Origin of the sequence: Sphaerisporangium album (assembly GCF_003323745.1) — a bacterium.
GTDB classification, from domain to species: Bacteria; Actinomycetota; Actinomycetes; order Streptosporangiales; family Streptosporangiaceae; genus Sphaerisporangium; species Sphaerisporangium album.
The window spans coordinates 395,119-452,789 of record NZ_QOIL01000003.1; the positions used below are offsets into that span (position 1 = coordinate 395,119).

At 71.8% G+C, this 57,671-nt stretch carries 41 protein-coding genes and 1 pseudogene (2 of these 42 only partly in view); 20 read left to right on the top strand and 22 right to left on the bottom strand.

Annotated features, from left to right (window positions below):
• On the bottom strand, positions 1–1,703 hold the 5' portion of the coding sequence (locus DQ384_RS06985; RefSeq protein ID WP_114027855.1) for a putative bifunctional diguanylate cyclase/phosphodiesterase. 367 nt of this gene lie to the left of the window's left edge; 1,703 of the gene's 2,070 nt are visible here — the first part of the coding sequence; the start codon lies at positions 1,701–1,703; the stop codon falls past the left edge of the window.
• A gap of 166 nt (positions 1,704–1,869) precedes the next feature.
• Positions 1,870–2,454 carry a TetR/AcrR family transcriptional regulator gene (locus DQ384_RS06990; protein WP_114027856.1) on the bottom strand — a complete coding sequence of 195 codons (585 nt, stop codon included), beginning with the start codon at positions 2,452–2,454 and terminating at the stop codon, positions 1,870–1,872.
• A gap of 169 nt (positions 2,455–2,623) precedes the next feature.
• Here DQ384_RS06990 and DQ384_RS06995 point away from each other — a divergent pair, with 169 nt between their 5' ends.
• Positions 2,624–3,577 (top strand): SDR family NAD(P)-dependent oxidoreductase, encoded by a 954-nt coding sequence (locus tag DQ384_RS06995; protein WP_114027857.1) that lies wholly within the window; start codon positions 2,624–2,626, stop codon positions 3,575–3,577.
• A 36-nt stretch (positions 3,578–3,613) separates the two neighbouring features.
• Here the strand turns inward: DQ384_RS06995 and ligA are convergent, their stop codons facing one another.
• The 3 genes from ligA to DQ384_RS07010 form a co-directional block, all read right to left on the bottom strand.
• Positions 3,614–5,947 (bottom strand): NAD-dependent DNA ligase LigA, encoded by a 2,334-nt coding sequence (gene ligA, locus DQ384_RS07000; RefSeq protein WP_114027858.1) that lies wholly within the window; start codon positions 5,945–5,947, stop codon positions 3,614–3,616.
• Positions 5,948–6,190: 243 nt separating this feature from the next.
• A complete protein-coding gene (locus tag DQ384_RS07005; RefSeq protein WP_114027859.1) occupies positions 6,191–6,676 on the bottom strand; it encodes a hypothetical protein in 486 nt (161 codons plus the stop codon).
• 142 nt (positions 6,677–6,818) lie between these two features.
• Positions 6,819–7,823, bottom strand: coding sequence for a methionine synthase (locus DQ384_RS07010; RefSeq protein ID WP_114027860.1), 1,005 nt, complete (start codon positions 7,821–7,823; stop codon positions 6,819–6,821).
• 167 nt (positions 7,824–7,990) lie between these two features.
• Between DQ384_RS07010 and DQ384_RS43580 the strand changes: the two genes are divergently transcribed.
• The 3 genes from DQ384_RS43580 (at position 7,991) to DQ384_RS07020 (ending at position 11,236) form a co-directional block, all read left to right on the top strand.
• Positions 7,991–8,119, top strand: a complete 129-nt coding sequence (locus tag DQ384_RS43580) for a hypothetical protein (protein ID WP_281274015.1) — start codon at positions 7,991–7,993, stop codon at positions 8,117–8,119.
• Positions 8,120–8,372: 253 nt separating this feature from the next.
• Entirely contained in the window at positions 8,373–10,604 is a 2,232-nt protein-coding gene (locus DQ384_RS07015) for a peptidase domain-containing ABC transporter (protein ID WP_245966287.1), read from the top strand.
• Positions 10,601–11,236: an MBL fold metallo-hydrolase gene (locus tag DQ384_RS07020; RefSeq protein ID WP_114027862.1), complete on the top strand. Its 636-nt coding sequence runs from the start codon at positions 10,601–10,603 to the stop codon at positions 11,234–11,236. Before DQ384_RS07015 ends, DQ384_RS07020 begins: the two co-directional genes overlap by 4 nt.
• A 26-nt stretch (positions 11,237–11,262) precedes the next feature.
• Here the strand turns inward: DQ384_RS07020 and mnmA are convergent, their stop codons facing one another.
• Positions 11,263–12,333, bottom strand: a complete 1,071-nt coding sequence (gene mnmA / locus DQ384_RS07025) for a tRNA 2-thiouridine(34) synthase MnmA (protein WP_114027863.1) — start codon at positions 12,331–12,333, stop codon at positions 11,263–11,265.
• A 136-nt stretch (positions 12,334–12,469) separates the two neighbouring features.
• Between mnmA and DQ384_RS07030 the strand changes: the two genes are divergently transcribed.
• Positions 12,470–13,486 (top strand): DUF695 domain-containing protein, encoded by a 1,017-nt coding sequence (locus DQ384_RS07030; protein ID WP_114027864.1) that lies wholly within the window; start codon positions 12,470–12,472, stop codon positions 13,484–13,486.
• 218 nt (positions 13,487–13,704) lie between these two features.
• Here the strand turns inward: DQ384_RS07030 and DQ384_RS07035 are convergent, their stop codons facing one another.
• Positions 13,705–14,649, bottom strand: a complete 945-nt coding sequence (locus tag DQ384_RS07035) for a helix-turn-helix domain-containing protein (RefSeq protein WP_181871071.1) — start codon at positions 14,647–14,649, stop codon at positions 13,705–13,707.
• Positions 14,650–15,374: 725 nt separating this feature from the next.
• Here DQ384_RS07035 and DQ384_RS42695 point away from each other — a divergent pair.
• Entirely contained in the window at positions 15,375–18,476 is a 3,102-nt protein-coding gene (locus tag DQ384_RS42695; RefSeq protein ID WP_114027866.1) for an AfsR/SARP family transcriptional regulator, read from the top strand.
• Positions 18,477–18,513: 37 nt separating this feature from the next.
• Here the strand turns inward: DQ384_RS42695 and DQ384_RS07050 are convergent.
• Positions 18,514–19,515: pseudogene (locus DQ384_RS07050) on the bottom strand (DMT family transporter); the annotation flags it as partial.
• Entirely contained in the window at positions 19,419–21,206 is a 1,788-nt protein-coding gene (locus DQ384_RS07055; RefSeq protein ID WP_181871073.1) for a TauD/TfdA family dioxygenase, read from the bottom strand. The pseudogene DQ384_RS07050 and the gene DQ384_RS07055, both read right to left, overlap by 97 nt.
• Positions 21,207–21,417: 211 nt before the next feature.
• Here DQ384_RS07055 and DQ384_RS07060 point away from each other — a divergent pair, with 211 nt between their 5' ends.
• Positions 21,418–22,197 carry a hypothetical protein gene (locus DQ384_RS07060; protein ID WP_147268678.1) on the top strand — a complete coding sequence of 260 codons (780 nt, stop codon included), beginning with the start codon at positions 21,418–21,420 and terminating at the stop codon, positions 22,195–22,197.
• 21 nt (positions 22,198–22,218) lie between these two features.
• On the opposite strand, the gene DQ384_RS07065 is transcribed toward DQ384_RS07060, so the two are convergent.
• Entirely contained in the window at positions 22,219–23,520 is a 1,302-nt protein-coding gene (locus DQ384_RS07065) for a M20/M25/M40 family metallo-hydrolase (protein ID WP_114027870.1), read from the bottom strand.
• Complete coding sequence (locus DQ384_RS07070; RefSeq protein ID WP_245966288.1) at positions 23,507–24,511, bottom strand: Lrp/AsnC family transcriptional regulator; 1,005 nt, start codon at positions 24,509–24,511, stop codon at positions 23,507–23,509. The genes DQ384_RS07065 and DQ384_RS07070 overlap by 14 nt, the downstream gene beginning before the upstream one ends.
• Before the next feature lie 127 nt (positions 24,512–24,638).
• Between DQ384_RS07070 and DQ384_RS07075 the strand changes: the two genes are divergently transcribed.
• From DQ384_RS07075 to rplK, 10 genes are all read left to right on the top strand, one after another.
• A complete protein-coding gene (locus DQ384_RS07075; protein ID WP_114027872.1) occupies positions 24,639–25,928 on the top strand; it encodes an MFS transporter in 1,290 nt (429 codons plus the stop codon).
• A gap of 96 nt (positions 25,929–26,024) precedes the next feature.
• Positions 26,025–26,849 carry an alanyl-tRNA editing protein gene (locus DQ384_RS07080; protein ID WP_114027873.1) on the top strand — a complete coding sequence of 275 codons (825 nt, stop codon included), beginning with the start codon at positions 26,025–26,027 and terminating at the stop codon, positions 26,847–26,849.
• A gap of 153 nt (positions 26,850–27,002) precedes the next feature.
• The gene (locus tag DQ384_RS07085; RefSeq protein ID WP_114027874.1) at positions 27,003–28,250 is read left to right on the top strand and encodes an ATP-grasp domain-containing protein; all 1,248 of its coding nucleotides are present in this window, start codon (positions 27,003–27,005) and stop codon (positions 28,248–28,250) included.
• Positions 28,247–29,467 carry a lysine N(6)-hydroxylase/L-ornithine N(5)-oxygenase family protein gene (locus tag DQ384_RS07090; RefSeq protein ID WP_114027875.1) on the top strand — a complete coding sequence of 407 codons (1,221 nt, stop codon included), beginning with the start codon at positions 28,247–28,249 and terminating at the stop codon, positions 29,465–29,467. Before DQ384_RS07085 ends, DQ384_RS07090 begins: the two co-directional genes overlap by 4 nt.
• Entirely contained in the window at positions 29,464–29,799 is a 336-nt protein-coding gene (locus DQ384_RS07095) for a cupin domain-containing protein (protein WP_114027876.1), read from the top strand. The genes DQ384_RS07090 and DQ384_RS07095 overlap by 4 nt, the downstream gene beginning before the upstream one ends.
• A complete protein-coding gene (locus DQ384_RS07100; protein ID WP_147268679.1) occupies positions 29,781–30,881 on the top strand; it encodes an NAD(P)/FAD-dependent oxidoreductase in 1,101 nt (366 codons plus the stop codon). The genes DQ384_RS07095 and DQ384_RS07100 overlap by 19 nt, the downstream gene beginning before the upstream one ends.
• The gene (locus DQ384_RS07105) at positions 30,878–32,518 is read left to right on the top strand and encodes a class I tRNA ligase family protein (protein WP_114027878.1); all 1,641 of its coding nucleotides are present in this window, start codon (positions 30,878–30,880) and stop codon (positions 32,516–32,518) included. Before DQ384_RS07100 ends, DQ384_RS07105 begins: the two co-directional genes overlap by 4 nt.
• Positions 32,519–32,567: 49 nt before the next feature.
• A complete protein-coding gene (locus DQ384_RS07110; RefSeq protein ID WP_114027879.1) occupies positions 32,568–33,797 on the top strand; it encodes an ATP-grasp domain-containing protein in 1,230 nt (409 codons plus the stop codon).
• A gap of 1 nt (position 33,798) precedes the next feature.
• Complete coding sequence (locus tag DQ384_RS07115) at positions 33,799–35,055, top strand: MFS transporter (RefSeq protein ID WP_114027880.1); 1,257 nt, start codon at positions 33,799–33,801, stop codon at positions 35,053–35,055.
• Between the two features lie 187 nt (positions 35,056–35,242).
• The gene (rplK, locus tag DQ384_RS07120; RefSeq protein WP_114027881.1) at positions 35,243–35,668 is read left to right on the top strand and encodes a 50S ribosomal protein L11; all 426 of its coding nucleotides are present in this window, start codon (positions 35,243–35,245) and stop codon (positions 35,666–35,668) included.
• Here rplK and DQ384_RS07125 read toward each other — a convergent pair.
• Entirely contained in the window at positions 35,658–40,700 is a 5,043-nt protein-coding gene (locus DQ384_RS07125; protein ID WP_245966307.1) for a fibronectin type III domain-containing protein, read from the bottom strand. The genes rplK and DQ384_RS07125 overlap by 11 nt on opposite strands.
• A gap of 197 nt (positions 40,701–40,897) precedes the next feature.
• On the opposite strand from DQ384_RS07125, the gene DQ384_RS07130 reads away from it, so the two are divergent.
• A complete protein-coding gene (locus DQ384_RS07130) occupies positions 40,898–43,777 on the top strand; it encodes an AfsR/SARP family transcriptional regulator (protein WP_114027883.1) in 2,880 nt (959 codons plus the stop codon).
• Positions 43,778–43,808: 31 nt separating this feature from the next.
• Here DQ384_RS07130 and DQ384_RS07135 read toward each other — a convergent pair whose 3' ends face one another.
• Complete coding sequence (locus tag DQ384_RS07135) at positions 43,809–44,969, bottom strand: cysteine desulfurase family protein (RefSeq protein WP_114027884.1); 1,161 nt, start codon at positions 44,967–44,969, stop codon at positions 43,809–43,811.
• Between the two features lie 59 nt (positions 44,970–45,028).
• On the opposite strand from DQ384_RS07135, the gene DQ384_RS07140 reads away from it, so the two are divergent.
• Both DQ384_RS07140 and DQ384_RS07145 read left to right on the top strand, forming a co-directional pair.
• On the top strand, positions 45,029–45,538 hold the full coding sequence (locus DQ384_RS07140) for a TetR/AcrR family transcriptional regulator (protein WP_114027885.1): 510 nt from the start codon (positions 45,029–45,031) through the stop codon (positions 45,536–45,538).
• A 307-nt stretch (positions 45,539–45,845) separates the two neighbouring features.
• Positions 45,846–47,048, top strand: coding sequence for an MFS transporter (locus tag DQ384_RS07145; RefSeq protein ID WP_114027886.1), 1,203 nt, complete (start codon positions 45,846–45,848; stop codon positions 47,046–47,048).
• A gap of 95 nt (positions 47,049–47,143) precedes the next feature.
• On the opposite strand, the gene DQ384_RS07150 is transcribed toward DQ384_RS07145, so the two are convergent.
• From DQ384_RS07150 to DQ384_RS42700, 9 genes are all read right to left on the bottom strand, one after another.
• Positions 47,144–47,908: an SDR family NAD(P)-dependent oxidoreductase gene (locus DQ384_RS07150; protein ID WP_114027887.1), complete on the bottom strand. Its 765-nt coding sequence runs from the start codon at positions 47,906–47,908 to the stop codon at positions 47,144–47,146.
• Positions 47,909–47,943: 35 nt separating this feature from the next.
• Entirely contained in the window at positions 47,944–49,368 is a 1,425-nt protein-coding gene (locus DQ384_RS07155) for a hypothetical protein (protein ID WP_245966289.1), read from the bottom strand.
• A gap of 264 nt (positions 49,369–49,632) precedes the next feature.
• Positions 49,633–50,505 carry a hypothetical protein gene (locus DQ384_RS07160; protein ID WP_114027888.1) on the bottom strand — a complete coding sequence of 291 codons (873 nt, stop codon included), beginning with the start codon at positions 50,503–50,505 and terminating at the stop codon, positions 49,633–49,635.
• Positions 50,505–51,065: an RNA polymerase sigma factor gene (locus DQ384_RS07165; protein ID WP_114027889.1), complete on the bottom strand. Its 561-nt coding sequence runs from the start codon at positions 51,063–51,065 to the stop codon at positions 50,505–50,507. Before DQ384_RS07165 ends, DQ384_RS07160 begins: the two co-directional genes overlap by 1 nt.
• A gap of 292 nt (positions 51,066–51,357) precedes the next feature.
• Positions 51,358–52,311, bottom strand: a complete 954-nt coding sequence (locus DQ384_RS07170) for an electron transfer flavoprotein subunit alpha/FixB family protein (RefSeq protein WP_114027890.1) — start codon at positions 52,309–52,311, stop codon at positions 51,358–51,360.
• 10 nt (positions 52,312–52,321) lie between these two features.
• On the bottom strand, positions 52,322–53,101 hold the full coding sequence (locus tag DQ384_RS07175; RefSeq protein WP_114027891.1) for an electron transfer flavoprotein subunit beta/FixA family protein: 780 nt from the start codon (positions 53,099–53,101) through the stop codon (positions 52,322–52,324).
• 341 nt (positions 53,102–53,442) lie between these two features.
• Entirely contained in the window at positions 53,443–54,669 is a 1,227-nt protein-coding gene (locus DQ384_RS07180) for a serine/threonine-protein kinase (protein ID WP_114027892.1), read from the bottom strand.
• A 90-nt stretch (positions 54,670–54,759) separates the two neighbouring features.
• The gene (locus DQ384_RS07185) at positions 54,760–56,994 is read right to left on the bottom strand and encodes a serine/threonine-protein kinase (RefSeq protein WP_114027893.1); all 2,235 of its coding nucleotides are present in this window, start codon (positions 56,992–56,994) and stop codon (positions 54,760–54,762) included.
• A gap of 7 nt (positions 56,995–57,001) precedes the next feature.
• Positions 57,002–57,671: the 3' portion of a serine/threonine protein kinase gene (locus DQ384_RS42700; RefSeq protein ID WP_245966290.1), read on the bottom strand. Its footprint extends 2,186 nt past the window's final position; 670 of the gene's 2,856 nt are visible here — the last part of the coding sequence; its start codon lies beyond the right edge, outside the window — the gene reads right to left on this strand; its stop codon occupies positions 57,002–57,004.

The window sequence follows — 57,671 nt, forward strand, 5'->3', positions numbered from 1 at the left end:
CCGAGCTGGACCAGCGCGTGCACCGAGTCGGACGTGTAGGCCTGGTCGGTCATCAGGATGCGCTCGGTGACCTCCAGTTGGATCGCCCTCGGCGGCAGCCCGAGGCGGTGGAGCCCGGCCTCCAGCATGTCCGGCAGCGCCGAGTCGAGCAGGTCGCGGGCCGAGACGTTGATCGAGATCGGCACCTCAAGCCCGGAATGCCACCATTCGGCCGCCTGCTCCAGCGCCGCGTCGATCACGTGCGCGGTGATCTGGTGCATCAGGTAGGACTGCTCGGCCAGCGGGATGAAATCGGCCGGCGAGACCGGGCCGCGCTCCGGGTGCCACCACCGCAGCAGGGCCTCGGCCCCCTCGACCATGCCCGAGGAAAGGTTCAGCTTCGGCTGGTAGTGCAGCCGGAGATCGCTGCCGCCGATGGCCCGGCGCAGGTCGCCGAGGAGGTTCAGCCGCTCGGGCGAGTTGCGGTCCCGCTCGGCCACGTACACCTCGACGCCGGTGCGGCCCTCCTTGGCGAAGTACATCGCGACGTCCGACCGCTGGAGGAGCAGCTCGAAGTCCGGGGCGTGGTCGGGGTACAGCGCGATGCCGACCGACGCGTCCATGTCGAACGTCATCCCTTCCAGCCGCACGGGCTGGGTGAGGGCGGCCCGCAGCCGCGCCGCCACCTCGCGCGCGGCGGCCGCGTCGCGCACCGTCGGCAGGAGCACGGCGAACTCGTCGCCGCCGAGCCGCGCCACCACGTCGCCGGGCCGCACGCTGTGGGTGAGGCGGTGGGCGACGATCTGCAGCAGCCGGTCGCCCACGGGGTGGCCGAGCGTGTCGTTGACCTCCTTGAACCGGTCGAGGTCCAGCAGGAGCAGGCCCACCCGGGCGTCGCCGCGGGACTCCGACAGCGCCTCCTCCGTCCGCAGGATCAGCAGCTTGCGGTTGGGAAGGGACGTCAGGCCGTCGTGCATGGCCTGGTGGTCCCGGCGCACCGACATGGAGGCGGTGAAGTACATGGTGGCAAGCGGGGCGACGAACAGGGGGACCAGCGCGGGCGAGCGGCTCATCACGACCACGACCAGCGGCGCGAGGCCGAGCAGCGCGGCGTAGACGACGCTCTGGTGGCCGATCGTCGTCCGCAGCACGCGCGACAGCGACCGGCGCTCGTGCAGCGCGACGGCCCCGCACACGAGCAGGCCCCGCATGACGAAATAGGCCAGCGCCGCCAGCGCGACGGCCGTCATGTCGGTGCCCTCCGGCACCCAGGGGTAGGCCGGGCGCGGATGGTGCCCGAAAACGCCCAGGACGACCGCGGCGGCCGTCGAGGCCAGCGTGACCTGCGCGACGTTGAACGCCACGCGGTGCCAGGCCCTGCGGTGGGACAGCCCGCTGACGACCAGCGCCAGCCCGTGGATCAGCACGGCCACCGACAGCCCGTAGTAGAGCAGGATCGCGAAGGTGAACAGCGTCGAGGTGGCGGTCCCGCCCACCAGGCGCGAGGTGGAGACCACGATCGGCCGGAGCTCTCCGAGCACGACCAGCACCACCAGCACCCAGAAGAGCGAGGTGCGCCCCAGCCCGGACAGCTCCCCGAGGCCGAGCCGGACTTCGGCGACGACCAGCGCCGCGAATCCGGTGGTCATGGCCCCTGCCAGGTACATCCAGAGCGGGGAGAAGGGCCGCGGTGCGGTGTCGCGCGTGTCGGATGGGTCCGTCATAGGCAAGTAAACCCCCAAGAGGTCACTATGGGAGGGTACGGCCTCTGGGCCACTTCGCGAAACCGCTTGCGCACGTTCCGTCACCAGATATTTCCGCCGCCCCCTTTCCCGCCCTCCAACACCCCCCAAATACGCTCAAACTCCCGGGAGCTCGGGCGGTCTCGGGTCAGTCGCCGTGGGGGGCGTTACGGCGGAGGCCGTCCATCAGGAGGTCCAGCATGCGGTTCGCCTGGTCGCGCCGGGCGGCGTCGCCGGCCGCGAGGCAGACGCCGTTCAGGCTGGCGAGCACGTCCTCGGGCAGGACGTCGGCGCGTACGGTGCCCGCGGCGGCGCCCGCCTCCAGCAGCGCCGTCACCGCGGCGACCAGGCGGACGCGGCTCTCGGAGAACGGGTCGCCGCCGGAGGCGATCACGGCGCGCAGCGCCTCGGCCATGCCCCGCTTGGTGGTCATGTAGTCGAAGAAGTGATCCATCCAGGCGCGCGCGGCCTGGTCGGGGGGCAGGGACTCCAGCAGCCCGGGGACGGCGTCGCTGAGCCGGGCGAGCTCGTTGCGGTACGCCGCCTCGACCAGCGCCTCGCGCGTCGGGAAGTGGCGGTACAGCGTGCCGATGCCGACGCCCGCTTTCTTCGCGATCGCGTCGAGCGTCACGTCCGGCCCGTCCTGCGAGAACGCGCGCACGGCCACCTCCAGGAGCCGGTCGCGGTTGCGCCGGGCGTCGGCGCGCAGGGGTCGGGCGCCGGTGGGCTGCACGGTGTTCCTCCCGGGTCTTGCGTGAGGCAATCGTAGACGCCGGACGGCCGGGCACGGCGACTTGCTAAGCGGAGAACACTCCGATTAGAGTCGAGGCGTAATGGAGGTTCCTCCGTTTACATGGTATCGGGATCTCCTGCACTCATCGAGAGCGAAGACGGGACAGATCATGGCCGCGACCGCACGAATCACCACACCGTTCGACGCCGAGTCCACCGCCGCCGAGGTCGTGGAGGGCATCGACCTCACCGGCCGCCGCGTCATCGTCACCGGCGGCGCGTCCGGCATCGGGGTCGAGACGGCCCGCGCGCTCGCCGGGGCGGGCGCCGAGGTCACCCTGGCCGTACGGGACACCGCCGCCGGCGAGCGCACCGCCGAGGACATCGTCGCGACCACCGGCAACAAGCGGGTGCTCGTCGCGCGCCTCGACCTCGCCGACCAGGCGTCCGTCGCGGCGTTCACGTCCGGATGGGAGGGCCCGCTGCACATCCTCGTCAACAACGCCGGCGTGATGGCCTCGCCCGAGACCCGCACGCCCGAGGGCTGGGAACTGCAGTTCGCCACCAACCACATCGGCCACTTCGCGCTGGCCACCGGCCTGCACCGGGCGCTCGCGGCGGCCGGCGGCGCCCGCGTCGTCTCGGTCAGCTCCAGCGCGCACCTGCGCTCGCCGGTCGTCTTCGAGGACATCCACTTCCGCGAGCGCGCCTACGAGCCGTGGAGCGCGTACGGGCAGTCCAAGACGGCGAACGTCCTGTTCGCGGTCGAGGGCACCAAGCGGTGGGCGGACGACGGCATCACCGTCAACGCGCTGATGCCCGGCGGCATCCGCACCCGCCTGCAGCGTTACGTCTCCGAGGAGGAACTGGAGCGCCTGCGCGCCGCCGTCGCCGCGAGCGGGGAACAGATGTCCTGGAAGACCCCCGAGCAGGGCGCCGCCACGTCCGTGCTGGTGGCGACGTCGCCGCTGCTGGAGGGCATCGGCGGCCGTTACTTCGAGGACTGCACGGAGGCCGAGCTCAGCGAGCCGGGCCTCAGCCGCCACGGCGTCGCGGCGTACGCCCTGGACCCCGAGGCCGCGGCCCGCCTCTGGCAGGTCACGACGGAGACCCTCGCCGCCTGACCGCCACCCGGCCGCCGGGGTTTCTCCGGTGTGACCTCAGGCTGTCGCGGGGGCCTCGGTTCCGGCGGGCCGCTCGTCCCCGGGCCGATCACCGGCGGCCTGCTCGGCGGAACCCTGCTCAGAGCCCTGCTCGGCGGCCTGCTCGGCGGAGCCCTGCTCGGCGCCCGGCTGACCGGAGTCCCCGGCGGCCTCGGGTTCGGGGGCGTTCACCGGGACCACGGCGTCGGGGCCGTGGTCAAGCAGGGTGCGGAAGCCCTGCTCGTCCAGGATCGGGACGTTGAGCTTGAGGGCCTTGTCGTACTTGGAGCCCGCGTTCTCCCCCGCGACCAGGAAGTCGGTCTTCTTGGAGACGGACCCGGTCACCTTGCCGCCCCGGCCCTGGATCGCCTCCCCCGCCTCGTCGCGGGTGAAGCCCTCCAGGGTGCCGGTGACCACGAGGGTCAGGCCCGCCAGGACCTGGGGGCCCATCCCGGTCGGGGGCTCGTCCTCCATGCGGACGCCCGCCGCGCGCCACCGCTCGACGATCTCGCGGTGCCAGTCCTCGGCGTACCACTCGCGGATGGACGCGGCGATCGTCGGGCCGACGCCCTCGACGACGGCCAGTTCCTCCTCCGAGGCGCCGAAGATGCGGTCGAGGGACAGGAACGCGGTGGCCAGCGCCTGCGCCGCGGTGGGGCCGACGTGGCGGATCGACAGCGCGACGAGCACGCGCCACAGCGGCTGCGACTTCTTCTCTTCGAGCTGCGCCATCATGTGCTCGGCGTTCTTGCTGGGCTCGCCGTTCATGTTGGCGAAGAACGAGACGACCTTCGGCTCGCCCGTCTCCGGGTCGGTCTTCGGCAGGCCGGTGTCCGGGTCGCGGACCACGGACCTGATCGGCAGCAACCGCTCGATGGTCAGGTCGAACAGGTCGGCCTCGGTGCGTACGGGGGGCTCCTCCGGCGGCAGCGGGGCCGTCAGCGCGGTCGCGGCGACGTAGCCGAGGCCCTCGATGTCGAAGGCCCCGCGCCCGGCCGCGAAGTAGATGCGCTCGCGCAGCTGCGCGGGGCACGAGCGGGCGTTGGGGCAGCGGATGTCGACGTCCGCCTCCTTCATCCGCCTCAGCTCCGTGCCGCACTCGGGGCACTTCGTGGGCATGACGAACTCGCGCTCGCTCCCGTCGCGCAGCGCGGTCACCGGCCCGACGATCTCGGGGATGACGTCACCCGCCTTGCGCAGCACCACGGTGTCGCCGATCAGGACGCCCTTGCGCGCGACCTCCGAGGCGTTGTGCAGGGTGGCCCGCTCGACCGTGGACCCGGCGACGACGACGGGCTTCATCACGCCGTACGGGGTCACGCGGCCCGTGCGGCCGACGCCGACGTGGATGTCGATCAGCTTGGTGTTGACCTCCTCCGGCGGGTACTTGAAGGCGATGGCCCACCGGGGGGCGCGCGAGGTCGAGCCGAGCTGCCGCTGGAGCTCGATGCGGTCGAGCTTGACGACGACGCCGTCGATCTCGTACTCGGTGTCGTGGCGGTGCTGCCGGTAGTTCTCGACGAACTCGCCGATCTCCGTCAGGCTGCCGACGACCTGGAACAGGTCGCTGACGGGCAGCCCGAACGCGCGCAGCCGCTCGTAGATGCCGGACTGGGTGGCGGGCGGCGGGGTGCCGCCCTCCCAGGGCCCGACCCCGTGGCAGATCATCTTCAGGTCGCGCTGGGCGGTGACGCGCGGGTCCTTCTGGCGAAGCGACCCGGCGGCCGAGTTGCGGGGGTTGGCGAACGGCGGCTTGCCCGCCGCGACGAGCTGCTCGTTCAGCTTCACGAAGCCCTCGACGGTCAGGTAGATCTCGCCGCGCACCTCCAGCACGTCGGGGACGTCGTCGCCCTCCAGCCTGTGGGGGATGTTGGCGATCGTGCGCACGTTGGCGGTGACGTCGTCGCCGACGCGCCCGTCGCCGCGCGTGGCGGCCCTGACCAGCCTGCCCTTCTCGTAGACCAGGGCGATGGCCAGGCCGTCGATCTTCAGCTCGCACAGGTAGGGCGCGGGGTCGCGTTCGAGCAGCCGCTCGGCCCTGGCCTGCCAGGCGGCGAGATCGGCGTCGTTGAACGCGTTGTCGAGGCTTTCCAGCCGTCTGAGGTGCCGGACGGGGGTGAAGTCGGTGGAGATGGGGGCGCCGACCTTCTGCGTCGGCGAGTCGGGCGTCTGGAGGCTGGGGTGCGCCTCCTCCAGCGCGCGCAGCTCCCGCATCCACGTGTCGTACTCCGCGTCGCTCACGGTGGGCGCGTCGAGCACGTAGTACCGCCAGTTGGCCTCCTCGGCCAGCTCGGCCAGCTCGGCGTGGCGCTCCAGTGCGGCCACCGGGACGCCTTCCACCTCGGCAGTCATGCCGTCTCCCCTCGTTCATCGACCCAAGGAGAACGCTACGGGCAGAGGCGCGTGGTCACGCCCCCGCATCGGCGGTCTACCTGGGGAATCGTTACCCCCACCATGCCATTCAGCACCGACATTTCCGCATGAAAGGGACCGGCACGGCAACAGGCGATCCAGGGTTCAGGGGACCCTGGACCGCCTCGACAGCGTCATGGCCGGTAAACCCCGACTAATCGAACATTTACCTATATTTCGGGGTCAGCCGCCCTGGGACCAGACGCCTTCCCACTGCGAGCACTTGCCGGCGATCCTGGTGGAGGTGCCCCGGCAGACCTTGGCCGAAGAGGTCAGCATGTGGCCGGCGTTCACCCGGAACGCGCGCGTCCGCGACTGCGAGCAGTTCTTGAACGTGGCCGTGTGCCACTTGCCCCGGTCCGACAGCCACTTGATCTTCAGCCAGGAGCACGTGCGGGCGCCGCCCGCGTCGTACAGGTCGCCGGTGATCCGCAGCCCCGAGCCGGTCGTCCGGATCTTGCCGCCCGCCCATCCCTTGAAGTCAGTGGACGCGGTCGGGCCCCACGACCAGGTCTCGACGGCCGCCGTCCCGGCCGGGACGGCGGACCCCGAGGACCCTGTGGACCCTGTGGACGCCGTGGACGCGGCCGAGGCGGCGGCAGCGGGCAGGGCGAGCCCGAGGGTGGCGGCGGCGGTGAGCCCGAGCAGTACGCGAAGACCGCTACGCATGACTTCTCTCCCGATGTGGTGCGTCGTCCTACACACCAAGAGATAGCCCCCAGCGCTTGCGACCGACTTTGCACCTACTTGCACGGTTCGGGGCAAGGGGGCCCCGAACCCGCCGAGCGGAGCGACGCCGCAAACGCCGCACCTACTCCTCTCCGGGGTCCTCGCGCAGCACGCGGGCGGCCTCGCGGCACTTGGCGAGCGCGTTCCTCGCGTACGCGGGCGAAGCCCCCGCCAGCCCGCACGACGGCGTGAGCACCACCTGCTCGGCCAGCCGCGACGGCGCGAAGCTCAGCCTGTTCCACAGATCGACGGCGGGCCTGGCGACCACGCCGATGTCGTCAAGCCGGGCGTCCGTGCCCGGGACGACACCGAGGAAGAGCGCGGTCCCCCGCTCGATCGCCTCGCCGATCGCGTCCTCGTCGCGGCGCCGCAACAGGCCCGCGTCCAGCGCGATGCCGCCGACGCCGGCCTCGCGCAGCACGCCGAAGGGCACGCCGGGCGCGCAGCAGTGCACGAGCGTGAACACGCCGGGCGGCTGGACGGCCCGGAGCCGTTCGGCGGAGACCGTGGCCTCGACGGCGGCGAGCCGTCCGAAGCCGGACGCCGTCGGCACGGTGCCCGTGAGCACGCCGGGCAGGCCGGGCTCGTCGAGCTGCACCAGCACCTGGGCGCCGGGCACGCGGGCCCGCACGGCGGCCACGTGGACGGCCAGGCCCTCGGCCAGCGAGTCGGTCAGGTCGCGCACCGCGCCCGGGTCGGCGAGCGTGCGGTCGCCGTAACGCAGCTCGATCGTGCCGGCGAGAGTCCACGGCCCGCACACCTGGATCTTGAGCGGCCCCTCGTACCCCTGAGCGACCTCCTCCAGCGCGTCGAGGTCGCGGGCGAGGTGCTCGCGGGCGCGGCGCACGTCGCGGCCCGGACGGTCGGTGAAGCGCCAGCCGGACGGCTGCACCTCCACCGGCAGCTCCACGAGCAGTGACGCGGTCCTCCCGACCATGTCGGCGCCGACGCCCCTTTCGGGCAGCTCCGGCAGGTACGGCAGAGCGGGCACCTCGCCGAACACCACCCGCAGCGTCTCCATATGGTCGGTGCCGGGGTGGGAGCCCACCCCGGTCGCGCTCGCCGTGCTCCACGGAAACTCGCTCACAGGCCGCAAGCTTAGGGACTTTCCCGGACCCGCCGCGCGCCGGGCGACGCGCGCGGGACAACGGCCCGTGCAGCGTCCTCCAAGCCGATCCCAAGATGGGCCGCCTATTCATGGTGTCGCCGGAAATTTTCGGCACGTACCAATGGCAAGGGAAAGGAGGGGTGATCGTGGACAAGCAGGAGACGACGCCCGGGCAGGTGCTCGGCGACGAGGAACTCGAGGGGCTCAGCGGCGGCCAGGTGGCGGTCCAGGGCGGCCTTTACATCGACCCGCCCGGCATCTGCGTGGGCTTCTGACACAAGGCGCAGGCGTGTCCTTCCGGGCACGAGCCGACCACGTGTCCATTCGGGCACGAGTCAGACGCGTGTCCTCCAGACACGACACGGCCACCGGGTCCTGATGCGGTGGCCGCCGATCCGTTCACGGCGAGATCAAGGGTCCGGGGCGGGCGTCGCCGCCCCGGACCCCCTGCGGCCCGCACGACCCGCCGGAACCCGCACGACTCGGGCCCCGAGCCCACGGCTTCGGCGGCGCGGCGAGAGGAGACACGTGACCCGCCACCTGCCCACCGGCCGCCGGAGGCACCGCCTCCGCGTGGTCCGGCAGAACACGATGACCGACTGCGGGGCCGCCTGCCTGACGATGCTGCTCGGGCACCACGGACTGCGCACGACGCTCCGGGAGGTCTCCGCCCGGCTCGGCGTCTCCCGGGACGGGACGACCGCTCGCGCCCTGGTGACCGCCGCGCGGGGGTACGGCCTGGCGCCGGTCGCCCTCAGGATCACCCCCGACCGCCTGGGCGAGGCCGGGCTGCCCGCCATCGCCCACTGGGAGTCCGGCCATTTCGTGGTCGTCGAGCGGCACGGGCGAGGCGGGGTGGACGTCGTCGACCCGGCGCGCGGCCGTCTCCGGCTGTCGCACGCGGAGTTCGCGGCGGCCTTCACCGGCGTCGCCATCACCGCGGCCCGAGGGCCGGGCTTTCGTCCCGGGCGGATCGTCGTCCCAGTAAGCCCGTGGCGGCGGCGGATGCCGCTGGAGGTGCTGCGCCGCTCGCGCGGGCTGGTCGCGCTGATCGTCCTCGCCTCGCTGCTGCTCCAGGCGGCCGGCCTGGTGCTCCCGCTCGGGTCCGGGCTGATCGTGGACGAGGTGCTGCCGTCCGGCTCGGCGGATCTGCTGCCCCTGGTGGGCGCGGGGATCGCCGTGGCCGTGGGCACGCAGCTCGTGCTCGGCCTCGCGCGCGTGCGCCTGCTGGCGGTGCTCCAGGCGCGGGCCGACCGCGATCTCACCACCGAGACGGTGCGCCACCTGCTCGCGCTGCCGTACCGCTTCTTCGCCCAGCGTGGCACCGGCGACCTGGTGGCGCGCACCGAGGGCGTCACCGCGATCCGGGAGCTGGCGACGGGCCAGGTGCTGCCCGCGCTGCTGGACGGTCCGCTCGCCGTCGTCTACATCAGCCTGGTGATGGCCGGGGACCGGGTGCTGGGCACGTGCCTGCTGGCCGTGGTGGCCGCGCACGCCCTGTTACTGTTCGGCACCCGCCGACGTACGGGCGAGCTGACACAGCGGCGGCTCGCCGCCGAGGCGGAGGCGCAGGGGCGGCTGATCGAGGCGATCCGGGGCATCGAGTCGCTGAAGGCGATGAGCGCCGAGGCACGGGTGGCGGACCGCTGGTCGGCGCTGTTCGCCGTCCAGCTGGACGCGACCGTCCGGGGCACGCGGGCCGTCGGCGGGGTGGTCGCCGTGCAGAACGCGATCCACGTGCTGACGCCCATGGCGCTGCTGTGGGCGGGGGCCTGGCGGGTGCTCGGCCACGGGATGACTCTGGGCACCCTGCTCGCGTTGAACGCCGTCGCGCTGGCCGCTGTGACGCCGCTGAACTCGCTGATGAGCGCCGTGCAACGGATGCAGGTGGCCGGGGCGGCCGTCCGGAGGCTGGCCGACATCCTGGACACCGACCCCGAACCCGGCAGCATCCCCAGCACCGCACCTGGCAGCCCCACGAGCACCGCGGCCCGCGTACGTCCGGCCGGGAGCCGCACGGGCGGGGCCGTCGAGCTGCGCGGGGTGGGCTTCCGGTACGACCCGCGCGGCCCCTGGACCCTGCGCGAGATCTCCTTCGCGGCCGAGCCCGGCCAGAAGATCGCGCTCGTCGGGCGTTCCGGCTCCGGCAAGAGCACGCTGGCGCGCATCCTGCTCGGCCTGTACCCGCCGGTGGAGGGCGAGGTCCGGTACGACGGCGCGCCCGTGCCCGCCGATCGGATGCCCGCGCTGCGCCGCCGGTTCGGCGTCGTCACCCAGGACCCGGCGCTGTTCACCGGCACGATCAGGGAGAACATCGCCCTCGGCGACCCTGCCGCGCCGCTCGCGCGGGTGACGGCCGCCGCCCGGCTGGCCTGCGTCCACGAGGAGATCGCCCGTATGCCGCTCGGCTACTACACACCACTGTCGGAGGGCCACGGCCTGTCCGGAGGCCAGCGCCAGCGGCTCGCCCTGGCCCGCGCCCTGCTGGCCGGGCCGCGCGTGCTCGTCCTGGACGAGGCGACCAGCCACCTGGACACCGCCACCGAGGCCGCGATCGAGGCCCGCCTGTCGGGGCTGCTCCAGACGCGGATCGTCATCGCGCACCGGCTGAGCACGGTCAGGGACGCCGACGTGATCCTCGTCCTGCGCGACGGCCGGATCGCCGAGCGCGGCGACCATGACCGGCTCGTGGCGCTCGGCGGCGAGTACGCGACGCTCGTGGGACGGCAGAATGCCGCGGGGGCCATGATGGGGAGATGAAGCTCACCAAACACGGCCACGCGTGCGTGCGCCTGGAGAAGGACGGCGCCACCCTGGTCATCGACCCGGGCGGCCTCACCGAGGAGTCCGCCCTCGAAGGGGCCGACGCCATCCTCATCACACATGAGCATTTCGACCACCTGGAGGTCAAGCGCCTCGGCGGGCTCGCCTCCGGGGTGCGGATCTGGACCTGCGCGGCGGTCGCGGCCCAGCTGGAGGGCCTGAGCGCGAAGGTCAACATCGTCGGCGAGGGCGACTCCTTCACCGCGGCCGGCTTCGAGGTCGGGGTGGCGGGCCGGGAGCACGCCAAGGTCTGGCCCGAGATGCCGCCGGTGCAGAACATCGGGTTCCTGATCGACGGCGAGGTCTTCCACCCCGGCGACTCGTTCACCGTGCCCGGAGCCCCGGTGGGCACCCTGCTCACCCCGACGGGCGGGCCGTGGATGAAGGCCGCCGAGATGCTCGACTACCTGAAGGCGGTGAACCCCCGGCGGGCCTTCTCGATCCACGACGGCCTCTACAACGACGTGGGTCTCGGGCTGGTGGACGGGCTGCTCGACCTCAGCGCCAAGCAGCAGGGCGGCGACTTCCGCCGCCTCAAGCCCGGTGAGAGCTACGTCATCGAGGGCTGACCGTCCGCCAGGACCTCAGGATGACCTCAGGACGACGCGGTGATGGTGGCGGAGCCGAGGACGACGTCCCCGCTGTAGAGGACGGCCGCCTGGCCCGCCGCCACGCCCGTCGCGGGCGTGTCGAGCGCGATGTGCAGCACGCCGCCGGAGAGCTGGGCGCGGCAGCCGTACACCTCGCCGTGCGCGCGCAACTGCACCTGGCAGGCCAGCGGCTCGTGCGGCTCGGCGACCGGGCCGTTGAAGACCGGACGCTCGGCGACGATCGAGCTCACCGCCAGCGCCTCCCGCGGGCCCACCGTGACCGTGTTGGACACCGGCTCGATGGACAGCACGTACCTCGGACGCCCGTCGGACGTCGGGCGATCGAGGTGCAGGCCCTTGCGCTGGCCGACCGTGTAGCCGTAGGCCCCGGCGTGGGTGCCGAGGACGGCGCCGGACTCGTCGACGATCGGGCCGCGCTCGGCGCCGAGCCGCTCGGCCAGGAAGCCGCGGGTGTCGCCGTCGGCGATGAAGCAGATGTCGTGGCTGTCGGGCTTGTCGGCTACGGCGAGACCGCGGGCGGCGGCCTCCTCGCGGACCTCCGCCTTGGTGGAGCCGCCCAGCGGGAAGATCGCGTGGGAGAGCTGCTCGCGCGTGAGCACGCCGAGGACGTACGACTGGTCCTTGCCCGCGTCGACGCTCCTGCGCAGCACGCCGTCCTCGAGCCGGGCGTGGTGGCCGGTGGCGACCGCGTCGAACCCGAGGGCCAGCGCGCGGTCGAGCACGGCCTCGAACTTGATCTTCTCGTTGCAGCGCAGGCAGGGGTTCGGGGTGCGGCCGGCGGCGTACTCGCTGACGAAGTCCTCGACGACGTCGCGGTGGAAGCGCTCGGCCATGTCCCAGACGTAGAAGGGGATGCCGATCACGTCGGCGGCGCGGCGGGCGTCGCGGGAGTCCTCCAGCGTGCAGCAGCCCCGGGCGCCGGTGCGGTAGGACTGGGGGTTGGACGACAGCGCGAGGTGCACGCCCGTGACGTCATGGCCGGCCTCGGCGATGCGGGCCGCCGCCACCGCGGAGTCGACGCCGCCCGACATGGCGGCAAGCACACGAAGACTCATAACACTCCCGAGACTACCTTCCCGCCGACCCCCCTCGGGTATCCCGGGCGGGTGAGGAGACCACCGCACGCCGCTGGTACCCCGGGCCGGCGGCCGCGTTGGCGTTCGGCGGCGGCACCTGCGAGGATCCAGGGCCATGCGAGAGACGGACGAGCCGCAGGACGCGATCCCCGGCTTCTGGGAATGGTGGGCGCGGGCCCGGCCCGAGGTCGACGCCCGCGCGGAGGCGGGAGACCTCGACGGGGCCGCCGAGGTGGTCGCCGTGGCGGCCGCGGCCGTGCACCCGGAGCTGGTCGTGGAGGTCACGCCGGGCAGGTCGGCGCGCCGGTCCCTGGTGGTGTCCTCCGCGGGCGACCCCGAGCTGCGGCCACTCGCCCACCGCTGGGTCCTGGCCGCGCCGCCCTCCGACGGGACGTGGGAGTTCCACCCGTCCCGGCAGGCCGTCGCGGACCCCGAGAGCCACGTGACCAAGGTGAACGGGCGGGAGTTCGGGCTGGACAAGCTGGTGCTGGGGCTGCGCGTGCCGCAGGGGACCCCGCGCATCGACATCTCGGCCTACCACCCGATCTTTCCCGACCTCGACGACGAGACCCGCACCGACGCCGCCCTCCTCGCCCTGGACCGGCTGATCGGCGAGGACGAGGTCGCCCGCTGGGTCGGCGACATCACCGCCGCGGCCTTCCAGCCCATCGACGCCGTGGCCGCCGTCCACCTGCCCGCCGTCGTCGCCGACCTCGCCTCCGAGTACGCCGGCGAGCAGTGGGTGCTGCTCACGGGAGAGACGGCCGACGGGACGCGCCTGATCGCCGCCGCCCGCCACCCCCTGCGGCCGGTGGACCACCCGCTGTTCGACCTGCGCGTCGGCATCACGCTGCCGTACGCGAACGCGGACGAGGAGGGCCTGCCGACCGGGGGCTCCCCCGAGGCGCTGCGCGCGTTCGAGGAACGTCTGGTCGCGCGGCTGGGCGACTCGGCGGTGCTGGCCGTCCACATGAGCAGCGACGGCGCCCGGGTGCTGCACGTCTACGCCGACCCCGACGGCGACGCGGTCGCCGTGGCCGAAGAACTCACCGCGCAGTGGACCGAGGGCGCGGGCTGGGTCGACGTGGCGAGCGACCCGGGCTGGCTCGTGATCTCCCCGTTCCTGAGCTGACGGCGTCCCCGCCGAGACCGGACCCGCTCAGGACGCGCTCACCGCCGGACCCCTCTGACGGGCTCGGCCTCCATTACGGGCCCGGTTTCCATGACAGGCCCGGACCCACGACACGCCCGGACCCACGACATGCCCGTTTCCTATGACGGCCCCGCTCCTGACCGGGCCCGGCCCACAATGGTCGCCCGCGCCTGAGCCGCCCCGCTCCTGACCAGACCTCAGGTCGAGGGACGGGTGCCCGCGCCGAGGGCCCTGGCGATCCAGCGGTGGACGAGGGTCTGCGGCGGGGGCCAGGGCGTGCCGTTGACGGTCGCCACCAGCTCCCAGTGACGCTCGGCGCGCGGGTCGTGGTCCTCGTACCCACGCACCAGCGCGCGGCGGAACTCGGGACCGTCCTCGGCTCCGTGCACCGGCGCGAGCAGCGCCACCACCCGGTCCAGCACCGGACCGGCCTCGGGGCCGCCCGGCTCCACCCCCGCGTCGATCGCCCGCTGGACCACCTCGGCGACGGCCCGGTTCGCCTCCTCCCAGCCCACTGTGTCGAGCTCCCCCGCCTTCTCGCGCCGGTCCCAGAACTCCTCGCTCTGGCGGCGCAGGGTGGCGCGGTAGTCCTCGTCCGAAAGCAGCTCCACCAGCTCCAGCCAGGCGTCGAACTGCTCGATCGCCGGCTCGGCGGGCAGCTCGGGGACCATGGCGTCCCGCAGGCACTCCAGCCACCGCTCACGGGCCGCGTTGCCGCCGCCGACCTCCTCCACGAACGAGTCCAGCAGTGCCTCGCGCTCGGCCGCGCCGATACGGCCGAGGGTGTTGAGCCTGCGCAGGTCCTCCTCCGAGGGGTCGCCTCGCTCCAGCGTGGCCCGCAGGACCGCCCGGGTGCGTTGCAGGTTCCTGAGCTGCGTCTCCACCGTGCGCAGGTGCAGGTCGAGCACCTGCCGCAGGTCACGGTCGCCGAGCGACCTGATGGTCGCGAGCCCCACGCCGATCTCACGCAACGTGCGGACGAGCTCAAGCCGCGCGACGTCGGCCTCACCGTACAGGCGGTACCCGGCGGCGGTCCGCTCCCGCTCGGGCAGCACGCCCGCGTCGGAGTAGAACCGGATGGTCTTGACCGGCAGCCCGGACAGCCTGGACAGCTCGCCGATCGTGTAGGTGTCACGAGGCATGCCTCGATTATCCCGTCCGGCCTCCAGTAACTGGACACTTCCGCGTCGCCGTCTCGCAGTACCTGGCGGCGGCAGATTCGACAGCGGCCGCAACATACGCACCATCGACGAGCCCGCGCTCAAACAGATAGCCCAGACCACCGGCGGCTCCTACCACCGCGCCGAGAACGCCGGCCGGCTCCAAAACGCCCTCAACGCCCTCCCTGGCAGCTTCACGGTCATCCACCGCCGGGTCGACACGGCCTCCGCCTTCGCCGCCGCCGGCGCCCTCCTCATCGTCACGGCCCTGTCCCTCTCCCTCTGGTGGAACCGCCCCCGCCCCCCCGGCCCGCTGGCCGGTCTTCGAAGAAACCGGCCGCCGGCTCTATTAACGCTGTCACTCCTTTCGTTTGTGACCCGGCAAATGAGTCAAGTCGCCGGCCCAGCCGCCGGCTGTCCTGCGGCAGGCGGTAGTCACACGCTCGGGCGGGCGAGACACGTGCGTTAAACGTGTCCGTAATGAGCCATCTGGCGTTCGGTCCTGATGAATGCCGTTTCGGGCTCTCGGTTAATGGGGTTTATGGCGTTCGCTAAATGAGCGCTGGATATCGCTCTGTTTCTGTAAGCAGGTGCCCGCACGCGCCAGGTCGGATTGATAGATTGGTTCTGTGTGATCGCGTTTGTCCATGCTCACCCTTGTTTATTGTCAATGGTGATGAGATCGCTCGTTCGCGGGGGAGGTACCGTTGCAGTTCAAGGTGCTCGGACCGGTCGAAGCCGGCGACGGTACGCGCTCGGTCCCGGTCGGCGGGTGGAAGCAGAGGACGTTGCTGGGGGCACTCCTCGCCAAGCCGAACACCGCCGTGTCCACCGAAAAGCTGATCGACGAACTCTGGGCGGACGCCGAACCGCCGATCTCGGCCGCGGACAACCTGCGTCTCTACATCTACCGGATCCGCCGCGCGCTCAGAGACCCGCAGCGCATCCTTTCCCAGCCACTCGGTTACTACCTGCTCGTCAAGAACGGTGAGCTGGACGCGGAGCGATTCGAGAAGCTCGTCCTCGAAGGGCGCCGCGCGCTCGACGCGGGCAACGTCACGCGCGCGGCGGAGGTCCTGCGGCACGCGCTGGACCTGTGGCGGGGACCGGCGTTCGCCGGGACGAGCGGCGCGGCCATCGTCGGGGCCGAGTCCGCGCGGCTGGACGAGCTGCGCCACGTGGCGCTGGAGATGCGCATCGAGGCTGATCTGCGGATCAACCGCCACGCCGACCTGATCCCCGAGCTGACCCAGCTCACGACGGAGTTCCCGTTGCGCGAGCGCTTCCGGCTCCAGCTCATGCACGCCCTGTACCGCGCCGGCCGCCAGGCCGAGGCTCTGCGCGTCTACCAGGACACACGGCGGATGATGGTGACCCAGCTCGGTCTCGAACCCGGGCCGGAACTGCGCGCGCTGGAGAAGGCGATCCTGGATTCCGACGACGGGCCGGGCGAGGTCATGCGCGGCGACCCGGTCGTCCTCCAGAGGACGCCGGACGGGCGCGCCGAGCAGGACGAGCAGCCCTCCAGCCCCTGCCTGCTGCCGAGGGACACCCCCGATCTGACGGGCCGCGAAGAGCACGTCGACCACCTTTGCGACACGATCTTGTCCGATGACGGGGGAAAGGGCGCCATCTTCACGATCGAGGGACGGGGAGGGGTCGGGAAGACCACGCTCGCCATCCACGTGGCGCATCGCCTGCAGAAGGTCTTCACCGGCGGCCAGCTCTACGTCGACCTCCACGGCGCGGAGCAGCGGCCGACCGAACCCGAGGAGGTCCTGGCACGGTTTCTGCGCGCCTTCGACGTGCCAGGAGACCTCATCCCGGAAGGGCTGGACGAGCGCGCCGAGATGTACCGCGCGCAGCTCGCCGGCCGCCGCGCGATCATCGTCATGGACGACGCGGCGGACGAGGCGCAGGTACAGCCGCTGCTGCCCGGCGCGTCGAGCTGCGTGGTGCTGGTGACCAGTCGTACCAGGCTGGCCGGGCTCGGCGGCGCGTCCCTGATCGAGCTGGACACGCTGACCGACGCCCAGGCGGTCCACCTGATGGAGCGCCTGTGCGGCGGCGAGCGGGTGAACGCCGAGCCACAGGCCGCCGCCGAGCTGGTGCGGCTGTGCGGCGGGCTCCCGCTCGCTCTGCGCATCATCGGCGCCCGCCTGAAAGCCCGTCCCCACTGGTCGCTCGCCAGGATGGTCCAGAAACTGGCCGGCGAGCAGGGCCGGCTTGACGAACTCGCTCACGGCCAGCTCGACATCCGCGCCAGCCTCGCGCTGTCGTACAACGGTCTGGACGGCCGGGCCCGTTACCTGTTCCGTCTGCTCGGGCTGCTCGACGCGCCTGATTTCACCGACTGGGTGACCGCGTCCCTGCTCGACATGGACGTCACCCTCGCCAGCGACGTACTCGAGGCACTGATAGACGCGCGCCTCGTGGACGTGACCGGCCGCGACGAGACCGGAAACCTGCGCTACCGGTTCCACGACCTCGTGCGGCTGTACGCCCGGGAGCGCGTCATGGCCGAGATCCCCGAGGCGGAGCGGACGGCCGCGACAGAGCGGATGCTGGGCGGCCTGCTGTCTTTGTGCGAGCACGCCCACACCAACCTGACCGGGGGAGAGCACCTGATCATCCACAGCGACGCGGCCCGGTGGCATCTCGACCGGTCGCTGATCGACCAGCTCGTGGCCGACCCTCTGGCCTGGTGCGAGAGTGAGCGGCAGAGCATCGTGGCGGGCGTCCGGCAGGCGGCGGAAGCGGGGGCCCACGAGTTCTCCTGGGACCTCGCCGTCACGGCGGCGCCGCTGTTCGAGGTGCGCAGGCACTACGACGAATGGCAGCTCACGCACGAGTACGCGCTCAGCGCCACCCGTAAGGCCGGGAACGTACGCGGCGAGGCCGCGGTGCTCACCGAGCTGGGGGAACTGCGCCTGGAGCAGAACCATTACGCCGACGCCACGACGCTGCTGAAGGCCGCGATGCAGGGGCACCTGCGGGCCGGGGACCGGCACGGGTACGCGCTGGCCGTGCAGAAGATGGGGGTCGTCCAGCGGCTGGAGGGCGACTACGACGCGGCCCTCCGCAGTGCCCATGAGGCCCTCGGAATCCTGGACGAGGTCCACGACTGGACGAACAAGGCACTCACCCTGCGCCACGCCGGCCAGGTGGCGATGGAGCTCGGCCGCCTGGAGGAGGCCGCGGAGTACATGGACCAGGCCCTGTCCGCCGCCAAGGAGGCCGGCACCCGCCGGCTGTACGCACAGGTGTTGTACCGCATAGGCGAGCTGTGCCTGAGCCGGGGAGAGACCGGCCGCGCCGACCGGGAGTTCAACCGGGTCCTCGCCATCGTCACCGAGCTGGGCGATGTTCTCGGCACCGCTCACGTGCTGCACGGTCTCGGACGGGTGCGGCGCCTGCAGGGCCGCCGCGACGAGGCGGAAGAGATGCTCTCCAGGGCGGTCTCCCTGGCCAGGGAGACCAACGACCGCCTGCTCCTGGCGCAGGTGCTCATCAGCCGGGGCGAACTGGAAAGTCAGTGCGGCCGCCTGGACACCGCGGCGCTGGTGCTGGCCGAGGCGGCCATGATCTGCGTCGACATCAACGTGCCCGCGTGGCGGGCCAGGGCGCTCCACGCGCTGGGGGACGTGTTCTGGGCCCAGGACAACGGTGAGGAGGCTAGGAACGCCTGGTCTGAGGCGTCGGCTCTGGAGGCCGCCGCCGCGACGCGGCGAACCGCCCCGTACGGAGCGCGCGGGGAAGGAGGCCCGCCGTGCTCCCGGCTTCGGCCAGGAGCACTGCCAGCAGCATGATCCCGGCGCCGGCCCACCCTAGGGCGGTCAGGCGGTCGTCGGCGAGCCAGAAGCCGAACAGTCCCGCGAAGGCGGGTTCGGTGGCGAGGAGCAGGGACGCGCGCACCGGCGAGGTGCGCTGTTGCGCGTAGGACTGGACGAAGTAGGCGACGGCGCTGGCCACCACCGCGGTGAAGGCGATGGCCCACCAGGTGCCGGTGTCCGCGGGCACCACCAGGTCGCCGGTCGCCACGGCGACGGCGAGCGCGGCGGTTCCGCAGACGCCGAGCTGCACGGCGACCAGGGGACCCACCGGAAAACGGCGGATCGCCCGGTCGGTGACGATGATGTGCGCGGCGAAGGCCAGGCTGCACCCCAGCGTGAGCGCGTCACCGAACGGACGCCACGCGCCGCCGAACCCTGACAAGAGCAGGAGCCCGAACGCGGCCAGGACGATGCAGCCCCACACCCGGCCGCTGATGGCCTGACGCAGCAGAAGCCAGGCCAGGATCGGGGTGAAGACCACGTACAGCCCGGTGATGAACCCGGAGTTCGACGCGGTCGTGTGCGCGAGCCCGATCGTCTGGAAGGCGTACCCGCCGATCAGCAGGATGCCCAGCACCAGGCCGGCCCGCCAGCCCGCCGCGGGAAGCCGCCGCACGGCCCGGCCGTAGGGCACCAGCAGTACGGCCGCCGCCAGCAGGAACCGGAACGCGATGAACGACCACGGGGGGATGTCGCGGATCGCGCCTTGGATCATGGTGAAGGTCAGGCCGAAACAGGCGGCCACACCGACGAGCCCGAGCTCGGCGGCACGTCTGTTCCACGCCTCGGTCTGATGGCCGGCGACGGTGCTCACGCGGTTGGATCCCTTCGTCTTCCGGCTCCGCGTAGCGGCGTACGGGGCCGGGGTCGTCACTCGGGCGGTGGGTCGCATCGCGCGCCGCGGGCATCGCGGTGGGCTCAGACGGCGAACCGTGTCTCGACGACCCGACCCCCGAGGCGCCGGTCCGCGGCCGAGCCGATCGGGCTGCGGAGCACGCACATTCGCTGGAGCCATCGGTCGCGGCCGTCGTAGCGGGCCGTGAACTCCGACCGCGCGTGCACGGCCTTGCGGTTGTCCACGATGAGCAGGTCCCCCGCGTCCAGCCGGACCCAGCGCTGGACCTTCCTCGTGGCGGCGGCCAGATTGCGCAGCGCCTCCTCGGCCTCCGGCGTGAGGCCGGTCATCAGGTCGAGGTCGAATGTCAGGTACGGGTCGTAGGGGTCTCCGGACAGGACGGGCAGCAGCGGGCCGTTGCCCTTGAGCCCATTGGCGCTACCGAACGAGTAGTCGATGCCGGTGCGGTAGAGGGGCTCGAACAGGAGCCCGCGGTCGCGCAGCGACAGCTCGCGAAGGATCATGCGCACGCCGGCGCCGCTCGTCCTGGCGACCCGCTCGTGGTCCGGCCGGACGCAATAGAGGAGCACGTAGTCGGGCATGTGGGGGTGGAACGCGGTCTCGGTGTGGAAGTCGAGCATGGACGACGAGCTCTCCGAGGACAGCTTCGTGGCGTTGTGGGGGGTGGGCGCGACGTTCTGGAAGATCTGCCCGTGCTTCTCCTGCCGGTAGGCGAAGGGGAAGCCGAGGGCGGCGCCGAAGGCGGCCAGCCACAGCTCGCTGAGCCAGGTCTCCTTCTCGACCCTCGTGCTCGGATTCGCCGGCGTCGCCGGCAGGAACGGGTCGGTGGGCATCCCCTTGACCAGCAGCACCCCGAAGTCGTTGGAGCGCAGGCGAAACCGCGTCACGGCCTGCCGGATCGGCCTTGGGATCTCGTGGTAGGCGAGCTCCGCCTCGGTGAGGAAGGTCGGTTCGTCCTCATACGGGTGGGGGAGCCGGCGGAAGGCGAGCTGCGAGAGCAGCCGGGCGAAGGGACGCGTGTCGATGCGGTGCGGGCCCGGCAGGTTCTCCAGATCCTCCTCGCGCCCTGAGCCGCAGGCCGCGTACCGGCGGTTGACGACGATGTCCCGGGCGGCCGAACGGACGGAGAGGGACGCGTCGGCCTTCACCAGCCACGCGACGAGACCGAGAAGAAGCTCGGCGTTCGACTCGCGGCCGAGGAACGGCAGGCACACCATCTCCCCGTTACCGATCACCGCCAGACGGCCCTCGCCGACCGTCGCGGTCCCCGCGACCGTCACCCCGCCGAGCCGGAGGAGGGGGGTGAGCGCGCCGCCGTCGTCGGCGATCCCACGGGGGCGGTGCAGGAAGGCCCGCATGGACGGCCGCGCGACGGGGTGGCCCGGCTCGACGTCGAGCACGTGGTCCTGGGCGAGGATGTGGGACTCCGCCCGAGGCCGGGGGACGCCCAGCGGCGCCGGCTCCAGGCGCAGATGCGGGAAGGGCAGCGGGGACCCGTCCGCATCGTTCACGGGCGCGCCGGCCTCGCCGTCCCCGAAGAGGAGGACGGCGCCGCCGCCCTCCAGGAACCGCAGGACCGCGGCGGACTCGTCCCGCGTCCACCGGCTCGTCGAGTCGTGGGGCAGGACGAGCAGGTCCAGTTCGGCCAGGGACTCCTCTCCCCACCCCTCCTCCAGGTCGGCCACCTCCGCGTCGAAGGTACCGCCGACGACGTCGGTCAGATGGCCCAGATAGCCGAATTCCGCGCATTCCTCGGGACGGTCGGCCAGATTCTTATCTCGCGCTGCGGTGACCCACCGTGTCGAATGCTTCAGATCGATGCCGACGCGCATGCTCCAGACACCTTTCATGAGATGACGTTGGATTACCTTCCGCGAAGCGACTCGGTCGGCAGGCCGCTTTGCGAGGCTGCCAGACAGTAACATCGAGCGCAGTATGGCTTGGTATACGAGCCGTATACCAAGATATGCGCCCGAAGCCCTGTCAACTTTCCGGATCGCTGACACGGTGAGACCGGGGCCGATCACGAGACGGTTCCGCGGCGACGGCGAGGCGGTGGTGATGGTCATTGAAGACGCTTACGTCATGGAGTCGCTGAGCGAGAACGGCTTGTTACCGGATGGCTGTGAATCGGTGTTCCTGAGCGGAACACTGATACGCGGCTGGGGCAACCCGAACAGCGATCTCAATATAACGATCATTACGCGAGAGCCCTGGACGTCCCCCGGCGCGGAATGCTCCTTCGTCGCGCTCGACCCGCCCACCGTCATAGGGGAGAAGCTGCATGTGGAGGGCAGGCGCTGGGACATCGAGTACTGGCAGGACTCGCAGGTGGAGCAGGCGATGGCGAAGCTCTCCCATGAGGCCTTCATGGGCGACCAGGCGGTCTGGAAGCTGCTCACCGAAGAAGAGTTCGCCTTCCTGGAGGGAATTCCGTACGCCGTCGCGGTCAGCGGCCCCGAATGGCTCGACAATCGCCGCCGGCAACAGCGGGAATCCGCCTACACGGCGATTCTCGTCTCGCGGTCACTCGACCACGCCGACGGATTCGCCGAGGAGGCGGACGGCGCCTGTGAGGCCGGCGACCTCGACAGTGCGGTGCTCGCCGCGCGTTCGGCGTTCGGTCACGCGGTCGACGCGCTGCTCGCGGCGCACGGCGAGTTCGGGCATTCCCCGAAATGCCGAGCCCGGCGTTTCAGAGAGGCCCGCCCCTCCCTCCTCGCGTTCGACCGGTACTGGGAGGTCGAGACCATGCGCACTTTCGACCCCGCCAGGCCGGCCGGCTGGGTCCGTGAGGTGATCTCGCTTTGCCGGCGGATCTCCATGGAGGTGGAGGTTTAGTCGTTCCGGCCTCGGCGGCCTTCAATAGGTCGACAGCAGATGGCGCAGGACTCGCACGCCGAAGCGCAGCGCGGACTCGGGCACGCGTTCGTCGACCCCGTGGAACATGGCCGCGAAATCGACCTCCGGCGGGAGCCGCAGGGGGACGAATCCATATCCGTGGATGCCCAGCCGGTGAAAGGTGCGGTTGTCTGTTCCGGCGGACAGGCAGTAGGGGACGACGCGTCCCCGCGGGTCCTCGACCTGAAGGGACGCCAACATGGCCTCGACCAGCGGCGTGTCGAACGGGACCTCGACGGCGTCCTCGTCGTCGATGTGGCGGCTGGACACCCGAGGCCCCGCCAGCCGGTCCACCGTTTCGAGGAAGTCGTCCTTCAGCCCCGGGAGGAAACGCCCGTCGATCTCGGCCACGGCGATCTCCGGCACGACGTTCGTGGCGTACCCGGCGTGGAACCGCGTCGGGTTGGCCACGTGACGCAGTGAGGCGCCGATGAAGCGGGCGATCGGGCCGAGCTTGCCCAGCACGCCGTCGATGTCGTCCTCGTCGAACGGCACCTCGCAGGCCAGGCAGATCTCTCGTAACATGCGGCGGGTCGTCGGGGTCAGCCGCTGTGGCCAGGTGTGGGCGCCTATCCGGCTCACGGCCGCCGCCAGCTCGGTCACCGCGTTGCCGGGGTGCGGCAGTGAGCCGTGGCCCGCCTGGCCCTCGACGGACATGCGGATCCAGGCCAGCCCCTTCTGCGCGGTCTCCACCAGGTAAAGCCGCAGGTCCGAGCCTATCGTCAGGGAGTAGCCGCCGACCTCGCCGATGGCCTCCGCGCATCCCTCGAACAGGCCGGGGTGTTCGCGCACGAGAAACCGCGCGCCGTGGTCTCCGCCGGTCTCCTCGTCGGCCAGCCAGGCGAAGACCAGATCGCGCCTCGGCCGGAGCCCGGTGCGCGCCATGTCACGCACGAGGGCGACCATCATCGCGTCCATGTGCTTCATGTCGACGGCGCCGCGACCCCACACCCAGCCGTTGGCCACCTCTCCGGCGAACGGCGGCATCGTCCAGTCGCGGGGATCGGCGGGGACGACGTCCAGGTGCCCGTGCACGAGCAGCGCGGGAAGCCCGGGCGTCGTCCCGCTCACCCGCAGGATCACGTTCCCCCTGCGCGGCGAGCACTCCAGGTAGGTGGGGCTGAGCCCGGCCTCGCCCAGCCACTCCATGATCCGCTCGGCCGCCGCGCGCTCGCCGGGTCCGTCGCCGTCGCCGAGGTTGCTGGTGTCGATGCGGATGAGCTCGGCGCACATGCGGACGGTCTCGTCCTCAAGGAGCGTCATGCGGGCTCCTGGTGAGACGGCCGTCCTTCAGCAGGTGTCCGCGTTTGTAGGCGCGGGTGATGAACGCCATGTCCACGTCGACCACGTCAGGCAGCCCTCCGATGACCTGGGTGACGAATCTGTACAACCCCATCTCGTGGGCCAGGCAGACCTCGACCAGGAGGTCACGGCTGCCGGCGATGGCGGCGCAGTAGCGGACGCCCGGGTGGCGGGCGAGCGCCGTCCCCACCGCGTCCAGACCGGCGGGACGCACCTCCAGGCCGAGCTGGGCCTCCACGCGCAGGCCGAGCAGCGCGGGTTCGACCTCGACACGCGGGCGCACCACCCGCCGCTCCAGCGACCATGTCACCTTGCGGCGCGCGGTCGGCACCGAGATGCCGAGCTCGTCGGCGATCTGGGTGTAGCTCGCGCGGCCGTCGCGGACGAGGATCTCGGCCACATCCCGGTCGACGCCCCCGAAATCGACCCGGTCCGGCAGCTCGGCGAGCGGTGGGACGACCAGGGCCCTGAGCCCGGCGACCTCCTCCTCGCCGAGCAGGGGCGCGTGCCAGTCGGCGACCGTGGTGAACGTCCTGAGCACCACCTGGGCTTCGGTGGCCCGCACCCCCGGGGTGGCCGGTATCTCGTCGGCGAGGATGCCGTGCAGATGCCGCAGGTGGTCGCTCCCGGAGGCGATGAGCTCGATCCACAGGTCGGCGGTCCCGGTGATCGCGAAGACCCCGCGCACGTCCGGCCGGGCGGCCAGGATGCCGGCCGTCGCGTCCACGGAGCCCGGCTCGGTGCTGACGCGAATGTGCACCGGGTTCCCGACGCCGCTGCGCAGATCGTCGTAGGCGGCGGTGATCCGGATGGCGTCGATGGCGAGCATGCGCTGCACGCGCCGCGCCACCGTGCGCTCGTGCTCCCCGAGCACCCGCGCCAGGTCTCCCCACGCGGCCCGGGGCGCGACCTGGAGCGCCGCGACCAGGCGACGGTCCATTTCGTCGAGCATGTCCAAATCTAACATTCACTGACCCATTGAGACGGTTACGTGAATCTCACTATAGCTTGTTGCCTCGATATGTCATCAGGCGCACACTTCTCAGCATGCGGTCAGACCCCAGACGAAGGAGGTAGCCATGACGGTCGGCTCCGCGGTCATCCCCGTCCCCCGTAAGCGCACGCGCCAGCTACTGTCCACCTCGGCCGGAAACCTGGTGGAGTGGTACGACTGGCTCGCGTACGCGTTCCTCACCACCTATTTCGCGGACCAGGTGTTCCCCAGCGCCGGGAACCGCCTCGTCCCCCTGCTCAGCGCCTTCGCCGTCTTCGCGGTCGGCTTCGTCATGCGCCCGATCGGCGGGCTCGTCATCGGGGCCATCGCCGACCGCGCCGGCCGGCGCCCGGCCATGACGCTCACCATCGCCCTCATGGGCGTGGGCCAGCTCATGATGGCCGCCCTCCCCACGTACGCCCAGGCCGGCCTGCTGTCGCCCCTGCTGCTGATCCTCATCCGCCTGATCCAGGGGTTCTCCGTCGGCGGCGAGTTCGCCGTGTCGTCGGTGTTCCTGGTGGAGTCGGCCACGCCCGGCCGCCGCGGCCTGTTCTCCAGCTTCAGCTACTTCAGCTCCAACCTCGGCCAGCTCCTGGCGGCCGGCGTGGCGAGCCTGCTCGGCAACGCGCTGTCCCAGGGCGACATGACCTCCTGGGGATGGCGGCTCCCGTTCGTCCTGGGCGCGGCGCTGTCCCTGCTCGGCCTGTGGGTCCGGTACGGGACGGAAGAGACCTACGTCCACGCCGAGGCGATAAGGAAGGGCCGGGTCGAAAGGCCGGGACTCTTCGATTTCCTGCGCCGGCATCCCAAGGAGTCGATGCTCGTCGTCGGCATGACCCTCGGCGCCACCGTGAGCTTCTACACCTGGTCCATCTACCTGCCGACGTACGCGGAGATCACCGTGGGGGCGGACCCGGCGCGGACGCTCACGGTCGGCACGATCGCGCTGGCGTTCTTCACCGTGATCCAGCCCCTCGGCGGGCTGCTGGCGGACCGCGTGGGCAGGAAGCCGCTGCTCGTCGCCTTCGGTGTGGGGATGACCGTGCTCACGGTCCCGATGCTGGGCATGCTGCGGGATTCCTTCTGGAACCTGCTGCTCATCTCATGCGTCGCCATGGTGCTGCTCACCGGCTACACCGCGGTGTGCTCGGCGGTCATGGTCGAGCTGTTCCCCGCCAAGGTCCGGACCACGGGCATCGGGTTGCCCTACGCGGTGACCGTGGCCCTGTTCGGCGGCACGGCGCCGTACATCGCCACGGCGCTCGCCGACGCCGGGCAGCGGCAGGCGTTCGGATGGTACGCCACCGCGCTAACGTTGATCTCCACGGTCGTCTACATCCGCATGCGGGAGACCAAGAACGCGGTGCTCGACTGAGACGACCGCGTCAGCGAGCGTCCTGCCGACGAGGCATGCGAGGCCCTATCGTATCCGGCGCGATCCCCGCGCGAAGATTGGAGTCGAGGACCGGTCATGGACACACAGGTCACCTATCCACGCGGCGACGTCCACGGGAAGTCCCGCGTGGTCACGTCCACCCCTCTGGAGAACGGGCACGGCGTGGTCACCGAGGAGACGCCGTTTCACCCACTGGATCACACCTGGCCCGACCAGCCCGCGGACCGGGGCACCGTGAACGGGCTGCCCGTCCTCGACTGCGTGACCGGCGCCTCCGATGGCACGCGGCTCTACCTCGGCACCGACATCCCGGCTCGGCGCGGCGCCGAGGGCTGGGACTGGCTCGTGGTCCATGTGCTGGAGGAGCCGGTCGACGGAGAAGCCGAGCTGATCGTCGACGCGGCGTACCGCAGGGCACTGTCGGCCGGCCACACCGCATGCCACCTCACCGCCCTGGCGCTCAACGAGGCACTGGCCGGCCGGTGGCGCAAGGAGACCGTGCCCGACTCGCTCGGCCATCCCGACTTCGACCAGGCGGCGATCTTCTCCTCCCGCGTCTCGGAGTACGGCAGCACCGACGTCTACCGCCTCGGCAAGTCGCTGCGCAGGAAGGGCTTCGACGCCGAGGGACTCGACCTCACCGAGCTCACGCGCCGGATCGAAGACCGGCTCGCGGAGTGGATCGCCGCTGACGCGCCGGTCATGGTCGAGGACCCGTCCGGGGCCCTGTCCGGCCGGCGGACGTGGCGCTGCTCGCTCCCGGAGGGACAGGCCCACATCCCGTGCGGCGGCACCCACGTCACCCGGACCTCCGAGCTGGGCGCGGTGGGCGTCTCGCTGTCCTTCGACGGCGCGGAGCTGACGATGCGCAGCCTCGTGAGCACGCCGCCCCTCCGGTAGCCCCCGCCTTCGCCGGGGGCGGCACCTGGTCGAGGCCGCGAACGGCCGACCGTATACCGGGAATATACATACGCCCGGGCTCCTCGTCCTAACCTCTCCAGGTGGTCCACACCACGGTCAAGCGGCCGTGAATCTGGAAGTGGAGGTCAGCCCGTGCTCGATCCGGCCGGCTCGTCCGTCCTCATCGTCGAACCGGTCTCCGGCGGCGCCGACGTCGCCAGGCTGGCGCACCGCCTCGGCATGACGATCGTGATCGCCTCGCGGGACACCGGCGACTGTGAGATCCCGGCGGACCTGAGAAAGATCACCTCTGTCGTGCTCACCGTCGACACCAACGACGAGCGGGCGTTGTTCGATGCGGTCACCGCCCACCACGAACGCGACCCGCTCGCCGCGGTGCTCCCCGGATGTGACTTCTACGTGGCCACGACGGCCAGGCTCGCAGCGCGTCTCGGACTGCCCGGCCTGCCGGTGGAGACGGTGGACGCCGTCCGCAACAAGGCGCGCATGCGTGAGCGTGTCGCCGCCGCCGGACTGCGCACGCCGAGCTTCGCCGAGGCCTCCTCCCTGGACGCCCTGCGCTCCGCGGCCGGGCGCGTGGGCTTCCCGAGCGTCATGAAGCCGGTCGAGTCCTCGGGCAGCATCCATGTGAGCAGGGCCGACGACTGGCCGCAGCTCGCCGCCGCCTACACCGCCCTGGCCGCCGACGAGGAGCTCGACCTCGGCCGCCCGATGGGACACACCGTCGTCGTCGAGCAGTACGTCGCGGGCGAGGAGGTCAGCGCCGATGGCTACGTCGAGAACGGTCAGGTCACCGTCGTCGCGATCACCCAGAAGGTTCTCGGCGCCGAACCCCGTTTCGTCGAGCTGGGGCACCTGACTCCGGCCGACCTGCCGGACGACGTGGCGAATCAGGTGATCGCGTACACGGGACAGGTGGTCCGGGCGCTCAACGTCACCTCCGGGCCGTTCCACTGCGAACTGCGTCTGAGCGACCAGGGTCCGGTCCTGATCGAGCTCGGCGCCCGGCTGCCTGGCGACGGCATCGTCGAGCTGATCCGGCACGTCACCGGAACGGATCTCGCGGCGGTCATGCTCGCGGCGGGACTGGGCATCGGCGCCGGGGAGTTGCCGGCGTTCGGCACGCCCACCGCGCCGCACGCCGCCGTGCGGTTCTTCACCACCGACGACCTGCGCTCCTACACCACCATCCTCGGGTGGGACCGGCTTGACGCCCTGCCGGACGTCATCGGAAAGCAGCTCTGCATCCCTCCGGGCGAGCCCATCCCCGAGACCGGCGACTGCCGTTCGCGGCTCGCCTGGGTGCGCTACGCGGCCGGGTCACACGAGGCCGTCCGGAGGTTCTGGAAGGACCTGGACGACCTGGTGGTGCTCCCATGACCGACGTCCACGATTACGCGGCAGTGGGTGTCGGCCCGGCCAACCTGAGCCTGGCGGCCCTCGGAGCCGACGTGGAGAACCTGCGGAGCGTGCACTTCGAGGCACGCGCGAGCTTCTCCTGGCACCCCGGCCTCCTTCTGCCCGAGGCGACCCTCCAGGTCTCGCCGTTCAAGGATCTGGTCACGCTGGTGGACCCGACCAGCCGTTACTCGTTCCTGGCCTTCCTCGCCGGCGAGGGCAGGCTCTACCGGTTCCTCACCGCGAGGTTTCCCGCGGTGCTGCGCACGGAGTTCGACCAATATCTCCAGTGGGCCTCCAGGACCATTCCGTCCATCGAGTTCGGCACGGAGGTACGCAGCGTCCGCGAACGCGACGGGTACTTCGTCCTCCACTCGGGACACGGCGAGGTCACGGCGGCGAACGTGGTGCTCGGGACGGGCCAGACGCCGCTGATCCCCGACTTCATGCGCCCCCACCTGTGCGCCGACGTGTTCCATGCCGGGGAATTCCTCGCACACCCTCGGGAGGTGTCCGGTCGCGCCGTCGCGGTCGTCGGCGGAGGGCAGTCCGGGGCGGAGATCGTCCGCCACCTCATGCGCCTCGACGAGCCGCCGCAGAGCATCACCTGGATCACGCGCAGGCCCGGCCTCCTGCCGATGGACGACTCGCCCTTCACCAACGAGTACTTCTTTCCCGGTTACGCCCGGGAGTTCCACGGGCTGCCGCAGGCCCGCAAGCAGGAGCTCCTGGGCGAGCAGAAATACGCGAGCGACGGCATAGACCTCGCGACTCTGCAGGACGTCTACCGCGAACGCTACCGGCACGAGTGCCTGCTGGGCCGCAAAGACTGGCTCCGGCTGATGCCCCGCTCGGAGGTGACCGGCTGCGCACGGCTGTCCGATGGCTGGGAACTGGAGGTGAAGGGCGCGCAGACCTCGATCGTCCGGTCCGACGTCGTCGTCCTCGCCACCGGTTACGAGTACCGCCTTCCGGACTGCATGAGCGAGCTCGCACCCCGCCTCGCCAGGACCGCCGATGGGCTGGTGGTCGGCGACGACTACTCGCTGTCCCTCGACGGCGAGACCACCGGCCGCATATTCCTGCAGAACGGCGCCCGGCACGCCTGGGGCATCGCCGACGCGAATCTCAGCCTGCTGTCGTGGCGCAGTGCGGTCATCCTCAACGCGATTCTCGGATATCGGAGGTACAACACGTGATCCTCCCGCGACTCGGCTTCGAGGCGCTGCCGCGCGAGTTCGAGGCGCTGGACGAATGGGCCGCGTCCCTCGGACCGTTCGAAGGCGACAGTCCCTTCTCGATGGCGCGCTTCACGCTGGCCTCCGGCGGCTCCACCCCACCCGACAGCCATGCCGTGCAGGAGATGTGGCTGATCCTCGACGGCGCCGGAACCGTCCGCTACGAGGGCCGGCCGTACGAGGTCGGCAAGGGCGATCTTCTGGGTTTCGCGCCCTTCACCGAGCATGTGGCGCTGGCGGACCGCGGCGTCCCGATGAGCGTGTTGTCGATCTGGTGGCACAAGAGCAGATGACCGAGGCGATCCAGGACTTCGATCTCGTGGTGGTCGGGGCCGGCGTCGTCGGCGCCATGACAGGCCATCTCGCCCTGGAGAGGGAGCCGGGCCTGCGGGTGCTCACCCTGGATCAGGGTGGCGTCAACGCGACGTGCCTGTCCGCGGGCCTCGACGTGCCGACAGGGCGGGACGCACGGCAGCGTGAGCTGGCGGCACGGAGCACCGCCCTCTACAGACGGCTCCTGACGGAGCGGCCCGGCCTCCCCGTCCGTTCCGTCGGCACCTTCTGGCTGCTCGCGCGGGACCGCGCTGACCGCCTCCGGGAGACGATGGCCGGCCCGGACCTGGTCGAGGCCGAGGTGGATGCCCTCGGCGGCCTCTTCGCGGGGCTGCGTCCGTCCGGCGGCCGGATCCTGCTCCGTTCGGAGGGCTCCCGCCATGCCGACGTCGCGGGGCTGGCCCGTGGCCTGCTCGACGAGCAAAGGGGCCGCCGCGGCTGCGCTGTCCGGCATGGCGAGCGGGTCGTCTCCGTACAGCCGCACGGGGACGGCTATCTGCTGGCCGGCGAGGGGCGGCCGCTCGCACGGGGCCGTAAGGTGATCGTCGCCACCGGTCCGTGGGCGTTGCACGGACCATTCGGTGCGCGGGTGCGGGCGGCCGGCCTGCGCGTCAAGAAGGTCGCCGCGTTCCACGTGGACCTCAGGGCCGCCGACGACGCGCCCGTGCTGATCTTCGAGGACGACGACGCGTTCCTGCTGCCCCAGCCGGAGAGCGACCGCTGGCTCTTCAGCTTCACCTCCAAGGAGTGGGACGGCTCTCCCGTCACGGGATCGCCCGCCCTGAGCGGTGCAGATCACAGCGAGGCGGTTCGCGTCCTGCGCCGGTACGTCCCGTCGCTGGTCGAAGCGCTCTCTGGTGGGCGTGCCTTCTACGACGGCTACACCCGCGACCGTCTGCCCCTGGTCGAACCGGTGCCCGAGCACCCCGGCGTCGTCCTGGCGGTCGGCGGTAACGGATCGGGCTACCGCCTGGCGCCCGCGATCGCCGAGCGAGCCCTCGACCTTCTCACCCCTCAATCACCTGGAAGTGGTCGCTCATGAGCATCGGCTCCACAGGCCTCATCCGGAGGGCGGGCACCTTACCGCCGCGCCGCTACCTGCTGGTCCCCCCCGAGCCGACACCCAACGGACGACTCCACCTGGGGCACATCGCGGGCCCCTTCCTGCGGATGGACATGCTCAGCCGGTTCGTCCGCATGAGGGGCGACCTGCCGACCACGATCACCGGAAGCGACGTCTACGAGCCGTACATGACGCTCAAGGCGGTCGTCGAAGGACGCGCCGAACGTGAGCTCGCCGCCGAATACCACACGCTCATCGCCGAGGACCTGGCCGCGATGGACATCGGCCTCGACGTGTTCATCAACCCGGCCGAGCAGCCATGGCGCGCGGCCTTCGAGGAAGAGGTGGCCGGCTGCCTCCGGCGGCTGCGGGAGCGGGGAGCGGTGACGACGCTCCGCGAGCGGGTCCCCTACAGCCCCTCCGCGCGGCGGTTCGCCGTAGGCCCATGGCTCGCGGGCAGGTGCCCGGACTGCGGCGCCGGCGCGGGCAGCTACTTCTGTGAGGTCTGCGGCGGGCACTTCCGGCCGGAGAACCTGCGCGACCCTCGCGGCACGAACGGGACGAGCCCGCTCGAATGGCGGGAGATCACATCGCTGTTCCTGCGGCCGGCGGATCCGGAGGAACTGGCGGCGCGGATGGCGGACATCGGGGTTCCGGCGCGCTACCAGGAGACGGTGAGACGCTACCTGAGCCGCGAGGGCGGGATGGTCCGCGCCAGCGCCCCGGAAAGCTGGGGGATTCCCCTGGACCGGGCGGACCCCGGCGTACCGCGGACGCTCTTCCCGTACGCCGGGATCTTCATGTTCGCCCGGCTGGTCGGCGCCGTCCACGGCTCGGTGAGCGGCACCGGCGTCAACGCGTTCGACCCGGGCGCGGACGTCGTCACGGTCACCAGCCTCGGCGTCGACAACGTGATACCCACACTCGTCTGCATCGTCGGCACGTCGCTGCTCCACGGGGACATGAAGACCTACGACCGGACGCTGATCAACGAGTTCTATGCGCTCGAGGGCGAGAAGTTCTCCACCAGCAGGGGCCACGTGATCGGGGCCGTCGACATCGCCCGCACCCCGGGCATCGACGTCGACGCCGTCCGATACTTCCTGGCCGGAACCCGGCTCGAGGAGCGGCGGGACAGCATGGAGCCGGAGTCGTTCGTCGAGACCGTCAACGTCCGGCTGGCCGGCGGCCTGACGCCGCTGCTGGAAGCGGCCCGCCGCTCGCTCGCCGAGATCGCCGCCCCCGAACCGATCACGGACGGGCAACTGGCGAGACTGGAGGTGCTGCTGGCCCGGCAGCAGTCGGCCCTGGACGGCCCGGTCGTCTCGACGTCCGAGGCGGTGGAGGCCTTCGATCTCTGGTGGCAGAGCGTCGCGGACCTCGAACAGAGCGCCTACTGGTGGCTGAAGGGCGTGAGCGTCCTCGGATGCCCGATCGTCCCCCGCCTGAGCCGCCGGATCTGGGAGGTCCTCGGCGGTGCGGGAGAGCCCGACCTGAAGGCATTCCTGGACCCGACGCGACCGCGCGAGGCCGGGTCCCCTCTGGGATTCGGCACGATCAGGATCGGCGACCTCTTACCGGTCCTGCCGGCCTCCTCTCGGTACGCCCTGGCCTGACGCCCCGCACGGCTACAGCGACCCCTCACTCCGACCGACGGGAAAGACGATGCCGAGCCCGGCCCGCCCCCACTACCTCGTCATCAACCGCTACGACGACAGCGACGCCGAATACTTCCGCTACTGTGCGGATCACCCGTGCGATCTGTCGTACCTGACCCTGAACGGGTACACGAAAGCACTGGGCCCGGTCGAGCCGGGCAGGATCCGCGCCGTCCCGGACCTGCAGCCCGCCACGCTGGCGCCGCCCGCCCGGGCCCTGGCCGAGCAGTACGGACGATTCCACGGAATCGTCGCGCTCTCCGAATATGACGTGCTGACAGCGGCGCTGATGCGGGAGGAATTCGGCACTCCAGGGCCGGGTGCCGATCTGGTACGGGCGTTCAAGGACAAGGTCGTGATGAAGGACCGCCTCGCCAAGCGGGGCCTGCCGGTTCCGCGTTTCATGGAATTGGGCGCCTCGACCACGATCGCCGAGATCTCCGCGGGAATCGGCTTCCCGCTCGTCCTCAAACCTCGGGCGGAGGCCGGTTCTGTCGGGGTGAGGATAATCTCCGGCGAGGAAGAACTCGTGGCGGCACTCGACGGCCTCGATGTCACGGCGTTCGAGTGCGAGGAATTCATATCCACGGAGATCTACCACGCCGACGGAGTCCTCTCCGAGGGAGAGCGGCACTTCCTGAGCGTCTCCGGCTACCTCAACACCCCCTTGGACTTCCTTCGGGGCAAGCCGCTCGGCTCGGTGACGCTGGACCCGGGCCCGCTACGGGATGAGATCGGCGAATTCGCGGTGGCGTGTCTCAAGGCGCTCGGCCTGGTGACCGGCTGCTTCCACGTCGAGGTCATCCGCCAGCCCGACGGCGGTCTGGTGTTCCTCGAAGCGGGGATGCGCGCCGGCGGAGCGGAGGTGCCCTACATCCACCGGGACCTCCACGGCATCGACCTCATGACGGAAAGCTTCCGGACGGTCCTCGGGATCCCGCTGCTGTCGGCAGGCGTCCGCTTCGGCGACGCCCCGGCCGGATGGGTGGTGATGCCCGAACCCGACCGGCGTCCCAGCCGGGTGGTCCGTCGCTCCGCGATGGTGGACTCCGTCCCGCAGGTGTACGCCGAAGTGCTGCCCGAGCCGGGGGAGATCTTCGACGGGACCGGTGGCTACTTCCACGTTCCCGGGCGTTTCAGACTGGCCGGACCGGACGAGCGCGGCATCCGCGCCGCGGCTCGGAGGGTCATGCAGGAGTACGTGGTCGAGTTCGAACCGGTCGACCCCACTCCATGACATGGCCGGAGTCCAGTGGAGCAACCTCGCGGAACTGGCCAGGCTGGTCCAGTTCCGCAACCAGTTCCTCGCCAACGCCCTCTCCGCGGCCGGCAGCGCCCTGACGCCCGTCGCGCTGTCCTTCGGCGTGCTCGCGGCCACTGGCTCCGCGGCGGACCTCGGCCTGGTGCTGGCGTCGTACTCGGCGGCTCAGATCGTGTTCATGCTCGCCGGCGGCGTGTGGGCCGACCGCCTGCCGCGCAAGCGCCTGATGGTGCTTTCCGATGCAATCAGCGCGGCCTCGCAGATCACGTTCGGCCTTCTCCTGCTGGCGGGGCACGCACCGCTGTGGGCGATGATCGTACTTCACGGCCTCGCAGGTGCGGCGAACGCCCTTTTCGTGCCCGCGTCGGTCGGGCTGATCGCCGAGACCGTGCCGTTGCGACTGGTGCAGGAGGCCAACGCCCTGCTGTCGCTCACCCGCAACCTCTCCGTGAGCGTCGGGCCGGTGATCGCGGGGATGGCGGTGGTCTTCGCCGGCGCGAGCTGGGTGCTCATCGCCGACGGGCTGACCTTCCTCGGCAGCCTGCTGTTCCTTCGCCGGCTGGAGGTCCCCACCCGACCCCCATTCGAGACAGGCGGTTTCCTGCGGCATTTCCGTAGCGGATGGCAGGAGGTCGCGAGGCGGTCCTGGGTGTGGACGGGCATCGTCCTGTTCATGATCTTCAACTTCGTCTACTCGTCCCTCTACGTGCTGGGACCGGTGTCGCTGGCCGGCTCGGACAACGGCGGCCTGCTCTGGGGCGCCGTGGCCGCGAGCCTCGGGGTCGGCGACGTGCTGGGCAACGCGCTCGCCGTACGGTTCCGGCCGCGCCGCCTCCTGCTGGCCGGGCGGATCATGATGCTGCCGGCGGCCCCGCTGATCGTGGTGCTCGGGACGGCGCCGGAACCGGTCCTGCTCATGCTCGGCGGGCTGCTGGCCGGGATCGCCACCAGCTTTCCCAACACGCTCTGGGAGACGGCTCTCCAGCAGCACATCCCCAACTCGTCGCTGTCGCGGGTCTCGTCGTTCGACTACGCGGGTTCCTTCATCCTGAGGCCGGCCGGGCTCGCCGTCACGGCCATGGCCGCTTCGGCGCTCAATGCCCAGGTGACGTTGACGGCGGGTGCCGGGCTCATCGTTCTGGCCGTGATCGCGAGCCTTCTCGACCGCGGCACCCGGACCCTGGTCCGCAACGAGCGACAGGAGGAACCGGCGGTCTCCGGGACGGTGCGCTGACCCGCGAACCCGGTCGGCTCAAACGGGTCACCTCCGGAGACCTCGAACTCCGGCTCGTCGTCCGAGCAGAGGAGACCGGTCATGGACATTCGTGGAAGGGCAAGGCGCATTGCGTTGCGGTCGTCGCGCGCCATGCCGTGGGTTATTCCGTTGAGTCTCCAGTAACTGGACACTTTAGCGTTTCGGCATGGCCAAGAACAAGATCACTAGAGTCGTGAAGCTCCAGGTCAAGGCAGGTGAGGCGAGTCCGGCGACGGTCGGCAAGGACCTTGGACCGCTGGGCATCAACCTGATGGACTTCTGCCGTCGGTACAACGCCGCCACGGAGGCGCAGCGGGGGTTCGTGGTCCCCGCCGAGATCACCGTCTACGAGGACCGGTCGTTCGACCTCGTCACCAAGATGCCGACCACGGCGTCGCTGCTGCGCAGGGCGGCCGGCCTGGACGGCGGCAGCCCGCGTCCCGGGCACGAGCCCGCCGGGACGATCAGCCGCGACGCCCTCCGCGAGGTCGCCCGCACCAAGATGCCCGATCTCAACACCACCGACCTCGACCAGGCCGAGAAGATCATCAGAGGCACGGCCCGCTCGATGGGCCTCACCGTCAAGGAGTGAGGTCGTCCCACCAGACGCCCGGAACGTTGATCAGCGAGTTCTTGTGGCCGAGCGTGTAGACCACCTTGCGGCCGTCATCGGTGAGGGCGGCCGAATCCGGCCAGGTGGACATGGAGCCTCCCGCCATGTGCGTCCCCGAGGCGCTGTAGGTGTACAGCCTCTCCCCCGCGACCTCGCCGTAGTCGGAGTACCAGTCGTAGGCGAGCACGCGGCCGTCCCTGTTCAGGGCGATGGCCGTGCCGAACCCAGCGGCCTGGTCGGGGATCGCGATGTCCGCCGGGCCGGGCGCGGGCGAGTCCGTTCTTCTGATCACCAGGCCGGTGCTGCCGGATGGGTCGAAGTAACGCACCGCGACGACGATCCCGTCACCCGAGATGATCGGGTCCACCGTGTCGGCGCCGCCGAAGAGTTGCTTGGTGTTGTTGGTCGTGGCGTCGTAGAGGAGGGTTCGCGCGCCCTGGCCGCTGGCGGTGGCCCGGTCGTCCCAGACGACCTTCGTGCCGTCGCCGGACATGCTGCCGAAGCTGCCCGGGCATGTGGGCTGCAGCACTCCCGGGCAGTTCGTGACCTTCTGCGGCGGGCCGCCCTTGACCTGGCGGTAGAGATCCCAGTTGTTCCTGCTCGTGGGGAGGTACTTGAAGTAGAGCACCACCTGGCCGGTCTCGCTGATGCCCCTGATGCCGGCGCCGTCCTCCAGCACCCAGGAGGTCTGCGCGGCGATGTCGTGCACGATCACCCTGCCGTTGGCCTCGGTGAAGGCGATGACGTTGCCGTCCCGGCTGACGTACCAGTGGTCGGAGAAGCCCCCGGTGCTCGGCGTGTGGCCGTCGGCGCCGCGTGAGGCGACGACGATCTGGCCGGTCGTGGTGTCCTTGCGCAGGATCACCGGAGCGGTGCCGGCAGGATCGCGCACGTCCGCCGGCGCGAGGTTGCTCCGCTTCTGAGTCAGGAAGAACACGTACCGGCCGTCGCCCGAGATCGCGGCGCCGAACTTCGCGCCGGCCACCTGGGTGGTGTCGGGGTCGGGGTACACCTGTGAGTCGATGGCCAGATCGTCACCGTAGGGCGGTCCAGGGAAGGTCACGTCGAGCGGTGAGGACACGACGCTCTGGGAAGGTCCGCTGTTGCCGGCGGCGTTCCGCGCGTAGACCGTGGTGATCCAGTCGATCGGCCTTGACGAGTACAGCCCGTGGAGCAGAGTGTGCGTCTCCTGCGGCTGCCCATAGGCCATGGTCGTCGTCGCGCCGGCGGTGGCGTCGGCGGGCCGCGCGATGACCACGTACTCGAGGACGGGGCTGGTCCCGGCCGACTTCGGCGGCTTCCAGCTAACGCTGAGCCGGTTGACTCCCCAGTGGGTCAGTCCGTCGTCGAGGGGTTCGCTGGGCGATCCGTACCCGCTTCCGATGACGATGACGCCGCGTCCGGTCAGTTCCGGGTGGGACCCGTCCGAGGGCGCGACGACCTCCACCTCGGCGGCCCCCACGCGGTCGGCGATGTAGGTGCCGTCGGGCGTGAGGCTTCCCGGCCCGCTCACCAGCCGCCACCGCCGGGGTATGTCGTCGGGGTAGCGCGACACGACGGCCTTGAGCAGGAGCCTCTCCCCGGGGTCGATTCTGCTGACGGTGGGCTGGACCGCGATGCCGTAGAAGTCGCCGCCCTGCGCGATGGTGTAGAAGAGCAGCGGGATCAGGTTGTCGTTCCGGTAGACCGCGTAGTCCTTCCCCACGCTGCTCATGCCGACGAAGACTCCGAGAGAGAGCGCGAAGCGCACCTCCCACCAGGGGCTCTGGGTGGTGTCGGCCTCGAACTGCACGGACGGCGTCGCGACGAGCCCGCCTCCGACCACGCCCCACAACAGGAACTGCGTGTCGACGGGGATGCTGACCGTGATGCCGGCCTCGCCGTAGACGCCCAGGCCCTGGTCGAGTGAGGCGCCGGCGCCGCTGCTGAACCCCTGGCAGGTCGTCGCCTTGCCGAGGTGGCACTGCGTGCCGAGCTCCTTCTCGTAGCGCACGGCGTAGGTGACCCCGACGCCGCTGGTCAGTTCCACGCTGAGCTCGACGACGAATCGCAGGCACACCAGGATGGGAATGCGGCCCACCCGGACGGTGAAGCACGGCCCCTTGATCGCGCCCAGGCGCAGCCGTGGGGTGCTGACGTCGTCGAGGACCACATGGCCCTTGACGCGCAGTTCCGCTTTCGTCTTGACGGAGGCCCGGTAGTCCGTGCCGCGTCCGCTCGCGTTGGCGCTCGGGTTGGTCTTGAGTTTGGGGTGGATCTCCAGTTCTCCTTCGATCTTCGCGGTCGTGCGGCCGCGCACGCGATGCTCGTACTGGAGGACCGCCACCAGAGCTTGCTGCTTGATGCCGAGCTCGGCGCCGGGCTCGCCGGCCGTGATGGCGGCGTTGTCCTTGATCACGGGCTTGCTGAGGCGTACGCCCGGGAGCGCCGGGGTGAAGTGCAGGGTGTCGCCGGTGTCGATGTCGGTGTCCAGGGCGAACCCGGCCTCGGTGTAGGCGTCGGAGAGGGACGCCTGCGCCGTGCTCACCAGGATCAGCCCGCTCTGTCCCTTGACGGCGAGGACGCGGGCGAACATGCCCTCGGGGGTCTGCGGGGTCTGGTCGAGGCAGATCAGCGTTCCGGCGGTCAGCCCGGTCACCTCGGCGGGCGGGTTCTCGAAGACGAGTGTGCCGTCGCCGCGTACCTCCCGCAGCGTCGCCACGGCCGCGGGCGTCAGCATCACCGGCGCCGGCTGCCCCGGCTGCGGGGTGAGGTTCGGGACCACCGACGGGGTCGGGGCACTGGCCGGTCCCGCGCCCGCCGCGTTGGACGCCTTCACGGTGAAGGTGTAAGCGGTGGCGGGATCGAGCCCAGTGATGGTGGCCGTGGTCGTGCCCGACGTGACGGTCTTCCCGCCCGGGCTCGCGGTGACGGTGTACCCGGTGATGGGCGAGGTCCCGACGTCGGCGGGGGCCGTCCAGCTCACCTCGGCGCTGCCGGCGGCCGGGGTGCCGACGGTGACGTGCGTCGGCGCGGCCGGGGCGCGCGCCGCCGACGGCGTGACGGCGGAGGCGACGGCCGCCTCGCTGGTTCCCGCCGTGTTCTCGGCGACCACCGAGACCGTGTAGGCGGTTCCGTTGGCCAGCCCCGTGAGCGCGGCGGCCGTGGTGTCGGGAGCGGTCTTCACGGTCGTCCCGCCGGGCTGTGCCGTGACGGTGTACCCGGTGATGGGCGCGCCGCCGTCCACGGCGGGCGACCACTGGACGTCGATCCGGCCGTCGAGGGGGACGGCGAGCAGGCCGGGGGGCGTCATGGGCACCTGGGCCGGCTGGGGCTCCACCGGGTTCGACGGCGCGGACGGCTGTCCCTCGCCGAGGCCGTTCACCGCGGTCACGGTGAAGGTGTACGAGGTGCCGTTGGTGAGGCCCGGGACGATGGTCTCGGTGGCGTCCGGTGGCGTCTCCACCCGCGCGCCGCCGGGGGCCGCCGTGACGACGTACTTGGTCAGGCTCGCTCCGCCGTCCGCGGGCGGGGCCCAGGAGACCCGTACCGCCGTGTCGCGGGCGTAGACGTCGGTGACGAACGGCCGGTCGGGCTTGCTCGCCGGCCGCGGCATGACGGGGTCGGAGGCGGCCGAGGGGGCGGAGGTGCCGGAAGCGCTGCTCGCGGTGACCGTGAAGGTGTAGGAGGTGCCGTTGGACAGGCCGCTCACGGTCGCCGTCGTGGCGCCGGTCGTGGTGGCGGTCGCGCCGCCGGGCGAGGCGGTGACCGTGTACCCGGTGATGGCCGGGCCGGAGCCGGCCGGAGCCTGCCAGGAGACGGTGGCGGCGGCGTCCCCGGGGACGGCCGTCACGTGTGTGGGGGGCGAGGGTCTGACCGGTGCGGCGAAGTAGAGGTAGGTGTCCAGGTACAGGGTGGCGGCGGCGGTTCCGAGGTTCTTGACCACGAACTTGCCGTCGGCGCCGAGCTTGGCGAGCACGAGGTTGGCCCAGTAGTCGCCCGGCTGGAAGTCGACCGACCCCCCTCCAGGAGGGTCCGTCTGGTCGGACGGATAGACGCGCAGCGAGTTGGCCACCGTGCTCTTGACGGTGAAGTTGACGCCGACCGCGGTGACCCCGCTCGCGGGTACGCCGCCCTTACCCAGCGGGGCGACGGTGTAGGTCGCGCCGGCGGCGACGCTGACGTTGCTGACGATGCGGGACGGGGTGACCGTGACGGCGGTGGAACCGGCGACATTGGAATCCGGCGCCGCGAAATAGCCCGAAATATCGGCGTAAACGGTGAGAGCGGCGCTGCCCTGGTTGTCGAAGGTCGCCTTCCCGTCCGGCCCGGGCGCCACGATGGCGAGGTTCGACATGTAATCCGACGGCCGGTACTCGATGTTGCTGCCGACCGGCCGCGCGGACCCGGAGGGGTAGACCGTCACCTTGCCGGTTACCGTGCTCTTGACGATCAACGTGATGGCGACGAACGCCACCCCGCTCGCCGGAACGCCCCCTATCCCCACGATGGGGAAGGAGGCGGTGGAGTTGGCGGCCACCGTCTGCTTGCTGATGATCCGCGCGGTGTTCAGCGGCACGTAGGTCGCCCCGGCATTCGAACCGGCCTGGCCGAGCCAGTAGCCGTGGACGTCGGCGTAGACGCTGACCGCCGCCGTCCCGGTGTTCCTGACCTTTATCTGCCCGTCGGCGCCCACCTTGACGATCATGAGCTGCCCGTCCCACACGCCGGACCGGTACCGCGCCCCCGTCACCGACGGCTCGGCCAGGCCCGACGCCCACACGTGCAGGTCGCCGACGGCGCTCGCGCCCTTGCCGGTGATCTCGACGGCCACCGCCGACACGCCGGTCGCCGGCACGGTCCCGGCACCGGCCACCTTCACCGTGGAGGTGGCTCCCGCGGCGATGGAGACGTTGTTGAGCACGCGTGCCCGCGCACCGAAGAACTGGCCCGGGCCGGGCGGGACCGCGCTCGCCGAGGCGGGGAGGGCTCCGACGACCTCCTGCGGGACCTGCAGGAACGCAGCGACCATCACCAGGCACACCAGTCGAGCAAGCCAGCGACCTAACAACCCGGGCCTCCCTAACCGCCGAGCGGGCGGCCGCGGTATGACCCGGCGCCCCGTCTGACAGCCAGCTTGCTGGGGACCCGTAGACAATCTGTCGAGACCTTGTTTAAGGTCTGTTCCTCGGAAGGCATGTGGTCACGGCACGGGGAGCCAGGCGCGTCATGCGGTTTCGATGCCTCGGCACGATGGAGATCCGGTCGGGGCTCGGCTGGCACGCGATCCCGGCCGATCGTCCACGCGCCCTGCTGGCCCTGCTGCTGATCAACCGCAACAACCCGGTGTCGGTCGCCCGGCTCGTCGGCGAGCTGTGGCCCCACACCGCGCCCGCCTCCGCCCCGGCGCTGGTCCGCGGCTACATCCTGCGGCTCAGGCGCGCGCTCGCCCCCTCGGACGGTGAGGCGATCGCCACCCGCAGCTCCGGGTACGAGCTGCGGTGCGACCCTGGGGCCGTGGACGCGCTCCTGTTCGAGGAGCTCGCGTCGCGTGGTCGTACCGCCCTGTCCCAGGGGGACGCCGAGGAGGCCGACAGGCTGCTGACCGAGGCGCTCGACCTGTGGCGCGGCGAAGCCTTCACCGACGTGCCGCCCACCGAGGCGGTCGTCTCCGAGGCGAGGCGGCTGGCCGAGCGACGGCTGGCCACCGCCGAGACCCGGCTCGAAGCCCGCCTCGCGCTCGGCAGGCACGCCGACGTGATCGGCGAGGCGCACGTCCTGCTCGCCGAGCAGCCGCTCAGGGAGAATCTGTGGGCGCAGCTCATGCGCGCGCTCCACGGCGAGCGCCGGCGGGCGGAGGCGCTCGACGCCTACCGCCGGGCACGGTCGTCGCTCGTCGAGGAGCTCGGGCTGGAACCCGGCGAGGAGCTACGCAGCCTCCACCAGTCGATCCTCCACGACGAGGCGTTCCCCGCCACCGTCCGGCCCGCCAGGCCGGCACCGGCGAACGAGCACGTCCACGCCCACCCACCGCGGCACGACCGGACGGCCAGGCCGGTGCCACGCGAGGTTCCCGCGGACCTCGCCACCTTCGCCGGCCGCGGGCGCGATCTGATGCGCCTCACGGACGTGCTGGCGGCGCGGCACCACACCGGCCCGGCCGTGGTCGTCGTCACGGGGGTCGGCGGGGTCGGGAAGTCGGCGCTCGCAGTTCGGGCGGCGCACATCCTGGCCGGGCACTTCCCCGACGGGCAGCTCTACGCCGACCTGCAGGGGTCGAGCGAGGGGCTGATCCCGCTGGAGCCGGGTGAGCCGCTGAATCGGTTCCTGCGCGCCCTCGGGGACGACATGCCCACCGTCGCGGAGGATCCGGCGGAGGCGTCCGCGCGGTTCCGCACCCTGCTGGCCGGCCGCCGCGTGCTGATCGTCCTCGACAACGCGGACAACGCCGCGCAGATCCGGCCGCTGCTGCCGGGCAGCGCGGGGTGCGCCGTGCTGGTCACGAGCCGGCGACACCTGGCCGCCCTGCCCGGGCTCCATCCCGCCCACCACCATCACCTCGGCGTGCTGCCGCAAGACGACGCGCTGTCCCTGCTCGCCAACCTGGCGGGAGCGCGGCGGATCACGGCCGAACCGGACCAGGCGCGAAGAATCGTCGACCTGTGCGAACTCCTCCCCCTCGCCGTGCGGATCGCCGGCGCCCGGCTCGCGGCACGGCCGAACTGGCCGCTGCGCACGCTCGCCGACCGTCTCTCCGTCGAGCAGCACCGGCTGGACGAGCTCCGGGCCGACGACCTGGCGGTGCGGACCAGCGTCTCCGTCAGCCACAGGGACCTGCGCGCCGAGCCGGGCGGCGGCGACTCCGCTCACCTGCTCCGGCTGCTCGGCCTCCTCCAGTGGCCGGAGGTGACCGTACCCGTCGCCGCGGCCCTCGCCGATCGGCCGGTGGAATGGGCGGACTCCGCCCTGGAGCGCCTCGTCGACGTGCGCCTGCTCGAATCCCCCGCGCCGGGCCGCTACCGCATGCACGACCTCGTCCGCCTGTTCGCCAGGGAAGAGAGCGCCCGGCACATCCCAGAGCCGCACGCGGCCGCCGCTCTGGACCGGGCCCTCGACCACTACGTCGCCGCGGGCAGGCGGATCACCGAAGTGCTGGCCGCGAGCCAGGCGCGATGGGTCGGCGACCTGCCGGTCCTTCCCGCCGGATCTCTGCCCGTACACCGTCCCGCAGAAGCGGTCGCGTGGCTGGACGCGGAACGCCCGAACCTGCTCGCCGCGCTGCGCCAGGCGGCGGCCCTGCCGGGCCGGCGCGCGGGAGCGGCGACCAGGCTCGCCACCGCCCTCACCGGCCCCTTCCGTGTCCACGGAGCCTGGGGTGACCGGATGTCGATCAACAGGATCGCCGTGGAGGTCGCCGAACGCCTCGGCGACCGGCGCGCGGAAGCCCATGCCCGCATGTTCCTCGGTGACTCCTGCGCCCGGGCCGGCCGCGTGGAGGAGGGGATCCAACACGCCGGCCGTTCCCTGCTCCTGTGGCGGGAGCTGGGCGACCGGCTCGGCGAGTCGGGCGCCCTCAACGCCTGCGGCAACGCGTGGTTTCGTCATGGCTCGTACGCCGAGGCGATCTCCTGTTTCGAGCGGAGCATGGCGATCCGCCGCGAGATCGGGGACCTGTCAGGCGAGGCGATGCTGCTCAGCAACCTCGGCATGGTCCACCTGCATGCCAGCGGGCCGGAACAGGCGATCACCTGTTACCAGTCCGCGCTCGCCGTCGCACGGGACGTCGGCCACGAATGGGGCGAAGGCGACGCGCTGGCGGGCCTCGGGGAGGCCTACCGGCTGCAGGGGCGAATTCAGGAGGCCACGGAGTGCCACCGGCGAGCGCTGATCATCTCGCGGGGGCATGGCGACCGCTTCGAGGAGGCACGGCAGCATTGGGGACTCGGCGTCATCCAGCACGATCTCGGGCGCGTCGACCTCGCGCAGGCGCACTGGGGCGAGGCCCTGACCCTCCTGAACCGCATCGGCGCCGTCAGCGACGCCCAGCTCCACTGGTTCGCCGGCGCTCCCCGGCCGTTGCCCCCGGAGGCACTCCAGCTCAACACGTGAACGCGGGCACAGCGCCCCGCGGACGGCCTCGCTAGGACAGGCCGGCGCGGCGGGCGCGTTCGACGGCGGCGGGGAGCACGTCCACCAGGGCGTCGACGTCCTCGCGGGTGGAGGTGTGGCCGAGGGTGAAGCGCAGGGAGCCGCGGGCGCGCAGGGCGTCGGAGCCCATGGCGAGCAGGACGTGGGACGGCTGCGCGACCCCGGCCGAGCACGCGGAACCCGTCGAGCACTCCACGCCCTTGGCGTCGAGGAGCATCAGCAGCGCGTCGCCCTCGCATCCGGGGAAGGAGAAGTGCGCGTTGCCGGGCAGCCGGTCGCGCGGGTCGCCGTTGAGGATCACGTCCGGCACGGCCTCGCGCACGCGGGCGATCAGCTCGTCGCGCAGCGCGGTCAGCCGCGCGGCCTCCTGCTCGCGCCGGTCGGCCGCCGCCCGCACGGCCGCCGCGAACCCGGCGATGGCGGGGGCGTCCAGCGTGCCGGAGCGGACGTCGCGCTCCTGGCCGCCGCCGTGGAGCACGGGTACCGGGTCGACCCCCCGGGCCAGCAGCAAGGCGCCGACGCCCATCGGGCCGCCGACCTTGTGCCCGGACAAGGTGAGCGCCTGGACGCCGGACGCGGTGAACGAGACCGGCAGGTGCGCCACGGCCTGCACGGCGTCCGTGTGGAACGGGATGCCGTGCTCGCGGGCGACCGCGGCCAGCTCGGCGACGGGCTGGACGGTGCCGACCTCGTTGTTGGCCCACATCACGCTGACCAGCGCGACGCGGCCGGGGTCGCGCTCGACGGCCGCGCGCAGCGTCTCGGGATGGACGCGGCCGTGTTCGTCGACGTCCAGCAGCTCCACCGACGCGTTCTGCCGGTCGGCCAGCCAGTGGGCGGGGTCCAGGGCGGCGTGGTGCTCGACGGCGCCGATCAGGACGCGGTCGGCGCCGGTGGCGGCGTGGCGCGCCCAGTACAGCCCCTTGATGGCGAGGTTGTCGGCCTCCGTGCCGCCGGAGGTGAAGACGACCTCGCTGGGCCGCGCGCCGAGGGCGTCGGCGATGGTCTCGCGCGACTCCTCGACGACCCTGCGGGTGCGGCGGCCGGCCGCGTGGAGGGAGGAGGCGTTTCCGACCAGCGCGAGCTGAGCCGTCATCGCCTCGATCGCTTCGGGGAGCATCGGCGTGGTCGCCGCGTGGTCTAGGTAAGCCATGGCTCTCTCAGAGTACCCAGTTTTGCGGACTATACCGTCCGGACGGTATAGTGACGGATGTGAGAAGAGATGAGCTTTTGAACGCGGCGGAGGAACTGCTGGCCGAGCAGGGGGCCACGTGCCTCACCCTGTCGGCCGTGGCCGAGCGCGCCGGCGTCAGCAAAGGCGGTCTCCTCTACCACTTCAACACCAAAGAAGCCCTGATCAAGGGCATGATCGAGCGGCTGGTGGCCGACTTCGACGAGCTGGTCACCGCCCAGGGCGAGAGCTCCTACACCCGCGCCTACCTCGCCGCGACGCTCGCGGCGGTCCGCAGCGGGCGGCTGAGGCGGTGGGCCGTCGTGACCGGCGCGGCCGGCGACCCCCAGTTATTGGCCCCGATGCGCGAGGCGATGGCCCGCTGGCATCGCGAGGGCATGGCGTCCGAGCCCGACCCGGTCGCCGCCCGCATCGTCCGCCTGGCCTGTGAGGGGTTGTGGGACGTGGTGACGCACGACCCGGAGTTCTACGCCGACGCGCAGTACGAGGAACTGCACCGCAGGCTCCTCGCCTTCCTCGCGGGCCCTTGACCGGCTCGGTGCCCCGAACTCCCCGCCAAGCCCACACCCCGAACCCGATCCACGTCCTGACCCCCTGACGCGCTGACGTCGCCCGCCCTTCCCTGCCGTCCCCGGGAAGGGCCGCCGCCGCGTGCGCCGCCCCCGGCGCGCCCGGCGATCCCCCCGCCAGGCGTCACCGCTTCCTCCGGCCGTCCCCGTGCCCCGTCCCCCCATCGGCGCGCCCGCACCCCCGCGGGCGCCGATCGGCATGCCCAGCGGCCGCATCAAATCCCCCACACCTTCCAACCCGCATGAACCACCGTGAAAGGAACTTCTGATGACGCGCGTCCTGAGGATCGCCCGCACCCGGGCGGCCCTCACCTTCGTCCTGGCCGGCCTGATGTGCGGCACGTTCACCGTGCGCATTCCGGCGCTGACCGACAAACTCGGCCTGTCCGAGGCATCGGTGGGCGTCGTGCTCCTCGCGTGGGGGCTCGGGGCGCTGGTGACGATGCAGTCCATGCGCGGCGTGATGGCCAGGGCCGGCAGCCGCGCGGTCCTGCGGGCCGGCGCCCCCCTCAGCGCGGTGTCGCTGGCCGGGGTCGCCTTCGCCCCGTCGCTGCCGTGGGCGGTCGCGGCGGCGGCGCTGTTCGGCATGGCGTTCGGCACGGTCGACGTCGCCATGAACGCCCAGGGCTCGACGGTCGAGCGGGCGTACGGGCGCCCGCTGATGAACGGCATGCACGCCGGATGGTGCGTGGGCGCCATGTCGGCCGGCGCCCTCGGCACGCTCGCGATCGCGGCGGGCGTGTCCTTCGAGGCCAACCTCGTCGCGGTCGCCGTGGTGTCGGCGCCGATGGCCTTCCTGCTCAGCCGGGGCTTCCTGGCCGACCCGGTCACCCCGGCGGCCTCCCCGGACGCCACCCGGCGCGGGATGCCGCCGGTCGTGTACCTGCTCGGCGCCATCGCGTTCGGCGCGTTCATGGTCGAGGGCGCGGTCGCGGACTGGAACGGGCTGTTCCTGCGCGACACGGTCGGCGTGCCGGAGGCGGTGGCCGCGCTCGGCTACCCGATCTTCGAGGCGGGCATGCTGCTCGCCCGTCTCGCGGGTGACCGCCTGCGCGCCCGCGTGGGCACCCGCCGGCTGATCATCGCCTCGGGGCTCGGCACGGCCGTGTCGTTCGCATTGGTGATCGCCACCGCGTCCCCGCTGGTGGCCGTGCCCGGCATGATGCTCATCGGGCTCACCGTGGCCACCGTCTCGCCGATGGCCATCTCCCTGGCGGGCACGGCCACCTCCGCCCCCGGCCCGGCCATCGCCCAGACCGGCGCGATGGGGTACGCCGGGCTGCTGCTCGGCCCCGTGGTGATCGGCTTCGTCAGCCACGCGGCGACGCTGAGGACCGCGCTCGGCGTGGCCGTCCTGCTGGGCGTGTTCATCGCGGTGGCCGCCCGCTTCCTGCCGCGTGAGCCCGCCGCCGTGGCCGACGTCCAGCCGCTACGGGAGCGGGCCGCGGAGCCGGTGACGCTGGCCGCGTGACGCGCCCGGCTCCCGTGACGGGCGACGCCACACCCCCGGGAGCGCCGGTGGCCACCTCGCGGCCGGCGCTCCGGTGACCGGCCCCGGCCGTGCCGTCACAGGGGCGCGAGGAAGTGGCCGTCGGCGCGGATGAGCTCGCCGGTGACGTTGCCGTTGGCCTCCGAGCAGAGGAAGACGATCAATCGGGCCACCTCGGCGGCGGCCGTCGTCCGTCCCGTCGCGGCGGCGGCCGACGCCTTGGCGATCATCTCGGCGGGGAGGTCACGCTCGCCGACGACGAATCCGGCCATGACCAGGTTGGTGAGGATGCCCGCCGACGCCAGCTCACGGGACATCGTCCGCGTCAGGCCGTGCAGCCCTGACTTCGGCGTGACGTAGGGCGAGGCGCCCGGCAGGCCGTCCTGCACCAGGCCGGTGGAGACGTGGACGATCCTGCCCCACGTGCGCGCGCGCATCGACCCGACCACGGCGCGGGTCAGCAGGTAGTGGCCGAAGAGGTTGGCGTCCAGAGAGGCGCGCATCCGCTCCACGGGGACGGTCTCGAAGACCTCCCCGGGCGCGGGGAAGCCGGGCCAGGCCACGGCGTTGTTCACCAGCACGTCCACGCCGCCGAACGCGCCGGCGACCTCGGCGGCGGCCGCCTCGACGGAGGCTTGGTCGCCGAGGTCCATCCGCACGGTCATGGCCCGCCCGCCGCCGCGCTCGACCAGCTCTGCGGTGTGCTCGGCCTCGTCCTTGGCGGAGTGGTAGCCGATCGCCACCCTGGCGCCCTCCGCGCCGAAGGCCGCCGCCGTCGCGCGGCCGATATTGCTGGACGCGCCCGTGACGAACACGGCCTTGCCCCACAGTCCCAGGTCCATTAGCCTGCCTTTCGTTAGCTGACTAACAGAATTCCCTAGTCGGCTAACGATGTCAACGGACCGCCGTTGCCCGAGCGGTCGGCGCGTGTGAGCAGCGCATGGAGGGCGAGGGCGGCGGCGAGGCAGGCGGGCGGGATGACGGGCAGGACGTAGCGGTGGTCGAAGTCCAGGACGGCGACCGGGCCGACCAGCAGGCCCATCGCGATCGTCCAGGGCAGCGCCGCGCCATGCCGCCGCAGTACGGCGCCCGCCGCGCCGACGAGCAGGATGGCGCCCAGCAGCGGCCCGCGCAGGTAGGCGAGGTACTGGTAGGCGATCAGGAAGTCGGAGTACGGCCGGACGGAGGACATGCCGCGGATGCCGGAGCCCCCGTACTCCCTCCTCACCTTGTCGATCAGGGGTTGGCCGGGCAGCCCCCACGACCCGTTGGCCCAGCCGAAAGCCGGGGTGACCCGCTTGGGATGGGCGACGGGGGTCCACGAGAAGGCGATCGAGGTGTCACGGGCGACGTCGCGCAGGTAGTCGAACGGCTGCGCCAGGATCGCCTTGACCGCGAAGGAGCGCGCGAGCGCGTTGTTCGCGAACCGGCCGCCCGGAAGCCGGTTGAGCGAGGCCCCGGGCGCCCACACGTACTCGGACGCGGCGTCCACGACGGTGCCGTTGGGGCACAGGACGGCCTCCCTGGGCGGAGGCTTGATGATCGAGCAGTCGGCGAAGGTCATCGTGCGCGCCCAGAGCGCGACCCCGTCCGCCTCGTTGAGGGCGAACCTGCCGTGGTGCGCGGCGTACCAGGCGGCATAGGCGACCACGGGCAGCGTCCCGGCCAAGGCGACCGCGACCAGGCGCCTGAGGCCGGCCCGCCGGACGGCGAGGACGATCAGGACCAGCCCTATCAGCGGCAGCGCGATCGTCCGGGTGACCGCCGCCGCCGCGAACATCAGGCCCGCCCCCGTGGCGGCCCGTGCCGACAGCCGGGGCGACCACATGAGCGTGGTGAGCCCCGCGACGACCAGGAACATGAACAGCGTGTCGGACAGGACCGCGTGTTCCAGTTGGAGGAACGAGGCGTCAAGCAGCGCGGGCACGGTGGCGATCACCGCCGCCCACGCGGGCAGCGACCTGCGGCGGAGCAGCCCGTAGATCATCACGCCGATGGACAGCCCCATGAGGTGCTGGACGGCGGCCACCAGTTCCATGCTGTGGAACGGCCACAGGGCCCTCAGCAGCAGGGAGTAGCCGGCCGGGTGGAAGGCACCCGAGGGCGCGAGATGGACGGCGGTGTCGAGGTAGGTGAACGAGTCGTACCAATACAGCCGGGCGGGCCGGTAGCCGAGCATCGTGACCACCCGCAGCCCGGCGGCGAGCGCCAGCACCACGGCGAAGAGGCGGTGGTCCGGGAAGACGGCGAGCCACGCGGGGCGGCGCGGGGAGGACATGGCCGGGCGGACCTGTGTGAGCACGCTGGATCCGATCGTCGTCGTGAGGCCGCCTGGAAACGAATCCGCGCATGCCGAAGAGAACCGGCGGGCCGGCAGGCGACGCGGGGTCTTCAGGCGGGAAGGGCCGCGGAGGCGTGTGGACGCCGGCGCCGTGGAGCTGGAACGCGCCTCAGGCGGAACGTCGCGGCGAAAGGGCGTTCAGCCCGCGCGACGAGGAGGTGGGTCCTCACGTCGGTGGCCGGGAGGCGCCGTACGGCCTACACCCGGCCACGGGCCGAGGATGGTTCAGGAGCCGTTCTTGCAGAAAGCGTCGAACGGCCGGGGCTTGGGATTCGGTACGGGGTTGACGAGAATGCGCGCCTTGCCCGCCGCGCTCATGACCCCGTCGTAGACGTACCAGCCGCCGGGAGCCGTCGACTCGAACCGTTTGGTCGCGTAGGAGGTGAACTGCGGCTCCACACCACGTTCCCGCAGGATCGGCATCAGCTCGGCGACGGTCATGTTGGCGTAGTGGACGCAGTGCAGGGGCTCGCCGGGAGCGTCGATGCCGGGGGGCATCATGTACTCCTCACCCGGACGGGCCTCGCGGCCGAGGACGATCTCGGCCTTCTCCTTGTAGCCGACCGGGACCTTCAGAGTGGCCGCGCATCCCCCGAACCGCTCACAGGGTCCCGGCTCGTCGATGGTCGTGATGGGCGTCTTGACGTCGCCCGACACCGGACGGCCCGGTTCGCGCGGCCGCACGCCATTGATGACGATCAACGTCCGGGCGTTGCTCGCCGACGTCGGCAGGACGGTCAGATCGATGTCGAGCCCGCGCGCCCTGAGCTCGGCCTGGTAGACGTCCGGATTGGCGAAGAGGTCCCTGACGGTGATGATGTAGTGGTCGCCGTCCCGCTTGATGTCCAGGGCCGCGGAGGCCGGGGCCGAGCCGACGCCGATCACGGCGACGGCGGCCACTGTCGTGAGCGCGGCGGCGACCGGCCCGGCGATCCACCGGCGGCGGGGCATGACGGCCCACCGGCGGCGGGGCGGGGCGGGTGCGGCGGCCCTGGTGATCTCCTCGAACAGTTCCCGGGCGAGGGGGGTCATGCCGGGGCCCGGGTCGGGGGCGATGTCCGCCACCAGGCGGTCGATGATGCGGTCGACGTCGTTCATCACGCCTTTTCCTTCGTCAGTGTGATCGCACGGGAGCCGTATCGGGCCAGATCGAACCCGGCGGCACTCAGCTCGCCCGCCAGGCGTTTGCGCGCCCGGTGCAACCGCAGCCGCGCGGCCCCTCGCGAGCAGCCCAGCACGGTCGCGATCTCCTCGGAGCTCAGCCCTTCCCAGCTCGCCAGGGAGAGGACCTCCATGTCGTCCGGTTTGAGCCGCCCGAACGCGACGCGGACGCCATCGAGATCGTCCGCGCCGACCGGGCCGGTGCCTTCGGTCCAGAGCGCGAGCTGCGCTCCCAGCCGTTCGACCAGCTCTCCGCGGCGGGACTCGGCCCGGCGGCCGTTCGCCAGCACGCGGCGGGCCACGCCGTACAGCCACAGGCGGGCCCTGGCTCCGTCGGGAACGTCGTCCAGGCGGCGCCAGGCGGTGGTGAAGGTCTCGGCGAGGGCGTCGGCCGCGTCGTCGGAGGAGGCGGTGCGCCGCCGTACGTACGCGAGGATCTCGGCGTAGTGCGCGGTGTAGATCTCCTCGAAGCGCCGCTTGAGGTCTGGGGGACCCACGCTGCTCCCTCTCGTCGGGGGACTCTTCACTCTGTACGTGTCCGGCGCACAAGGGCTGTTTCACCTTGAATCGGAGAAACTTCGTCAGACCGCATGGGAAGCACGAAGGTCATGAGTCGCCCGCAGATCCTCCTGGCGCGAGGCCGCCCCACACGCGAGACACACGGGTATGCAGGAGACGGTCCTGTACGAGAGGTCCGTCCCCATGCGTGAACCGTCCCGCACAGGAAAAGGACGGCGCCGCGCCCGGATCACGGGCGCGGCGCCGTCCTCGAAGACGCCTTGGTGGCGGTTACTTGCGCTTCTCCACCTCTTCGGTGAGCTGCGGGACGATCTGGTGCAGGTCGCCCACGACGCCGAAGTCGGCCAGCTCGAAGATCGGAGCCTCGGAATCCTTGTTGATCGCGATGATCGTCTTGGCGGTCTGCATGCCGGCCCGGTGCTGGATCGCCCCGGAGATGCCCGCCGCGATGTAGAGCTGCGGCGAGACGGTCTTGCCGGTCTGCCCGACCTGGAACTGGTGGGGGTACCACCCGGCGTCGGTGGCGGCCCGTGAGGCGCCCACGGCGGCCCCGAGCGCGTCGGCCAGCTTCTCGATGACCGCGAAGTTCTCGGCGGAGCCGACCCCGCGCCCGCCGGAGACCACGATCGCGGCCTCGGTGAGCTCGGGACGGGCGCCCTTCTCCTGCTTGACCCGCTCGACCACCCGCGCGCCCTTGGCGGCGTCCGACAGCGCGACCGTCACCTGCTCCTCGGCCCCGGCCCCCGCCGACGCCTCGGGCGCGGTCGAGTTGGGACGGACGGCGACGATCGGGGTGCCCTTGACGGCCCTCGCCCTGACGTTGACACCGCCACCGAAGATGGACTGCTCGGCGACGAAGCCGTCGCCCAGGCCCACGGCATCGGTGATCACGCCGGAGTCGGTCTTGATCGCGAGGCGGCCGGCGACCTCCTTGCCCTCGGCGGTCGCGGCGACGAGCACCGCGGCGGGCGAGGCGGAGGCGACGAGCTGGGCGAGCAGCTCGGCCTTCGGCGCGACGACGTAGTCGACGATCTCCTCGGAGCCGGCGACGTAGATCTTGTCGGCTCCGTACTCGGCGAGGCGCGCCCTGGCGGACTCGGAGTAGCCGGGACCCGCCCACACGGCCGACGCGCTGCCCAGTGAGCGGGCCAGCGTCAGCAGCTCCAGGGTGACCTTCTTGACCTCTCCGTCGATGTGCTCGACGAGAACCAGAATCTCAGCCATTGGTCGCCCCTCAGATGAACTTCTTCGACGCGAGGAACTCGGCGGCCTTCGACCCGCCGTCGCCCTCGTCCTTGACGATGGTGCCGGCCGCGCGCGGGGGCGCGACGGCGAACTCGACGACCTCGCTCCAGGCGCCGCCGAGGCCGACCTGCGCGGCCTCGATCTCGGCGTCGGCGATGCCGAGGGTCTCCACCGGCTTCTTCTTGGCGGCCATGATGCCTTTGAACGAGGGGTAGCGCGGCTCGTTGATCTTCTCGACGACGGAGACCACGGCGGGCAGCGAGGCCTCGACCTTGTCGAAGCCGTAGTCGGTGACCCGCTGGATCGCGATCGCGGAGCCGTCGATGTCCACCTTGCCCGCGAGCGTGAGCTGCGGGACGCCGAGGCGCTCGGCCAGCATGGCGGCGAGCACGCCGGTGCGCGCGTCGGTGGACTCCGAGCCGAGGACGACCAGGTCGAAGCCGATCTTCCTCAGCGTCTGGGCCAGCGCGTACGACGTGGAGAGGGCGTCGGAGCCGTGGAGGGCGTCGTCGACCAGGTGGACGGCCTTGTCGGCGCCCATCGCCAGGGCCTTGCGGATCGTGTCCGTGGCCTTGCCCGGCCCCATGGTGAGCACGGTCACCTCGCCGCCGTGGGCTTCCTTGATCTTGAGCGCCTCTTCGACGGCGTATTCGCACAGCTCGTTGATGACGCCGTCGGCGGCGTCACGGTCGAGCGTGTTGTCCTTGGCGTTCAGCTTGCGCTCGGTCGCCGTGTCGGGGACCTGCTTCACGCAGACGACGATGTTCATGGCCGGTGGCCGACCTCCCGTTTCACAGGCGCCACCGCATCGCTGGGATGACGCCGATTCCTCGGCACGTGCGCGCGGGGCACGCGCACGTCGTACGAGCCGCCCCGGTGATCTGCACCGGAGGCCGCCTTCAGACTGTCATGGGCCACAGGGCGCCGTGACGGCGGGGGCCCCGGGGCGATCTCCGTTTCCGGCTGCATCGCCCCTCTCCCGTCCCTATGTTACCTGCTGGTAGCTTAGCGGCGAACCCGCAGCTACCCGGCCCGCGCGAGCCTCGCGGGCTACTTTTCCCCACCATACCGAACTTTATTCCAGAACCATGCTCGGGAAAGTGCGCACCCTCAGCTCGCGAACGCGATCGTCACGAGGACGACCATCACGGTGCCGAGCGCCAGCACGAGCGTGGCCGGGCTGAACAGCGCCGTGAGCAGGGCGTACAGCCCGACGGTACCCGCCGCGCCGACCAGGTCGAACACCACGCGCGCCCTGGCCCTCGCCACGACGCCGAACCCCGCGTCCACGAGCACGCCCACGCCGTACGCCGCCAGGACCAGCAGGGACAGCTCCGGGACGTACCCATGGGCGGCCGCCGCGATCAGCCCCGACACCACGCCCGCGCCCACCACCCAGCGCTTCCTGACCTTCTCGCGATGCCGCGCGAGTGCCCCGTCGGCGGACCCCGCGGGCTCGCGCTTGTCGGCCGGGCGCCACTCCTCGGTCGGCGGCTCGGTGCCCGACGACACCCGCCTGCGCTGCGGCGGCACCAGGACCTGCGGCACCGGCGCACCCAGCCGCGCGCACAGGTCGGCCGCCGTCGGACGGGACGCCGCGTCGGCGCGCAGGCACTCGGCCAGCAGCGGGGCCAGCCAGGACGGCACGTCGGCGAGGTCGGGCTCGTGGTGGACGACGCGGTAGGCCACCGCCGGCGCCGGGCCCGTGCCGTACGGCTGGCGCCCCGAGGCCGCGTACGCGACCGTCGCCCCGAACGCGAAGACGTCGGCCGGCGGACCCGCCTCCCGGCCCTCCAGCACCTCGGGCGCCAGGTAGCCGGGCGTGCCGAGCACGGCGCCGGACGCCGTCACCGAGGACGCGTCCAGCGCGTCGGCGATGCCGAAGTCGATGACGTGCGGCTCGCCGTCCGCGATGATCACGTTCGCGGGTTTGAGGTCTCTGTGCACGACGCCCGCCGCGTGGATGGCCGCCAGCGCCTCGGCGAGCCCCGCGGCCAGCCGCTGCAGGTCGTCGCCGCGCACCGGCCCGCCTGCCGCGACGACGTTGCCGAGCGAGCGTCCCTGGACGTACCGGGTGACCAGGTAGGGCCGGGGGCCGGTCATCGAGGCGTCCAGCACCTCGGCGATGTGCGGCCCGCGCACCCGCCGCATGGTCTCGACCTCGCGTCCGAGCCGGGCCAGCGCGAGCTCGTCCGAGGCGACGTGCGGATGCAGGACCTTGACGGCCACGGTGTGCCCCTCGGGGTCCAGCGCGAGATGGACCTCGCCGAACCCGCCCGCCCCCAGCCTCGACAGCAGGCGGTAGGGACCGAGCTGATCGGCCGCCGGCACGCTCATGCGACTCCTTCCGGGCCAGCCCCTTCCATCGTGCGCGCTCGGCCGCCTCATTTCCACACCGACACTGGGGGAAACGATGACCGTCTCAGGTCATTTCCCCCAGAAGGCCAGAAAACCCAGGCCAAGATTCTTCAAGAGATCTTCGACCAGCCCGCTGACGAGCCCCGTCGCGCTGCTGCGCGCCGACGCGCTGAGCGAGTTGATCACTTGCGACGGCGCCTCCCAGGGCGTCCACGACGGCTCGGCCGTGACGGCGGTCATCACCGCGAAGAACGCGAGCGTGGCGACGATGATCGTGACCACCATGCCCGCCCCCGGGCTGCGGATCACCGCGGTGAGCGTGCGGGCCACGGCCTTACGCGGCTTGCCGCCCCCCGGCAGCACGAACAGCCCGGCGACGAACGCCGACGCCCCCCACGCCGCCGCCGAGTCGCCGTCCATGTTCGCCATGTAGTGCAGCGCGCCCCAGGCGCAGACGCCGAACATCGCCGCCAGCGGCGTGATCACGAGCGTCGCCAGCGCGGACTTGATCAGCGCCCACGGGGTGCCCAGCACGGCGAGCAGAGGGTCGCTCGCGCTGCTGCCCCGAACCGCGCGGCGGTCGGCGAGATCGCCCCACAGGTGCTCCCCGACGCGCAGGCACAGCACCACGACCACCATGAACACGCACCCGAGCACGGGCACCATGCGCGCGAACGCGACCGCCACCACCAGCAGCAGCGCCGACAGCAGCGGATGCCCCGCGCGGTACCGCGGGCGGTCGCGCCGGGCCTCGCCCTCGGGGCCACGCCCATGACCGGGCCCCTGGTCGGGCTGGTACGGCCGCGCGCCGGCCGGCGGCGGGGCCGAGCCCCGGGCGGCCCCGGGCGCGGGCGGCGGCGCGGGCGGGTACGCGACCCGCTGGTCCGGGTACGGCGGGGGCGCGTAGCCGGGCGGCGGCCCGTACGGGGCGGGCGGGTACGCGGGCGGCGGCGCGTAGCTCGCCGGGGGCGGCGCGTACGCGGGCGGCGCGGCGGCAGGCGGTGCGGCGGGCGGGCTCGCGCGGGGCGGAGACACGGCGGGGGGCGATACGGCCGGGGGCGAAGACGAGGCCGCGGCGGCCCTGCGCCTGCGCTCCGGCTCGGCGTACCGCACGGGCGGCAGCAGGTCGGAGAAGCTGTCCTCCCGCGCGAGCTTCTCGCGCTTGGTGCGCGGCTCGTCCGGCTCGTTGCCCTCCGCCCCCGAGCCCGCGAGCACGCGGGTGCCATCGGTCAGGACGCGGGTGCCGTCGCCGAGCACGCGGGTGCCGTCGTCCAGCACGCGGGTTCCATCGTCGAGCACGCGGGTGCCGTCGTCGGCGCCGGAGACGCCGGGAACACCCGGAACGCCCGCGACTCCGGGCGCCCCCGGAGTCCCGGGAGCCATGGTGCCCCGCAGCCGGCCCGCGCCCTCGCCGTTGGCGTTGCCGGCGCCGCCCGAGCCGCCGATCCTGCGCGTGTCGCCCGCCCGCGCCGGGCTCTCCTGCAACGCCGTCACGCTCGGGTCCAGGGCCCGGGACATCGCCAGCAGGCGGCGGGCGTCCGGCCGGGCCGAGGCGTCGACGGCGAACGCCGCGCGCAGCCAGCCCCGCAGCCAGACGGGGGCCTGGTCGATGTTCGCCCGGCCCTCCATGATGTTGTAGCAGACCGACTCGAAGGTGCCCGTGCCGAACGGCGGCTTGCCCGTCGCGCCGAAGAACACGGTGGCGGCCAGCGCGTGCACGTCCGCCGCCTGCGTGATCTCCTCGTCCCTGATGATCTCGGGCGCGAGGTAGCCGGGCGTGCCGACGAACATGCCGGTCTGCGTCAGCCGGGTCGCGTTGACCAGGTGGGCGATGCCGAAATCGATCACCAGCGGGTCGCCGCCGACCAGCATGACGTTCGCCGGCTTGAAGTCGCGGTGGATCACGTCCGCCGCGTGGATCGCGATGAGCGCCTCGCACAGCCCGCGCGCCAGCCGGATCACGGCGTCGGCGGGCAGCGGCCCGTCCGACAGCACCGTCTCCTCCAGCGTGCGGCCGGGGGCGAACCTCGTCACGATGTACGGCGTGCGACCCGTCAGCTCGGCGTCGATCACCGCCGCGACGCGCGGGCTGCGCACCCGGCGCATGGTCTCGACCTCGCGCGTCAGGCGGTCCCGGGCCTTGAGGTCGGCGGCCACGTGCGGGTGGAGCACCTTGACGGCGACCTGCCTGCCCTCGTCGTCCAGGCTCAGGTGGACGACGCCCATGCCGCCCTCGCCTAGGCGGCGCAGCAGCCTGTAGGGGCCGAGTCTGTCCATCGTCTCCCGCATCGTCTCACCCGTCATGCCCCCGTCATCCTGCCTTTTCCCGAAGCTGATCGACGAGTCTCGTCAGCCACTCGCTCATCTCCACTGGACTCCAGACTGCCTCTCCCGACGGCGCGATGAGCGTGGTCACCGCGTACAAAGCCGCGCCGGCGGCCAGTACCCCGAGCACGCAGGCGACGCCGATGGCCGCCCCTTTGGAGGGGAAAAGGGCCGCGAACGTGCGGTTCATCTGCCGCCCCGGGCCCTCGATGCCGGGCCCGGCGCAGATGATCCACAACGAGACCGCGACCCCGCAGCTCAGCACGAGGCCGGACGGAAGGCTCCTGACCAGGAAGGCCAGCACCAGTGCCACCGGGACGCCGAGGATCAGCGCGTACGGCACCAGCGCGATCGTCAGCCCGATCGACTTCAGCAGCGCGCCTGGACGTCCGAACACGCGCAACAGGTCGGCCGCGCTCGCCGGGCGCCCCTCCCCGGACGCGGGCTGGGCGATGTCGGCGGCGCGCAGCAGCACGGCGCCGAGGAGGACCACCACCGCCACCACCACGGGCGCCAGCACCGCGGCGGCGATCACGAGGACCAGCGCGAGCACGCTCGCCACGCCGTACACGGGCGAGCCGGCGCGCAGGCCGGCCGGGGCCGCGCCGAGGTCCGGCGTCGCACCCGGGGGCAGGTGCATGGTCGGGACGTACGAC

Coding starts and splice junctions, on each gene's coding strand:
- DQ384_RS06995 (WP_114027857.1), top strand. CDS start 2,624: ATGGCCGCGACCGCACGAATCACCACACCGTTCGACGCCGAGTCCACC.
- ligA (WP_114027858.1), bottom strand. CDS start 5,947: ATGACTGCCGAGGTGGAAGGCGTCCCGGTGGCCGCACTGGAGCGCCAC.
- DQ384_RS07005 (WP_114027859.1), bottom strand. CDS start 6,676: ATGCGTAGCGGTCTTCGCGTACTGCTCGGGCTCACCGCCGCCGCCACC.
- DQ384_RS07020 (WP_114027862.1), top strand. CDS start 10,601: ATGAAGCTCACCAAACACGGCCACGCGTGCGTGCGCCTGGAGAAGGAC.
- mnmA (WP_114027863.1), bottom strand. CDS start 12,333: ATGAGTCTTCGTGTGCTTGCCGCCATGTCGGGCGGCGTCGACTCCGCG.
- DQ384_RS07030 (WP_114027864.1), top strand. CDS start 12,470: ATGCGAGAGACGGACGAGCCGCAGGACGCGATCCCCGGCTTCTGGGAA.
- DQ384_RS07035 (WP_181871071.1), bottom strand. CDS start 14,649: ATGCCTCGTGACACCTACACGATCGGCGAGCTGTCCAGGCTGTCCGGG.
- DQ384_RS07055 (WP_181871073.1), bottom strand. CDS start 21,206: ATGAAAGGTGTCTGGAGCATGCGCGTCGGCATCGATCTGAAGCATTCG.
- DQ384_RS07060 (WP_147268678.1), top strand. CDS start 21,418: ATGGTCATTGAAGACGCTTACGTCATGGAGTCGCTGAGCGAGAACGGC.
- DQ384_RS07065 (WP_114027870.1), bottom strand. CDS start 23,520: ATGACGCTCCTTGAGGACGAGACCGTCCGCATGTGCGCCGAGCTCATC.
- DQ384_RS07070 (WP_245966288.1), bottom strand. CDS start 24,511: ATGCTCGACGAAATGGACCGTCGCCTGGTCGCGGCGCTCCAGGTCGCG.
- DQ384_RS07075 (WP_114027872.1), top strand. CDS start 24,639: ATGACGGTCGGCTCCGCGGTCATCCCCGTCCCCCGTAAGCGCACGCGC.
- DQ384_RS07080 (WP_114027873.1), top strand. CDS start 26,025: ATGGACACACAGGTCACCTATCCACGCGGCGACGTCCACGGGAAGTCC.
- DQ384_RS07090 (WP_114027875.1), top strand. CDS start 28,247: ATGACCGACGTCCACGATTACGCGGCAGTGGGTGTCGGCCCGGCCAAC.
- DQ384_RS07105 (WP_114027878.1), top strand. CDS start 30,878: ATGAGCATCGGCTCCACAGGCCTCATCCGGAGGGCGGGCACCTTACCG.
- DQ384_RS07110 (WP_114027879.1), top strand. CDS start 32,568: ATGCCGAGCCCGGCCCGCCCCCACTACCTCGTCATCAACCGCTACGAC.
- DQ384_RS07115 (WP_114027880.1), top strand. CDS start 33,799: ATGGCCGGAGTCCAGTGGAGCAACCTCGCGGAACTGGCCAGGCTGGTC.
- rplK (WP_114027881.1), top strand. CDS start 35,243: ATGGCCAAGAACAAGATCACTAGAGTCGTGAAGCTCCAGGTCAAGGCA.
- DQ384_RS07125 (WP_245966307.1), bottom strand. CDS start 40,700: ATGGTCGCTGCGTTCCTGCAGGTCCCGCAGGAGGTCGTCGGAGCCCTC.
- DQ384_RS07130 (WP_114027883.1), top strand. CDS start 40,898: ATGCGGTTTCGATGCCTCGGCACGATGGAGATCCGGTCGGGGCTCGGC.
- DQ384_RS07135 (WP_114027884.1), bottom strand. CDS start 44,969: ATGGCTTACCTAGACCACGCGGCGACCACGCCGATGCTCCCCGAAGCG.
- DQ384_RS07145 (WP_114027886.1), top strand. CDS start 45,846: ATGACGCGCGTCCTGAGGATCGCCCGCACCCGGGCGGCCCTCACCTTC.
- DQ384_RS07150 (WP_114027887.1), bottom strand. CDS start 47,908: ATGGACCTGGGACTGTGGGGCAAGGCCGTGTTCGTCACGGGCGCGTCC.
- DQ384_RS07160 (WP_114027888.1), bottom strand. CDS start 50,505: ATGAACGACGTCGACCGCATCATCGACCGCCTGGTGGCGGACATCGCC.
- DQ384_RS07170 (WP_114027890.1), bottom strand. CDS start 52,311: ATGGCTGAGATTCTGGTTCTCGTCGAGCACATCGACGGAGAGGTCAAG.
- DQ384_RS07175 (WP_114027891.1), bottom strand. CDS start 53,101: ATGAACATCGTCGTCTGCGTGAAGCAGGTCCCCGACACGGCGACCGAG.
- DQ384_RS07180 (WP_114027892.1), bottom strand. CDS start 54,669: ATGAGCGTGCCGGCGGCCGATCAGCTCGGTCCCTACCGCCTGCTGTCG.
- DQ384_RS07185 (WP_114027893.1), bottom strand. CDS start 56,994: ATGACGGGTGAGACGATGCGGGAGACGATGGACAGACTCGGCCCCTAC.